General features: G+C 53.2%; 56 protein-coding genes (2 of these 56 running past the window's edge). 40 read left to right on the top strand and 16 right to left on the bottom strand.

All coding sequences use genetic code 11. The features are described from left to right. Nucleotides 1-216: the start of a bifunctional tRNA (5-methylaminomethyl-2-thiouridine)(34)-methyltransferase MnmD/FAD-dependent 5-carboxymethylaminomethyl-2-thiouridine(34) oxidoreductase MnmC gene (mnmC, locus tag FDW98_RS12515; protein ID WP_096756332.1), read on the bottom strand. The gene continues 1,788 nt to the left of window position 1, outside the view; 216 of the gene's 2,004 nt are visible here — the first part of the coding sequence; its start codon is at nucleotides 214-216; the stop codon falls past the left edge of the window. A 159-nt stretch (nucleotides 217-375) separates the two neighbouring features. On the opposite strand from mnmC, the gene fabB reads away from it, so the two are divergent. Beyond that, on the top strand, nucleotides 376-1,596 hold the full coding sequence (fabB, locus tag FDW98_RS12510; protein ID WP_096756333.1) for a beta-ketoacyl-ACP synthase I: 1,221 nt from the start codon (nucleotides 376-378) through the stop codon (nucleotides 1,594-1,596). An 82-nt stretch (nucleotides 1,597-1,678) separates the two neighbouring features. Here the strand turns inward: fabB and FDW98_RS12505 are convergent, their stop codons facing one another. The 3 genes from FDW98_RS12505 to FDW98_RS12495 form a co-directional block, all read right to left on the bottom strand. Continuing rightward, the gene (locus FDW98_RS12505) at nucleotides 1,679-2,191 is read right to left on the bottom strand and encodes a YbjP/YqhG family protein (RefSeq protein WP_096756334.1); all 513 of its coding nucleotides are present in this window, start codon (nucleotides 2,189-2,191) and stop codon (nucleotides 1,679-1,681) included. Further along, nucleotides 2,191-2,559 (bottom strand): NlpC/P60 family protein, encoded by a 369-nt coding sequence (locus tag FDW98_RS12500; RefSeq protein ID WP_096756335.1) that lies wholly within the window; start codon nucleotides 2,557-2,559, stop codon nucleotides 2,191-2,193. Before FDW98_RS12500 ends, FDW98_RS12505 begins: the two co-directional genes overlap by 1 nt. 155 nt (nucleotides 2,560-2,714) lie before the next feature. Further along, the gene (locus FDW98_RS12495) at nucleotides 2,715-2,966 is read right to left on the bottom strand and encodes a helix-turn-helix domain-containing protein (RefSeq protein ID WP_096756336.1); all 252 of its coding nucleotides are present in this window, start codon (nucleotides 2,964-2,966) and stop codon (nucleotides 2,715-2,717) included. 172 nt (nucleotides 2,967-3,138) lie between these two features. On the opposite strand from FDW98_RS12495, the gene FDW98_RS12490 reads away from it, so the two are divergent. Both FDW98_RS12490 and FDW98_RS12485 read left to right on the top strand, forming a co-directional pair. Next, on the top strand, nucleotides 3,139-3,513 hold the full coding sequence (locus tag FDW98_RS12490; RefSeq protein WP_096759365.1) for a hypothetical protein: 375 nt from the start codon (nucleotides 3,139-3,141) through the stop codon (nucleotides 3,511-3,513). Between the two features lie 179 nt (nucleotides 3,514-3,692). Further along, nucleotides 3,693-4,871, top strand: a complete 1,179-nt coding sequence (locus tag FDW98_RS12485) for an MFS transporter (protein ID WP_096756337.1) — start codon at nucleotides 3,693-3,695, stop codon at nucleotides 4,869-4,871. Here FDW98_RS12485 and flk read toward each other — a convergent pair. Continuing rightward, entirely contained in the window at nucleotides 4,868-5,875 is a 1,008-nt protein-coding gene (flk, locus tag FDW98_RS12480) for a flagella biosynthesis regulator Flk (protein WP_096759366.1), read from the bottom strand. The genes FDW98_RS12485 and flk overlap by 4 nt on opposite strands. A 108-nt stretch (nucleotides 5,876-5,983) precedes the next feature. Here flk and pdxB point away from each other — a divergent pair, with 108 nt between their 5' ends. The 9 genes from pdxB (at nucleotide 5,984) to purF (ending at nucleotide 15,150) form a co-directional block, all read left to right on the top strand. After that, nucleotides 5,984-7,120, top strand: coding sequence for a 4-phosphoerythronate dehydrogenase PdxB (gene pdxB, locus FDW98_RS12475; RefSeq protein WP_096756338.1), 1,137 nt, complete (start codon nucleotides 5,984-5,986; stop codon nucleotides 7,118-7,120). Between the two features lie 67 nt (nucleotides 7,121-7,187). Continuing rightward, on the top strand, nucleotides 7,188-8,201 hold the full coding sequence (locus FDW98_RS12470; protein ID WP_096756339.1) for an aspartate-semialdehyde dehydrogenase: 1,014 nt from the start codon (nucleotides 7,188-7,190) through the stop codon (nucleotides 8,199-8,201). Further along, nucleotides 8,201-9,013 (top strand): tRNA pseudouridine(38-40) synthase TruA, encoded by an 813-nt coding sequence (gene truA, locus FDW98_RS12465; protein ID WP_096756340.1) that lies wholly within the window; start codon nucleotides 8,201-8,203, stop codon nucleotides 9,011-9,013. The genes FDW98_RS12470 and truA overlap by 1 nt, the downstream gene beginning before the upstream one ends. 23 nt (nucleotides 9,014-9,036) lie before the next feature. Next, entirely contained in the window at nucleotides 9,037-9,696 is a 660-nt protein-coding gene (locus FDW98_RS12460) for a DedA family protein (protein ID WP_096756341.1), read from the top strand. Nucleotides 9,697-9,845: 149 nt separating this feature from the next. Continuing rightward, a complete protein-coding gene (gene accD / locus FDW98_RS12455) occupies nucleotides 9,846-10,760 on the top strand; it encodes an acetyl-CoA carboxylase, carboxyltransferase subunit beta (protein ID WP_096756342.1) in 915 nt (304 codons plus the stop codon). Between the two features lie 188 nt (nucleotides 10,761-10,948). Then, nucleotides 10,949-12,217: a bifunctional tetrahydrofolate synthase/dihydrofolate synthase gene (gene folC, locus FDW98_RS12450; protein WP_096756343.1), complete on the top strand. Its 1,269-nt coding sequence runs from the start codon at nucleotides 10,949-10,951 to the stop codon at nucleotides 12,215-12,217. Next, complete coding sequence (gene dedD, locus FDW98_RS12445; protein ID WP_096756344.1) at nucleotides 12,207-12,875, top strand: cell division protein DedD; 669 nt, start codon at nucleotides 12,207-12,209, stop codon at nucleotides 12,873-12,875. The genes folC and dedD overlap by 11 nt, the downstream gene beginning before the upstream one ends. A 235-nt stretch (nucleotides 12,876-13,110) precedes the next feature. Further along, entirely contained in the window at nucleotides 13,111-13,599 is a 489-nt protein-coding gene (gene cvpA, locus FDW98_RS12440; protein WP_096756345.1) for a colicin V production protein, read from the top strand. 33 nt (nucleotides 13,600-13,632) lie between these two features. Next, on the top strand, nucleotides 13,633-15,150 hold the full coding sequence (purF, locus tag FDW98_RS12435) for an amidophosphoribosyltransferase (protein ID WP_096756346.1): 1,518 nt from the start codon (nucleotides 13,633-13,635) through the stop codon (nucleotides 15,148-15,150). A 101-nt stretch (nucleotides 15,151-15,251) separates the two neighbouring features. Here the strand turns inward: purF and FDW98_RS12430 are convergent, their stop codons facing one another. Beyond that, nucleotides 15,252-17,219, bottom strand: coding sequence for a glycoside hydrolase family 127 protein (locus FDW98_RS12430; RefSeq protein WP_096756347.1), 1,968 nt, complete (start codon nucleotides 17,217-17,219; stop codon nucleotides 15,252-15,254). Nucleotides 17,220-17,226: 7 nt separating this feature from the next. Continuing rightward, nucleotides 17,227-18,630 carry an MFS transporter gene (locus FDW98_RS12425; RefSeq protein WP_096756348.1) on the bottom strand — a complete coding sequence of 468 codons (1,404 nt, stop codon included), beginning with the start codon at nucleotides 18,628-18,630 and terminating at the stop codon, nucleotides 17,227-17,229. 339 nt (nucleotides 18,631-18,969) lie between these two features. Here FDW98_RS12425 and FDW98_RS12420 point away from each other — a divergent pair, with 339 nt between their 5' ends. The 7 genes from FDW98_RS12420 to hisP all read left to right on the top strand — a co-directional run bounded on the left by FDW98_RS12420 (nucleotide 18,970) and on the right by hisP (nucleotide 25,055). Further along, complete coding sequence (locus tag FDW98_RS12420; protein ID WP_096756349.1) at nucleotides 18,970-19,983, top strand: LacI family DNA-binding transcriptional regulator; 1,014 nt, start codon at nucleotides 18,970-18,972, stop codon at nucleotides 19,981-19,983. Nucleotides 19,984-20,023: 40 nt separating this feature from the next. Further along, nucleotides 20,024-20,593: a UbiX family flavin prenyltransferase gene (locus FDW98_RS12415; RefSeq protein ID WP_096756350.1), complete on the top strand. Its 570-nt coding sequence runs from the start codon at nucleotides 20,024-20,026 to the stop codon at nucleotides 20,591-20,593. A gap of 287 nt (nucleotides 20,594-20,880) precedes the next feature. Next, on the top strand, nucleotides 20,881-21,663 hold the full coding sequence (gene argT, locus FDW98_RS12410) for a lysine/arginine/ornithine ABC transporter substrate-binding protein ArgT (RefSeq protein WP_096756351.1): 783 nt from the start codon (nucleotides 20,881-20,883) through the stop codon (nucleotides 21,661-21,663). A gap of 246 nt (nucleotides 21,664-21,909) precedes the next feature. Then, on the top strand, nucleotides 21,910-22,692 hold the full coding sequence (hisJ, locus tag FDW98_RS12405; RefSeq protein WP_096756352.1) for a histidine ABC transporter substrate-binding protein HisJ: 783 nt from the start codon (nucleotides 21,910-21,912) through the stop codon (nucleotides 22,690-22,692). Between the two features lie 185 nt (nucleotides 22,693-22,877). Beyond that, nucleotides 22,878-23,564 (top strand): histidine ABC transporter permease HisQ, encoded by a 687-nt coding sequence (locus FDW98_RS12400; protein WP_096756353.1) that lies wholly within the window; start codon nucleotides 22,878-22,880, stop codon nucleotides 23,562-23,564. Beyond that, nucleotides 23,561-24,274, top strand: coding sequence for a histidine ABC transporter permease HisM (gene hisM, locus FDW98_RS12395; protein WP_096756354.1), 714 nt, complete (start codon nucleotides 23,561-23,563; stop codon nucleotides 24,272-24,274). Before FDW98_RS12400 ends, hisM begins: the two co-directional genes overlap by 4 nt. A gap of 7 nt (nucleotides 24,275-24,281) precedes the next feature. Next, a complete protein-coding gene (gene hisP, locus FDW98_RS12390; protein ID WP_096756355.1) occupies nucleotides 24,282-25,055 on the top strand; it encodes a histidine ABC transporter ATP-binding protein HisP in 774 nt (257 codons plus the stop codon). Between the two features lie 31 nt (nucleotides 25,056-25,086). Here hisP and FDW98_RS12385 read toward each other — a convergent pair whose 3' ends face one another. The 4 genes from FDW98_RS12385 to yfcG form a co-directional block, all read right to left on the bottom strand. After that, nucleotides 25,087-25,605, bottom strand: a complete 519-nt coding sequence (locus FDW98_RS12385; RefSeq protein WP_096756356.1) for a GNAT family N-acetyltransferase — start codon at nucleotides 25,603-25,605, stop codon at nucleotides 25,087-25,089. 70 nt (nucleotides 25,606-25,675) lie between these two features. Then, the gene (locus tag FDW98_RS12380) at nucleotides 25,676-26,569 is read right to left on the bottom strand and encodes a TIGR01777 family oxidoreductase (protein ID WP_096756357.1); all 894 of its coding nucleotides are present in this window, start codon (nucleotides 26,567-26,569) and stop codon (nucleotides 25,676-25,678) included. Between the two features lie 19 nt (nucleotides 26,570-26,588). Continuing rightward, nucleotides 26,589-26,951, bottom strand: coding sequence for a dihydroneopterin triphosphate 2'-epimerase (gene folX / locus FDW98_RS12375; protein WP_096756358.1), 363 nt, complete (start codon nucleotides 26,949-26,951; stop codon nucleotides 26,589-26,591). Between the two features lie 54 nt (nucleotides 26,952-27,005). Beyond that, a complete protein-coding gene (yfcG, locus tag FDW98_RS12370) occupies nucleotides 27,006-27,641 on the bottom strand; it encodes a GSH-dependent disulfide bond oxidoreductase (protein WP_096759367.1) in 636 nt (211 codons plus the stop codon). A 134-nt stretch (nucleotides 27,642-27,775) separates the two neighbouring features. On the opposite strand from yfcG, the gene yfcF reads away from it, so the two are divergent. From yfcF to yfcD, 3 genes are read left to right on the top strand one after another with little or no spacing between them, the layout of a single operon-like run. Further along, nucleotides 27,776-28,420 carry a glutathione transferase gene (gene yfcF, locus FDW98_RS12365; protein ID WP_096756359.1) on the top strand — a complete coding sequence of 215 codons (645 nt, stop codon included), beginning with the start codon at nucleotides 27,776-27,778 and terminating at the stop codon, nucleotides 28,418-28,420. Nucleotides 28,421-28,475: 55 nt separating this feature from the next. Beyond that, a complete protein-coding gene (gene yfcE, locus FDW98_RS12360) occupies nucleotides 28,476-29,027 on the top strand; it encodes a phosphodiesterase (protein ID WP_096756360.1) in 552 nt (183 codons plus the stop codon). A 56-nt stretch (nucleotides 29,028-29,083) separates the two neighbouring features. Continuing rightward, nucleotides 29,084-29,638 (top strand): NUDIX hydrolase YfcD, encoded by a 555-nt coding sequence (gene yfcD, locus FDW98_RS12355; RefSeq protein WP_096756361.1) that lies wholly within the window; start codon nucleotides 29,084-29,086, stop codon nucleotides 29,636-29,638. 82 nt (nucleotides 29,639-29,720) lie between these two features. On the opposite strand, the gene yfcC is transcribed toward yfcD, so the two are convergent. The 3 genes from yfcC to ackA all read right to left on the bottom strand — a co-directional run bounded on the left by yfcC (nucleotide 29,721) and on the right by ackA (nucleotide 34,878). Then, complete coding sequence (gene yfcC / locus FDW98_RS12350; RefSeq protein ID WP_096756362.1) at nucleotides 29,721-31,241, bottom strand: putative basic amino acid antiporter YfcC; 1,521 nt, start codon at nucleotides 31,239-31,241, stop codon at nucleotides 29,721-29,723. A 214-nt stretch (nucleotides 31,242-31,455) separates the two neighbouring features. After that, entirely contained in the window at nucleotides 31,456-33,600 is a 2,145-nt protein-coding gene (gene pta / locus FDW98_RS12345; protein ID WP_096756363.1) for a phosphate acetyltransferase, read from the bottom strand. A 75-nt stretch (nucleotides 33,601-33,675) separates the two neighbouring features. Then, complete coding sequence (gene ackA / locus FDW98_RS12340) at nucleotides 33,676-34,878, bottom strand: acetate kinase (RefSeq protein ID WP_096756364.1); 1,203 nt, start codon at nucleotides 34,876-34,878, stop codon at nucleotides 33,676-33,678. 340 nt (nucleotides 34,879-35,218) lie between these two features. Between ackA and yfbV the strand changes: the two genes are divergently transcribed. The 4 genes from yfbV (at nucleotide 35,219) to FDW98_RS12320 (ending at nucleotide 38,832) form a co-directional block, all read left to right on the top strand. Next, nucleotides 35,219-35,674: a terminus macrodomain insulation protein YfbV gene (gene yfbV, locus FDW98_RS12335; protein ID WP_045445597.1), complete on the top strand. Its 456-nt coding sequence runs from the start codon at nucleotides 35,219-35,221 to the stop codon at nucleotides 35,672-35,674. Between the two features lie 83 nt (nucleotides 35,675-35,757). After that, nucleotides 35,758-36,252, top strand: coding sequence for a YfbU family protein (locus FDW98_RS12330; protein WP_096756365.1), 495 nt, complete (start codon nucleotides 35,758-35,760; stop codon nucleotides 36,250-36,252). Further along, nucleotides 36,245-36,922: a sugar phosphatase gene (locus FDW98_RS12325; protein WP_096756366.1), complete on the top strand. Its 678-nt coding sequence runs from the start codon at nucleotides 36,245-36,247 to the stop codon at nucleotides 36,920-36,922. Before FDW98_RS12330 ends, FDW98_RS12325 begins: the two co-directional genes overlap by 8 nt. 77 nt (nucleotides 36,923-36,999) lie before the next feature. After that, nucleotides 37,000-38,832, top strand: coding sequence for an SLC13 family permease (locus tag FDW98_RS12320; RefSeq protein WP_096756367.1), 1,833 nt, complete (start codon nucleotides 37,000-37,002; stop codon nucleotides 38,830-38,832). Nucleotides 38,833-38,952: 120 nt separating this feature from the next. On the opposite strand, the gene yfbR is transcribed toward FDW98_RS12320, so the two are convergent. Then, the gene (yfbR, locus tag FDW98_RS12315; RefSeq protein ID WP_096756368.1) at nucleotides 38,953-39,552 is read right to left on the bottom strand and encodes a 5'-deoxynucleotidase; all 600 of its coding nucleotides are present in this window, start codon (nucleotides 39,550-39,552) and stop codon (nucleotides 38,953-38,955) included. A 207-nt stretch (nucleotides 39,553-39,759) separates the two neighbouring features. Then, nucleotides 39,760-40,977, bottom strand: a complete 1,218-nt coding sequence (gene alaA, locus FDW98_RS12310; protein ID WP_096756369.1) for an alanine transaminase AlaA — start codon at nucleotides 40,975-40,977, stop codon at nucleotides 39,760-39,762. A gap of 924 nt (nucleotides 40,978-41,901) precedes the next feature. Here alaA and lrhA point away from each other — a divergent pair. The 14 genes from lrhA to nuoN all read left to right on the top strand — a co-directional run. After that, a complete protein-coding gene (gene lrhA, locus FDW98_RS12305; protein ID WP_096756370.1) occupies nucleotides 41,902-42,840 on the top strand; it encodes a transcriptional regulator LrhA in 939 nt (312 codons plus the stop codon). A 626-nt stretch (nucleotides 42,841-43,466) separates the two neighbouring features. Beyond that, nucleotides 43,467-43,910 (top strand): NADH-quinone oxidoreductase subunit NuoA, encoded by a 444-nt coding sequence (nuoA, locus tag FDW98_RS12300; RefSeq protein ID WP_003028077.1) that lies wholly within the window; start codon nucleotides 43,467-43,469, stop codon nucleotides 43,908-43,910. Nucleotides 43,911-43,925: 15 nt separating this feature from the next. Next, nucleotides 43,926-44,588, top strand: coding sequence for an NADH-quinone oxidoreductase subunit NuoB (gene nuoB, locus FDW98_RS12295; protein WP_003028075.1), 663 nt, complete (start codon nucleotides 43,926-43,928; stop codon nucleotides 44,586-44,588). Between the two features lie 89 nt (nucleotides 44,589-44,677). Beyond that, nucleotides 44,678-46,480, top strand: coding sequence for an NADH-quinone oxidoreductase subunit C/D (gene nuoC / locus FDW98_RS12290; RefSeq protein WP_096756372.1), 1,803 nt, complete (start codon nucleotides 44,678-44,680; stop codon nucleotides 46,478-46,480). Between the two features lie 2 nt (nucleotides 46,481-46,482). After that, nucleotides 46,483-46,983, top strand: a complete 501-nt coding sequence (nuoE, locus tag FDW98_RS12285) for an NADH-quinone oxidoreductase subunit NuoE (RefSeq protein ID WP_003028069.1) — start codon at nucleotides 46,483-46,485, stop codon at nucleotides 46,981-46,983. Beyond that, the gene (gene nuoF, locus FDW98_RS12280) at nucleotides 46,980-48,317 is read left to right on the top strand and encodes an NADH-quinone oxidoreductase subunit NuoF (RefSeq protein ID WP_096756373.1); all 1,338 of its coding nucleotides are present in this window, start codon (nucleotides 46,980-46,982) and stop codon (nucleotides 48,315-48,317) included. The genes nuoE and nuoF overlap by 4 nt, the downstream gene beginning before the upstream one ends. Nucleotides 48,318-48,500: 183 nt before the next feature. After that, nucleotides 48,501-51,227, top strand: a complete 2,727-nt coding sequence (nuoG, locus tag FDW98_RS12275; protein WP_096759368.1) for an NADH-quinone oxidoreductase subunit NuoG — start codon at nucleotides 48,501-48,503, stop codon at nucleotides 51,225-51,227. Beyond that, nucleotides 51,224-52,201, top strand: coding sequence for an NADH-quinone oxidoreductase subunit NuoH (nuoH, locus tag FDW98_RS12270; RefSeq protein WP_003028063.1), 978 nt, complete (start codon nucleotides 51,224-51,226; stop codon nucleotides 52,199-52,201). Before nuoG ends, nuoH begins: the two co-directional genes overlap by 4 nt. Nucleotides 52,202-52,215: 14 nt before the next feature. Further along, a complete protein-coding gene (gene nuoI, locus FDW98_RS12265; protein ID WP_096756374.1) occupies nucleotides 52,216-52,758 on the top strand; it encodes an NADH-quinone oxidoreductase subunit NuoI in 543 nt (180 codons plus the stop codon). An 11-nt stretch (nucleotides 52,759-52,769) separates the two neighbouring features. Further along, complete coding sequence (gene nuoJ / locus FDW98_RS12260; protein WP_096756375.1) at nucleotides 52,770-53,324, top strand: NADH-quinone oxidoreductase subunit J; 555 nt, start codon at nucleotides 52,770-52,772, stop codon at nucleotides 53,322-53,324. Then, the gene (gene nuoK / locus FDW98_RS12255; protein ID WP_006683663.1) at nucleotides 53,321-53,623 is read left to right on the top strand and encodes an NADH-quinone oxidoreductase subunit NuoK; all 303 of its coding nucleotides are present in this window, start codon (nucleotides 53,321-53,323) and stop codon (nucleotides 53,621-53,623) included. Before nuoJ ends, nuoK begins: the two co-directional genes overlap by 4 nt. Then, nucleotides 53,620-55,461 (top strand): NADH-quinone oxidoreductase subunit L, encoded by a 1,842-nt coding sequence (nuoL, locus tag FDW98_RS12250; RefSeq protein WP_096756376.1) that lies wholly within the window; start codon nucleotides 53,620-53,622, stop codon nucleotides 55,459-55,461. The genes nuoK and nuoL overlap by 4 nt, the downstream gene beginning before the upstream one ends. 251 nt (nucleotides 55,462-55,712) lie before the next feature. Beyond that, nucleotides 55,713-57,242, top strand: coding sequence for an NADH-quinone oxidoreductase subunit M (gene nuoM, locus FDW98_RS12245; RefSeq protein ID WP_096756377.1), 1,530 nt, complete (start codon nucleotides 55,713-55,715; stop codon nucleotides 57,240-57,242). A 6-nt stretch (nucleotides 57,243-57,248) separates the two neighbouring features. Continuing rightward, nucleotides 57,249-57,510 carry the start of an NADH-quinone oxidoreductase subunit NuoN gene (nuoN, locus tag FDW98_RS12240; protein WP_096756378.1) on the top strand. It continues 1,196 nt past the right edge of the window, so the window shows 262 of its 1,458 coding nt (coding positions 1-262); it begins with the start codon at nucleotides 57,249-57,251; the stop codon falls past the right edge of the window.

Genomic DNA, 57,510 nt, shown 5'->3' with positions numbered 1-57,510 from the left:
GTTTAGTCCGGTGCCAAAACCACTTTCCGCCACTACAAATAACGGGTGTGAGTGCGTGGGGAATCGATCTGCGAGATGATTGCCGCCGAGAAAGACATAACGCGTCTCTTCCAGCCCGTTATCGTTAGAAAAATAGACATCGTCAAAATCTCGGGAAACAGGTGTACCCTCAGCGTTGAATTCGAGGTTGGCAGGTTGTATCGCGTATTGTTTCACGTAAGTTACTCGTCTGGCTTGCTGTGTCTCGATCTTAACGATGAGTGCCTGAGTGCGCAAATTTCCACATAAAATGGCTGATCGGACTTGTTCGGCGTACAAGTGTACGCTATTGTGCCACTCGAAACTTTAAAATAGTGCGACTTACAGAGGTATTGAATGAAACGTGCAGTGATTACTGGCTTGGGCATCGTTTCCAGCATCGGTAATAACCAGCAGGAAGTCCTGGCATCTCTGCGTGAAGGACGTTCAGGGATCACTTTCTCTCAGGAGCTGAAGGACTCCGGCATGCGTAGCCACGTTTGGGGCAACGTAAAACTGGATACCACTGGACTCATTGACCGTAAAGTTGTGCGCTTTATGAGCGACGCATCCATCTATGCATTCCTTTCTATGGAGCAGGCAGTGGCTGACGCCGGCCTCTCTGCAGAAGTTTACCAGAATAACCCGCGCGTTGGCCTGATTGCAGGTTCCGGCGGCGGCTCCCCACGTTTTCAGGTGTTCGGCGCTGACGCAATGCGTAGCCCGCGTGGCCTGAAAGCGGTTGGCCCGTATGTGGTCACAAAAGCGATGGGCTCAGGCGTTTCTGCCTGCCTCGCAACCCCGTTTAAAATCCACGGTGTGAATTACTCCATCAGCTCCGCCTGTGCGACATCTTCGCACTGTATCGGTAACGCGGTTGAGCAGATTCAGTTGGGCAAACAGGATATCGTTTTTGCTGGCGGCGGCGAAGAGCTGTGCTGGGAAATGGCCTGTGAGTTCGATGCCATGGGCGCACTGTCTACCAAATATAACGACTGCCCGGAAAAAGCATCCCGTACTTATGATGCGAACCGTGACGGTTTCGTTATCGCAGGCGGCGGCGGTATGGTTGTGGTTGAAGAGCTGGAACACGCTCTGGCACGTGGCGCGCATATCTATGCTGAAATCGTTGGCTACGGCGCAACGTCCGATGGCGCAGACATGGTGGCTCCATCAGGTGAAGGCGCAGTGCGCTGCATGCAGATGGCGATGAACGGCGTAGATACGCCAATCGACTACCTGAACTCCCACGGTACCTCTACTCCGGTAGGCGACGTGAAAGAGCTGGGCGCTATCCGTGAAGTCTTCGGCGACAACAGCCCGGCGATCTCCGCAACCAAAGCGATGACTGGTCACTCTCTGGGCGCGGCTGGCGTGCAGGAAGCTATCTACTCCCTGCTGATGCTGGAACACGGCTTTATCGCACCAAGCATCAACATCGAAGAGATGGATGAGCAGGCGGCGGGTCTGAACATCGTGACCGAGCCGACTGAAAAAGCGCTGACGACCGTCATGTCCAACAGCTTCGGCTTTGGCGGCACGAATGCCACGCTGGTTATGCGTAAGCTGAAAGCGTAAGTCTGACGTTGTCGGCTGGATAAGGCGTTATACCGCTATCCGGCAGCAACGCATAATCGAAGGGGAGCCATCAGGCTCCCTTTTATTTATTCATTTTTTCGTATTCCGGGGCGATTTCAGCAGACCATGCTTTGGCCCGCGTAATATCTCCGGCGCTGTAGATCGGGTATTCGAAATGACCGCCTGCATCATGGACGCGATAAATTTTCCAGCGACCGTCCTCCCGGCGTGTATATACCTCCAACCGAACAGGTGCCGACTCAGTACCTAACTGAACGTCAACTTTTTCACCGCCAAGAAAGGGCCGAGCCTGCCCAACCCGTAACTGCGGGATCCACTCCGGGGCGTAATCCTGCACATACATAAAGTAGTCTGCATCCAGAATCTCCTGTTCATACAGCGTATCAATCATCGCCAGACGGTTGATAACGTCTTTAGCCACGTAGCGCTGCATTAATGTCGAGGTGTCGTTACCTTCAGTCCAGGCTTTCATCCACGAGAGATAGAACTGTTTAACATCCTCGGTACTGTCGTGGTGGGTTGTGGTGCAACCGCACAACAGCAGGATCAGAGCAATAAACGAGAACGTTTTCATTACTGCTTCCTGTAAATAGTGTATGACGGCTTAGCCGCCCGATATCCTGGACCCGCCCACATATCACGCTGCTTAAAGTCGGAATACCATTCTCTCCCGTCATATATCGCCATATGACCACTCGGGTTTCCTCCAGCATAGGGCTGAATGATGATGACATCACCCTCGCGCGGTTGTTCAAAGGTACCAATAACGCTGAACCCGGCACTTTTTAGCAATGGACCATAATCTTTGGCGTGATAAGTATGTCCTAGAGTGATACCTCCAGCCTGAATGGCCTTACGGGTATATTCTGCACAACGCTTTTGAGAATGGCTGCCCGCATGTGATTTAGCGTAATTAGCGGCTGTCGTTTTATTCCAGCTCATAGTCGTTACTGTTAATAGTATGTGTAATGACATAATGATTTAACAGTATTTAAAACATCTGAAATGACAGAAAGTGCTATTAATATAAGAAATGCAATTGACAGAGTGTATTTATTTTCCTGCTGTATCGATTTTGAATAATCTATTTATAATTATTAGTTATTCTGTATGTCCGTTTTATTTTCAGTTCGTGAACCGTCGTAGCGTGATGGCCAAATTGCTTCGGGTGTTGTTCCCAACGCCTTGGCGATGATGCTTTCTGCTCGAGGCCAGCTACGTGTAAACACATTACGCAATGAATCGGGAGATAAACCCGCTGCACGTGAAAGATCTCTGAGCGTAATACCTCTTTTTTCCAGTGCACTTTTAATATCTGCACGATGCCAGTCTTGGCTTTTGTGTTCCATTCTGTAATCCTAAGAAGATGTGTTATCGGCGCCGATATTTTTCAGGGTATAAATCAGGGTGATAAAAAGAATGTTACTTTCTTTTTGTCATGGGAATATTGCCAGAATAACTGTGAAATTTCGCGGAAAAGAAAAAATATTTTTATTTCATCAGGGGAAAGGAAAGAAACTGATGGCAAAAGAGTGGTTCACAGTTAAGGAATGTCTTGAATTGCCGGGGTTTCCGGGAAGCGCGCCTGCCGTACGCCTGCGTTTAAATCCGTACAGTGAAGGGAAGGAAGGCGTCAAGCGTAAGCGCATCAAATCTAAAGCCGAGGAGTTTCATATTTCTGTTTTTCCCTTGTATCTTCGCTCTTATTTGAATGAACAAGAGAAAACAATAGCGCCAGAGGATAACGCCTTGCAGGAAGCTGATCCTAAAGAGATCTGGGAAATGATGTTCAGGCTGTTGACCCCCGGACAGCGCAAGGAGGTGACCCGACTGTTTGGGGCAAAAGGGATTGGTGCCGTCTTTCCGTTTCTCTTTGAAGACGATTCACAAGATTAATACGCCGGTAAATGATTCCCGGTTGACAAGTTAAGACGCTCACAGGCAGACTCCGGGTTCAACATTATCCTCATGATAATGCGTAAGCGTTTAACGTTATCCAACGCACCTTAATCCTGATCGTCAGGTAGAGGGGGGCGTGGGCATTCCTCGCCTTACTCTGCATTCTGGAGTAACGCATGACAGCAGTAACCCAACAAGAAAAAACACCGTCGGCGAATGTGTCGCTGTTTCGTATCGCTTTTGCCGTTTTCCTGACCTATATGACGGTCGGGCTACCTTTACCCGTCATCCCACTGTTTGTGCACCAGGAGCTAGGCTATGGCAACACCATGGTCGGTATTGCCGTGGGCATCCAGTTTCTGGCAACGGTCTTAACACGTGGCTACGCCGGGCGCTTAGCCGATCAATACGGTGCCAAACGTTCGGCGCTGCAGGGGATGTTGGCCTGTGCACTGGCGGGAGTCGCGTGGCTATTAGCGGCACTTTTACCCGTTTCCGTTCCAGTAAAGTTTGCGTTGTTGATTGTCGGACGTCTGATCCTCGGCTTTGGCGAAAGTCAGTTGTTGACCGGCACCCTGACCTGGGGACTGGGGCTGGTTGGGCCAACGCGCTCCGGCAAGGTGATGTCGTGGAATGGGATGGCGATTTACGGCGCCCTGGCGGCCGGTGCGCCGTTGGGTCTGCTGATCCACAGCCATTTTGGCTTTGCAGCGCTGGCGGCGACCACCATGGCATTGCCGCTGCTGGCATGGGCATTCAACGGCACCGTGCGTAAAGTGCCCGCCCATGCGGGGGAACGTCCTTCGCTATGGAGCGTGGTTGGGCTTATCTGGAAACCGGGGCTGGGGTTAGCGCTGCAGGGCGTGGGGTTTGCGGTGATCGGCACGTTTATTTCGCTCTATTTTGTCAGCAATGGCTGGACGATGGCAGGTTTTACCCTGACCGCGTTCGGCGGTGCGTTTGTGCTCATGCGCATTCTATTTGGCTGGATGCCGGATCGGTTTGGCGGCGTGAAGGTGGCGGTGGTTTCTTTGTTGGTTGAAACTGTGGGGCTGCTGCTGCTCTGGCAGGCGCCAACGGCCTGGATTGCGCTGCTGGGTGCAGCATTAACCGGGGCCGGATGCTCGCTGATCTTCCCGGCGCTGGGCGTGGAAGTGGTGAAGCGCGTTCCTGCACAGGTACGCGGTACTGCACTCGGTGGTTACGCCGCATTTCAGGATATCTCCTACGGCGTAAGCGGTCCTGTCGCGGGCGTTCTGGCCACCGCGTACGGCTATTCCTCGGTATTCCTTGCCGGGGCGATTTCCGCGGTGGTGGGGATTGTTGTGACGCTGCTGACGTTGCGCAAAAGCTAAACGACGAGCCAGAATATAGCTAACACAACCAGTAGCGCCGCAAATAGCAGTCCCGGTCGCGCCGACAGTGATTTAATGGTTTCAATCACCGGTGCGAACGGGCTGTAAATCGGCTGGAGGTGGCGCGGATCGCGTAATTCCTGCTCCCTGTCACGCTCAACGCGGCGCAGGAAGATTTGGTTGAGCAAATCCTGTATCTGCACGGTGGTCAGAATCGTTTGCGGTTGGATCTGATACGTTTGCTGCGCGTAGTCCTTGATGGCCACAAGTTCATTTGGCTCTAACGGCTGCTTGAGCGCCGCCTGCAACGTTTGCAACGTCGGGGCATTTTGCAGGCTCAGCGTCTGGCGCGCCTGTAGCCAGGTGACAAGGTGCGTAAACTGTTTTGCCGGGATTAGCTCACCGCTTTTAACCCCAGACAGTTCCAGCATCGACTGCCAGATCAGCTTGCCGGATTCTCCGGTAGCGGCCGCTACTTTTGTAACCAGTTGATTCAGCGTGTTGTGCTCGGCAGGTAGCAGAGGGCGAGCGGTTGCCGGGCGTTGCTGTGGCTGCGGAATAGAAAGCTGCCCCTGCTGCAATAGCGTCAGCACATTTTTCAACTGATCGGGCGTGAGTTGACTGAGCGCCGTTTGTCCGTACTGTTGACGGATAAAATCGCTCACTGCCTGACGATTATTCCCCTGACTCAGCAGTTCCGTAAGCTGCGCCAGCACCTGACGATTGACATGTTTTTGCTGAGCAACCCCAAGTCGTTGGGTCAGGTTTTGTTCTGCAGCAGGAAAGTGACGCGACTGTAACGGCGTATCACTTTTGACGCCCAGATCGTGCTTCATTCCGGCCCACACCTCAGCGCTCTGCTGTTGGGTAAGTGAAATCAGACGGGTAATCAGTCGTTCCAGCACAGTACGTTGTTGCGTGGATAACGGTTGTTCGCCCGCAACGGAAGGGGTGTTTTGGCCTTCACCGGGAGGGCGCGCGGGCGTACCTGAAATGGGCTGCATCATCTCTGTTCCTTAAAACTGTGCTAGCCAGGTCTCGCAGTATGCCTGGCGGCGAGATTATGGCACACTTGCCCGGTTAACTCTCGTTCTCAAACAGGTGCGAAAGACGTGAAAATCCTCGTTGATGAAAATATGCCCTATGCCCGCGAACTGTTCAGTCGTTTGGGGGAGGTAAAAGCGGTTCCCGGTCGTCCGATTCCCGTCGCAGAACTGGATGATGCGGACGCCTTAATGGTGCGCTCGGTGACGAAGGTCAATGAAGCACTGCTTGGCGGGAAACCGGTTAAGTTTGTCGGGACGGCAACTGCGGGCACTGACCATGTGGATGAAGCCTGGCTTGCACAGTCAGAGATTGGCTTCTCCGCCGCGCCCGGTTGCAATGCGATTGCGGTTGTCGAGTATGTCTTTTCAGCACTGCTGATGCTGGCGGAGCGCGATGGTTTTGCGTTAGTCGATCGCACCGTGGGTATTGTTGGTGTCGGCAATGTGGGCGCGCGTTTGCAGGCGCGACTGGAAGCATTAGGGATCCGCACGTTACTTTGCGATCCGCCGCGTGCTGACCGGGGAGACGAGGGCGATTTCCGCTCGCTGAACGAACTGGTTGAGCACGCCGATGTACTGACTTTCCATACGCCGCTGTTTAAAGACGGTCCGTACAAGACCCTGCATTTGGCTGATGAAGCACTGATTAGCCGACTGAAGCCGGGCACCATCCTGATTAACGCCTGCCGTGGGCCGGTGATCGACAATACCGCGTTGCTGTCCCGCCTTAATGCCGGGCAACATCTGAGCGTGGTGTTGGATGTCTGGGAGGGCGAGCCGGACCTGAATGTCACGTTGCTCGAGAAAGCGGATATCGGTACGGCGCATATTGCAGGATACACCCTTGAAGGGAAGGCTCGGGGAACCACGCAGGTCTTTGAGGCCTATAGCAAGTTTATTGGCCGCGAACAGCACGTTGCACTGAGCACCCTGTTACCTGCCCCGGAATTTGGACGCATCACGCTGCACGGCCCGTTGGATCAGCCAACGCTGAAAAGGCTGGTGCATTTAGTGTATGATGTGCGCCGCGACGATGCGCCGCTGCGTAAAGTCGCTGGAATTCCGGGTGAGTTTGATAAACTGCGTAAAAATTACCTTGAGCGCCGTGAATGGTCGTCTTTGTACGTCATGTGTGACGACGCCGCTGCCGCTACCTTGTTGTGTAAGCTGGGTTTTAACGCCGTTCATCACCCGGCACATTAATGTCTTCTTAATGCTCCCTGTCGAATAATACGACAGGGACGCTTACGTATTTCTGGAGTAAATCACCATGTCTGAAGGCTGGAATATTGCCATTCTGGGCGCAACGGGCGCCGTAGGCGAAGCCCTGCTCGACACGCTGGCAGAACGCCAGTTCCCGGTCGGTGAGATCTATGCGCTGGCTCGTAATGAAAGCGCGGGTGAGCACCTGCGTTTTAACGGTAAATCAATCATTGTCCAGGACGTCGCTGACTTTGACTGGACTCAAGCGCAGCTGGCCTTTTTTGTCGCGGGCGTGGAAGCTACCGCGGCATGGGTCGATGAAGCCACCAATGCAGGCTGCCTGGTGATTGACAGCAGTGGTCTGTTTGCCCTCGAACCCGATGTCCCGCTGGTGGTACCGGACGTGAACCCGTTCGTACTGGCAGATTACCGCAACCGCAACGTGATTGCGGTCCCTGGCAGCCTGACCAGCCAACTGTTGTCTGCATTGAAACCGTTGATTGACGACGGTGGGCTTTCGCGTATTACGGTGACCAATATTATCTCAGCTTCCGCCCACGGTAAAAAAGCGGTGGATGCGCTGGCCGGGCAAAGTGCGAAGCTGCTCAACGGTATTCCGGTTGATGACGACGATTTCTTTGGCCGTCAACTGGCGTTCAACATGCTGCCGTTGCTGCCAGACCGCGAAGGCAGTGTGCGTGAAGAGCGTCGTATCGTTGATGAAGTGCGTAAAATCATGCAGGACGAGGGGCTGATGATCTCCGCCAGCATTGTGCAGTCGCCGGTGTTCTACGGTCATGCGCAAATGGTGAGCTTTGAAGCGTTACGTCCGCTGGCAGCAGAAGAAGCGCGCGATGCGTTTGAGCGCGGCGAGGACATTGTGCTGTCAGAAGCGACCGATTTCCCAACCCAGGTCAGCGATGCGTCGGGTAGCCCACATCTTTCGGTAGGCTGCGTGCACAATGATTACGGTATGCCAGAACAGGTACAGTTTTGGTCTGTAGCAGACAACGTACGCTTTGGCGGCGCGTTGATGGCGGTGAAAATCGCTGAAAAACTGGTGCAGGAGTATATGTACTAATGTCTGACCTGCAACAGCTGCCCGTCCATAAAATTGCGCTGGGTATTGAGTATGATGGCAGCAAATATTATGGCTGGCAGCGCCAGAACGAAGTTCGCAGCGTTCAGGAAAAGCTGGAAAAAGCACTTTCGCAGGTCGCCAATGAACGCATCACGGTATTTTGTGCCGGGCGTACCGATGCTGGCGTTCATGGTACGGGCCAGGTGGTGCATTTTGAGACCACCGCGCAACGTAAAGATGCGGCATGGACGCTGGGGGTAAATGCGAATTTACCTGGTGACATTGCCGTGCGTTGGGTGAAAGCTGTACCGGATGATTTTCATGCGCGGTTTAGCGCCACGGCGCGCCGCTACCGTTATATCATCTACAATCATCGGTTGCGCCCAGCAGTTCTGGGTAAAGGCGTGACGCATTACTATGAGCCGTTGGATGCTGAACGTATGCATCGTGCGGCCCAATGCCTGATTGGGGAGAATGATTTCACCTCGTTTCGGGCAGTGCAGTGCCAGTCGCGCACACCGTGGCGTAACGTGATGCACATTAACGTTACGCGTCATGGTCCTTATGTGGTGGTAGATATTAAAGCGAATGCCTTTGTACATCATATGGTCAGGAATATTGTTGGCAGCCTGATGGAAGTAGGTGCCCACAACCAGCCGGAGAGCTGGATAGCAGAACTGTTAGCGGCGAAGGACAGAACGCTGGCAGCGGCAACGGCGAAAGCGGAAGGTTTGTATCTGGTGGCGGTAGATTACCCCGACCGGTTTGACCTGCCAAAACCGCCGATGGGCCCGCTATTTCTGGCGGACTAATTTGAGTCGTATAAAGGCATACTATGGAACTGATTTACTTTCTTATTGATTTTATCCTGCACATTGATGTGCACCTGGCGGAGTTGGTCGCGGAATACGGTGTCTGGGTATATGCCATTCTGTTTCTGATCCTGTTCTGTGAAACCGGACTGGTGGTTACGCCGTTCCTGCCGGGAGATTCGCTGCTGTTTGTCGCAGGCGCGCTTTCTGCATTGCCCACTAATGATTTAAATGTCCATCTGATGGTGGCGTTAATGATCGTGGCGGCAATCGTGGGCGATGCGGTGAACTACACTATCGGTCGGGTGTTCGGCGAAAGGCTGTTCAGCAATCCGAACTCGAAAATTTTCCGTCGCAGCTATCTGGATAAAACCCACGCGTTCTATGAGCGTCATGGCGGTAAAACCATTATTCTGGCGCGTTTTGTCCCTATCGTACGCACATTTGCACCGTTTGTTGCCGGTATGGGACACATGTCCTACCGTCATTTTGCACTGTTTAACGTAGCGGGCGCGCTGCTGTGGGTATTACTGTTCACCTACGCAGGCTATCTGTTTGGCGATCTGCCGGTGGTGCAGGAAAACCTGAAATTATTGATTGTGGCGATTATCGTCCTCTCCGTATTGCCTGGTGTTATCGAAGTGATTCGTCACAAACGCGCAGCATCAAGGGCGCAAAAATAGAAAGTAACTCAGCGGTTCGACCACTTTTTTGTCCAAAGTTTCGGGCTGTTATGTTTTAATGTGCAACATTCATGGTCTGTTGGGGGCAAAAATGGCATTATGCGCCCCTTATAACAAAGCTGACTAAGGTTCAGGCAGAAAGGTCACCAATGAGCTGGATTGAACGAATTAAAAGCAATATTACTCCCACCCGCAAGGCAAGCATTCCTGAAGGGGTGTGGACCAAGTGTGATAGCTGCGGTCAGGTACTATACCGTGCTGAGCTGGAACGTAATCTTGAGGTCTGTCCGAAGTGTGACCATCATATGCGCATGTCGGCGCGCAATCGCCTGCATAGCCTGTTAGATGAAGGTTCTCTTGTGGAGTTGGGTAGCGAGCTTGAGCCGAAAGACCTGCTGAAGTTTCGTGACTCCAAGAAGTACAAAGACAGACTGGCTTCTGCGCAGAAAGAAACCGGTGAAAAAGATGCGCTGGTAGTAATGAAAGGCACGCTTCACGGTATGCCGGTCGTTGCAGCCGCATTCGAGTTCGCGTTTATGGGCGGCTCCATGGGTTCTGTGGTTGGCGCACGTTTTGTTCGTGCCGTTGAGCAGGCGCTGGAAGACAATTGTCCGCTGATCTGCTTCTCCGCTTCCGGCGGGGCGCGCATGCAGGAAGCGCTGATGTCGCTGATGCAGATGGCTAAAACCTCTGCGGCGCTGGCAAAAATGCAGGAACGCGGTTTACCGTATATCTCTGTACTGACTGACCCAACCATGGGCGGTGTTTCCGCAAGTTTCGCGATGCTGGGCGACCTCAACATTGCTGAACCGAAAGCATTGATTGGCTTTGCCGGTCCACGTGTTATTGAACAAACCGTACGTGAAAAACTGCCGCCGGGATTCCAGCGCAGTGAATTCCTGATTGAAAAAGGCGCTATCGATATGATCGTCCGCCGTCCGGAAATGCGCCTGAAACTGGCGAGCGTTCTGGCGAAGCTGATGAATCTTCCGGCGCCGAATCCGGATGAGCCGACGGAAGGCGTAGTGGTACCTCCGGTACCCGATCAGGAATCAGAGGCCTGATAACGGACTCTATGGATTTCGCGTCGCAGGAAGACGGTGAGTGATTCCCGATGAGCTTACACCGCTAAGTGATTCGGGGGAGCGAGCACAGCCAACGCGCCTGCAACGTGAAAGACGACGAGTAGAAAAGGGCAGGCCGGTTGGCGCTGCCCTTTTGCTTTTATTAACGTGACGAATTGACAGGCATCATGGACAATAAACGTATTCCCCAAGCCGCGTCGCCCCTGGCGTCGTGGCTTTCTTATCTGGAAAACCTGCACAGTAAAACCATCGATCTCGGCCTCGAGCGCGTCAGCCAGGTTGCACGAAATCTGGGTGTGCTGAAACCCGCGCCGTTTGTTTTCACGGTGGCAGGCACCAACGGTAAGGGTACAACCTGCTGTACGCTGGAATCCGTACTGACCGCGGCGGGATATAAAGTCGGGGTATACAGTTCTCCTCATCTGGTGCGCTACACGGAACGTGTTCGCGTGCAGGGGCGTGAACTCGCGGAATCTGCCCATACTGCCTCGTTTGCCGAGATTGAAGCCGCACGCGGTGATATTTCGCTGAGCTATTTTGAATACGGTACGCTGTCGGCGCTGTGGTTGTTTAAGCAGGCTAAGCTTGATGTGGTGATTCTGGAAGTCGGCCTGGGCGGGCGTCTTGATGCTACCAATATCGTTGATGCTAATGTCGCCGTGGTCACCAGTATTGCACTTGACCATACTGACTGGCTGGGGCCGGATCGCGAAAGCATTGGTCGTGAGAAGGCTGGGATCTTCCGCGCTGAAAAACCGGCCATTGTCGGTGAACCGGAAATGCCTTACACCATTGCCGATGTGGCACAAGAGACCGGGGCTATTTTGCAGCGCTGTGGCGTTGACTGGCGCTATGTGGTGACGGAAAGCGACTGGTCCTTTACCGACAGTCACGGTACGCTGACGCATCTTCCGTTACCTCAGGTGCCGCAACCTAATGCCGCCACGGCGTTGGCTGCGCTACGGGCAAGCGGACTTGATGTTAGCGAGCAAGCGATTCGTGAGGGGATTGAGCAGGCCATTTTACCGGGGCGTTTCCAGATTGTGAGCGAATCGCCGCGCGTTATTTTTGATGTCGCACATAACCCTCATGCAGCAGAATATCTGACCGGGCGTCTGAAAAAGTTAGTGAAAAACGGGCGCGTGCTTGCGGTTATCGGTATGCTACATGATAAAGACATTGCTGGTACGCTGGCCTGGCTGAAAAGTGTGGTAAACGCGTGGTATTGTGCGCCCCTGGAAGGGCCGCGAGGCGCGACGGCAGAACAACTGCTGGAACATCTGGGAACAGGTGAAGCCTATGATAGCGTGGCGCAGGCATGGCGTGCGGCGTTGGCAGATGCAAAACCAGAAGATACCGTGTTGGTGTGTGGATCGTTTCACACTGTCGCACATGTCATGGAAGTGATAGACGTGGGGAGAAGCGGTGGCGAGTAAGTTTCAGAATCGATTAGTCGGCACAATTGTGCTGGTTGCGCTCGGGGTGATTGTGCTTCCCGGGCTGCTTGACGGGCAGAAAAAACATTATCAGGATGAGTTTGCGGCCATTCCGTTGGTGCCTAAACCTGGCGATCGCGATGAGCCGGATATGATGCCGGCGGCAACGCAGGCGCTGCCGACGCAGCCGCCGGAAGGTGCAGCAGAAGAGGTGCGCGCGGGCGATGCTGCCGCGCCGTCGTTGGATCCGTCGCGCCTGCCGGTAGCTAACGGCGCGGAGTTTGATCCTATTCCTGCGCCGGTCGAGCAACCTAAACCTAAACCGAAGCCACAACCTGTTGTTGCGACGCCAGTGCCAACACCGGCCCCTGCACCTGCACCGAAACCGGTTGTCGCAGAAGCGCCGGCACCGACCGGCAAAGCGTATGTTGTGCAACTGGGTGCGCTGAAAAATGCGGACAAGGTCAATGAGATCGTGGGTAAACTTCGCGGTGCGGGTTTCCGGGTATTTACTTCCCCGTCCACGCCGGTACAGGGTAAAATAACCCGTATTCTCGTTGGGCCTGATGCCTCCAGAGATAAGCTGAAAAATTCGCTTGGCGAACTGCAGAAGATCTCCGGCTTGAGTGGGGTCGTGATGGGATATACCCCTAATTAAGGGGGACGTTGCCTGATGGCGCTGCGCTCTACGGCGCTACGCTTAGGTAGGCCGGATAAGGTGTTTACACCGCCATCCGGCAGTGCCCAAAGAGGCAAAAAGTTAGATGGCGTTGAAGATTTTTTCAGCGCCATTTTTATTTACGCGTGGAAAGGAAATCCCTACGCAAACGTTTTCTTTTTCTGTTAGAATGCGCCCCGAACAGGACGACAGGGCGTAAAATCGTGGGACATATATGGTCTGGATTGATTACGCCATTATCGCGGTGATTGGTTTTTCCTGTCTGGTTAGCCTGATCCGTGGCTTTGTTCGTGAAGCATTATCGTTGGTGACTTGGGGTTGTGCTTTCTTTGTCGCCAGCCATTACTACACTTACCTGTCTGTCTGGTTTACGGGCTTTGAAGACGAACTGGTTCGAAATGGGATTGCTATCGCGATACTGTTTATCGCGACACTTATCGTCGGCGCTATCGTTAACTTTGTGATAGGCCAACTGGTGGAGAAAACAGGTCTGTCGGGTACCGACAGGGTGTTGGGGATCTGCTTCGGTGCTTTGCGCGGAGCGTTGATCGTCGCCGCCATACTGTTCTTTCTCGATACGTTTACCGGTGTGTCGAAAAGTGAAGACTGGAGTAAGTCTCAGCTGATCCCGCAGTTCAGTTTCATCATCAGATGGTTCTTTGACTATCTGCAAAGCTCGTCAAGTTTCTTGCCCAAAGTATAAATTTTGGGTCGTTGCTGAACGAGGAAAAGACGTATGTGCGGTATTGTCGGTATCGCCGGTGTTATGCCGGTAAACCAGTCGATTTATGACGCGTTAACGGTGCTCCAGCATCGTGGCCAGGATGCCGCTGGCATCATCACCATTGATGCCAACAACTGCTTCCGCTTGCGAAAAGCGAACGGCATGGTGAGCGACATTTTTGAAGCTCGCCATATGCAGCGTTTGCAGGGCAATATGGGCATCGGTCATGTGCGTTATCCAACTGCTGGCAGCTCCAGCGCCTCCGAAGCTCAACCTTTTTATGTCAACTCACCGTACGGGATCACGCTTGCCCACAACGGCAACCTGACCAACGCCCATGAGCTGCGTAAAAAGCTGTTTGAAGAAAAGCGCCGCCACATCAACACCACTTCCGATTCAGAAATCCTGCTGAATATTTTCGCCAGTGAGCTGGATAACTTCCGCCACTACCCGCTGGAAGCGGACAATATTTTTGCCGCGATCGCCGCGACGAACCGCCAGATCCGTGGTGCCTATGCTTGTGTAGCGATGATTATCGGCCACGGTATGGTTGCCTTCCGCGACCCTAACGGTATCCGTCCGTTGGTGCTGGGTAAACGCGATATTGGTGATGGCCGCACCGAGTATATGGTGGCTTCTGAAAGCGTGGCGCTGGATACCCTTGGCTTTGAATTTCTGCGCGACGTTGCGCCGGGTGAAGCGGTCTATATCACTGAAAAAGGCAACTTGTTTACCCGTCAGTGTGCGGATAATCCGGTCAGCAACCCGTGCCTGTTTGAGTACGTTTACTTTGCGCGTCCTGATTCGTTCATCGACAAGATTTCCGTCTACAGCGCCCGCGTGAATATGGGCACCAAGCTTGGCGAAAAAATTGCTCGTGAGTGGGAAGATCTGGACATCGATGTGGTGATCCCTATTCCGGAAACCTCGTGCGATATCGCGCTGGAAATTGCCCGGATCCTCGGTAAACCGTACCGTCAGGGCTTTGTGAAAAACCGTTACGTCGGCCGTACCTTTATCATGCCGGGTCAGCAACTGCGTCGTAAATCCGTGCGTCGTAAGCTGAATGCCAACCGTGCTGAATTCCGCGATAAGAACGTGCTGTTGGTAGACGATTCCATCGTGCGCGGGACCACCTCTGAACAAATTATTGAGATGGCGCGTGAAGCCGGGGCGAAGAAAGTGTACCTGGCCTCTGCGGCACCGGAAATACGCTTCCCGAACGTCTATGGTATTGATATGCCCACGGCGACGGAGCTGATCGCTCATGGCCGCGAAGTTGACGAGATCCGCCAAATCATCGGCGCTGACGGTCTTATCTTCCAGGATCTGAACGATCTGATCGAAGCCGTCCGCGCAGAGAATCCGGATATTCAGCAGTTTGAATGTTCCGTGTTCAACGGCGTGTACGTCACCAAAGACGTTGACCAACAGTACCTCGATTTCCTCGATTCCCTGCGCAATGACGACGCCAAAGCGGTCTTGCGTCAGAACGAAGCGGAAAATCTCGAGATGCACAACGAAGGGTAAGTCAGGGCATGCCGGATGGCGACGCTTTGCGTCTTATCCGGCCTACAGTCCACCATCGTTGTAGGCCGGATAAGGCGTAGCCGCCATCCGGCATTTTTATGTTACGCCTCGTCGACCCAAATCCGCATTTCACCTTCGCCACGATTGGCCCAGCTAAACCACGGAATAAACGTTAAGGTCTGCTTTTCGACCGTTGTCTGACGGTTATCAAAGCTGTACAGCGGCTTGTCACTCTCAGCGCTCAACACGCGCAGCCCTTCAGCTTGCAGCAACACTTTGCCCTTCAGCACACCGACGCCCTGAATTTCACGCAGCTCGCTTGCTTTTGGCAGCGACAGGTTATGCAACTCAGCGCCGTTATCCGCCTGTTCCAGACAGTACACCAGCGGCCCGCGCTGAATAGCGACCTTGCCCGCAGCGTGGCGCACTAGTGGGTTGGCGTAAACGCGACGGACCGTCATCGGCAGGTTCAGGGTAATGATGTCACCTTGCTGCCACTGACGGCGCAGATGCAGATAGCCCTTAATCACTCTGCCTTGTGCCGTTTCTCCGTTGATCTGCACGTGCGGTGTTTCGCACCACGCCGGTAGACGTAGCGCGACGGTATGTTCAACGGTCTTTGGCTGGCTAAAGTGAATAGTGACCCGCTCATCCCATGGATAGTTACCGCTAATGTTCAGCGCCAGGGTCTGGTCTTTTACGCTGAACTGCGCTTCGCTCCCGGCGTAGAAGTTGATAAACAGCGCGTCCGGTCGAGGGGTGAAAATATAGTGACCAATGGCGACCAGCGTGCGGGCGATATTCGGTGGGCAGCAGGCGCAGCCGAACCAGCGCTGGCGCACCGGCTTAATGTGATCGTAAATATGGTTTTGTGGAATACTTTTCGGGTACGTCTCCAGCGGATTGACGTAGAAGAAGTGCTTCCCGTCCAGCGCCATTCCACCCAACACCGTATTGTAAAACGCACGCTCCATGACGTCGGCGTAGTGCGCATCACCTTCCATTTCCAGCATGCGGCGGGCGAACATCATCAGGCCGATGGAGGCGCAGCTTTCGCCGTAAGCGGTGTCGTTCGGTAAATCGTAGTCGCTGGTAAAGGCCTCGCCGATGCCCTGCGAGCCGATACCGCCGGTGATGTACATCCGCCGCTGCACCATATTGTTCCAGATTCGTAGGCAGGTTTGGCGCTTCTCTTCATCCTGGGTGATACGGGCAATGTGCGCCAGTCCGGTCATCAGATACACCGACCGCACTGCATGACCGACCGCTTCATGCTGTTCAGCGAGCGGTTTGTGCGCATGGGTGTATGTTTTGTCTTTGATCATTCCCGGCCAGGCGTCGCCCCAACCAACCCAGTGTCGGGTACCGCCGCGTTTTTCGAACTCAATATCGTAATAGTAGGGTTGTTTGCCACGTTCCTCGACGAAATAGCAGGCCAGCGCCTGGTAGCGCGGTTCCTGAGTGACTTCATACAGACGCATCAACGCCAGCTCGATTTCCGGGTGCCCAGGATAGCCGCGCAGTTGGCCTTCTTTGGGACCAAACACCGTGTCGATATGATCGGCAAAGCGACAAGCGATGTTCAGCAGTCGACGTTTTCCGGTGGCGTTGAAGAAGGCGACTGCCGCTTCAAACAGGTGTCCGGCGCAGTAGAGCTCGTGGCATTCGGCGACGTTGGTCCAGCGCAGCCCTGGCTCCTTTACGGTATACCAGGTGTTGAGATAGCCGTCGTCACACTGCGCCTGAGCCAGCAGCTCAATCACCTCGTCGGCGGTTTTTTCAAGCACTGCATCTGGATTCTGGCACAGCGACCAGGCTACGGCTTCCAGCCATTTGGTGACATCGCTGTCCTGGAAGACCATGCCGTAAAACTCGCCGTGTTCCAGACCGGCGGCGATGCGGTAGTTAGCCAGCGCGTGGCTGGGTTCTGCCTCGGGGATCGTGTCGTTCAGTGCTTCCCATTGGTACGGGATCACCACGTCGCGAATCAAGCGTTGGTATTCACCCAGAAATGGATCGGTGATGGTGATTCGGTTGAGATCGGCTTCAATCACAGCAGACTGCATCATGTATACCTCAGGAAATGTGTGAATGTCGTTGGTGAAGATCGGTTGAAATACGCTGCATCATCGGGCCATTGAGGCGGCATTTGAGCAGGCACAGCGCCAGTGCGAGGTGGAAAATGGCCGGCACAATGCTTTGCAATAGGGTGATGCCCTGAAGAGAGGCTGCGGTCTGATTTTCAAGACCTGGCTGGTAGGCCACCATGATCAGCAGAATACTGATAATGCCGCCGGAAGATGCCCACGAGAGCTTGATGAAAAACAGATTAAAAGCGAAGTTCATCCCGGATGAGCGCACGCCGTTTTTCCATTCGCCGTAGTCGTCGGCGAAGGCCATGATTGAGAAGTGCAGGGGGAGGGTGAAGCCGAGGATCACGCCGTTTAGCGCAATGCAGCCCAGCCACAGCATACGGTAATCAGCTCCGGTTGGCAGGAACCACATCGCAATGCCAAATACTACCAGAATCAGGTTGGTGCAGATATACAAGCGCACCATATCGAAACGCCGCGAGAGGGGATTAACGATGATCGCGCCTAAAATGCCCGCCACTGTCAGTACACCGAAAAACAGCGACATAAACCCGGTGCTGCCCTGCAGAACATACGAGATAAAGTACATGTATCCGCCGCCGCGAATACACAGGATATTCACCAGCAGGAAGGACATCACCAGCATCATCAGTAACTGATCGTTTTTACGCAGCCCGGCCAGATGCTCACGCAGGGTAAATTTGCCGACCAGCGACAGCGGTACGCGTTCTTTCACCCACAAGAAGCACAGTAAAAACATCACCATGCCCACACAGCACAGTACGGTGACACCATATTGATAGCCTTTGGCCAGATTGCCCTGACCAAAGAATTCCACCATCCACGGCAGACCGACCGCAACCAGAAAGCCGGCAATACCGCTTAATACAAAACGCCAGGACTGACACGACATCACCTGATCGTGGCGGTTTGTGACGGCGTTTATCAGCGCACAGTAGGGCACATTGTTGGCGGTATAGCCCAGGGAAAGCAGGAAGTAGGTACCGAATGCCCAGGCGATTTTCATGTTGGGGCTGATATCCGGGACGGTAAAGGTCAGGATACCGATAATGCCCAAGGGAACGGCTGTCCATAATTGCCACGGACGAAAGCGCCCCCAGCGACTGCGGGTTCGGTCGGCAACCACGCCCATCACAGGGTCAGAGACGGCGTCGAATATGCGTAGAACAAAAAACATTGCCCCGACGATGGCCGGGCTAAGCCCGAACACGTCGGTGTAGAAAAAAAGTAAAAAGCCGCTTATTAAATCTGAGATGCAGTGTCCACCAGCATCGCCTAATCCATAGCCTATCTTTTCGCGGGTTGAGAGCGTTTCTCCCGCATCAACGGTTTGTGCATCAGAATCCAGGTTATCAGCAATTGTCATAACCAATCCTCGAACAAGGGGGATGATTTAAAAAGTCATTACGGCTTATCTCTGACAGTTTTTACTAAAGATGTAACGGTTCTGAGCATAGGGCTGTACGGGTATTTCGGTATATGACGGTTTTCTTTCTCTGTGAAAATGATCCTGATTTTTACTAGAAATAATTATTTTATAGTGATCGGTGTCACGATAGTGGTGGTAGGAGGCACCATTAGTGGTTCTGTTAGTTATTCTGTAGGGAAATGAGGGAGAGTTAATCATTGGCGCGTTAGTGGTATTCTTAGCGCTTAAGGAACCCGACATCGGCTTAACCACGCGTGACAGGTAAAAACGAACGGAATGGCAAACAAGACCCGAATCAAAGATATTGCAATGGCGTGCGGTGTGTCGATTGCCGCCGTGTCCCGGGCCCTGAAAGGGCAGCCAGGACTAAGCGAAGAGACCCGACAGCGGATACTGGCGATTGCCGAGTCTGAAGGTTACGATTTCGGTCGTTTGCGCAGTGGCCGCATTAAGCGGCTGCTATTTCTGCTGCACCGCGAGCACAATATAGCCAGTGCATTGCCGTTCTATTCCAGCGTGATGCTTGGGGTGGCTGACGCCTGCCGGGAAAACGATATTGCGATGAGTTTCTTGCCGATTGGCCCGGAAGATTCGCTGGCTGAACTCATTAATTTGCATCAGCCTGACGCGCTGATTGCCGCAGGGTATCTGGAAACGGAAACTCTGGTCGAGCTGCGTAAACTGGCACTGCCGGTCACGCTGGTGGATCTGTGGGCGGCGGATTTCCCCTGCGTCAATCCGGATAACTTTCATGGGGGCTTCATTGCGACACGGCATCTGCTTGAACAAGGACGCAAACGCATTGCGTTTCTCGGCCATTCGCAGCGCCATTACAGTATCCGCCAGCGCGTAGAAGGATATCAGCAGGCGTTATTTGACGCCGGGCTGTCTTTACCCGCGGAGTACCGTGTTGAAGCACCGCCGGTCAAAGATATTGAACAGGCGCTGGTCGAGGGCATGGACAAACTGTTAACTCTGCCGCAGCCGCCGGATGCTATCTTTGCCTATAACGATATTGCCGCGCTGGTGGCGATGCGCGTCTGCGCGCGAAAGGGGATCAACGTGCCGCAAGATATCGCGATTGTTGGCTTTGATGACATCGATGCCGCTGCCTGGGCGCATCCGGCGTTAACCACCGTGGCGGTAGATAAGCGCGAGCTTGGGCGAGATGCGTTTCGTTTACTGCTCAGCGAGCAACATGAGCGAAATTTACTGCTGCCGGTGCGGCTGGTGATCCGCGAAAGCTCGCTTAGTGCGACCGCATATTCACAGTTGCACCCTACGCGGTAATCCGGCACAGTCACGCCATGAAGAACAAAGGGCTCTCACAGTGAAACGACTCATCATTGGTATTTCTGGCGCCAGCGGTGCAATTTATGGCGTGCGGCTGTTACAGGTTTTGCGTGACGTTGCTGATGTGGAAACCCATCTGGTGATGAGTGCGGCGGCGCGTCAGACCCTGGCGCTGGAAACCGATCTGTCCGTACGTGAGGTGCAGGCATTAGCCAATGTGAATCACGACGCGCGTGATATCGCCGCCAGTATTTCATCTGGCTCATTCCAGACGGCGGGGATGGTCATTCTGCCTTGTTCCATTAAAACACTCTCCGGTATCGTCCACAGTTATACCGATGGGCTGTTGACCCGCGCCGCTGACGTGGTGCTGAAAGAGCGTCGTCCACTGGTGCTATGCGTACGTGAGACACCGCTACATCTGGGGCATCTGCGATTGATGACCCAGGCGGCGGAAATAGGCGCGGTAATTATGCCGCCGGTTCCGGCGTTTTATCATCGTCCCCAGACGCTTGATGATGTGATTAATCAAACGGTTAACCGTGTACTCGACCAGTTCGACATTGCTCTCCCGCACGATCTGTTTACCCGCTGGCAGGGGGCATAAGCCGCTCTGCCAGCGTGCATATCTGCATTCCTTGCCCTGTTTCAGGGCAATTTTGTAACCGCGATCATATCCTCAACATTTAATTCGTTAAAACGTAACGAAACGCTGCGGTTCAACCGTCATACCTGCTATCTTCAAAATCAGGACAATATTGCAACGTTTTATTAACATATTTAACGTCGAATATCCTCATCGACGCGAAAATGGCATAAGACCTGCATGAAAAAGTCTGCAAACACACAACACAACGTAAAACATAATAAAATTTCGCCACTTGAGGGTTATGTATGAAGAAGACGGTACTTGCTTTGTCATTGCTGGTAGGACTTTCCGCCACCGCGGCCAGCTACGCAGCGCTTCCGCAGACAGTTCGTATTGGTACAGATACCACCTACGCCCCTTTTTCCTCTAAAGATGCCAAAGGGGATTTTGTCGGGTTTGATATCGATCTCGGCAATGAGATGTGTAAGCGTATGCAGATTAAATGTACCTGGGTTGCCAGTGACTTTGATGCGCTGATCCCCTCTCTGAAAGCGAAGAAAATCGATGCCATTATCTCCTCGCTGTCTATTACCGAAAAGCGCCAGCAAGAAATCGCATTCTCAGACAAACTTTACGCCGCAGACTCACGTCTGATTGCTGCGAAGGGTTCCCCGATCCAACCGACCCTTGATTCGCTGAAGGGAAAACATGTTGGCGTACTGCAAGGCTCCACCCAGGAGGCCTATGCTAACGATACCTGGCGCAGCAAAGGCGTGGATGTGGTGGCCTATGCGAACCAGGATCTTATCTATTCTGACCTGACGGCAGGACGTCTGGATGCCGCGTTGCAAGATGAAGTTGCGGCTAGCGAAGGATTCCTGAAACAGCCTGCGGGTAAGGACTACGATTTTGCGGGTCCTTCGGTAAAAGACAAAAAGTACTTTGGTGACGGAACCGGGATTGGCTTACGCAAAGATGACGCAGAGCTGAAAGCGGCCTTTAATAAAGCGCTCGGCGAACTGCGTCAGGATGGGACTTACGACAAAATGGCGAAAAAGTACTTTGCCTTTAATGTCTACGGCGACTAATACGCCAATACGGGAAGCGATTGCACCGTAACGGGGAACGATTACGGTGCATGATAGTTACAGTGCACTATTTTGGTGCTTTTATCGCTGACATAATGAGCATGAATGCATACTTAAGCGCTTTTCATGCAAAAAAATACCGCCAACAGGGCAGAATGCTTTGCCATGTTGGCCTGATTAATGGCACGATAACTGCACCTGGTCCTGTAAAGATCCCCTATAAAAGACAGTCTGTTGAGGATAGTTATGAAAAAACTGGTGTTGTCTCTTTCTCTGGTTCTGGCGTTCTCCAGTGCTACCGCAGCATTTGCCGCTATTCCGCAAAAAGTGCGGATCGGTACCGACCCCACTTATGCCCCGTTTGAATCGAAAAATTCGCAGGGTGAATTAGTAGGTTTTGACATCGATCTGGCAAAAGAACTGTGCAAGCGTATTAATACACAATGTACCTTCGTTGAAAACCCGCTGGATGCGCTGATCCCTTCGTTAAAAGCGAAGAAAATTGATGCCATCATGTCGTCACTTTCGATCACTGAAAAACGTCAGCAGGAAATCGCCTTTACCGACAAGCTTTATGCAGCAGACTCTCGTCTGGTGGTCGCGAAAGATTCGGCTATCCAGCCGACCATTGAATCGCTGAAAGGCAAACGTGTCGGTGTACTGCAGGGCACAACTCAGGAAACGTTTGGTAATGAACACTGGGCGCCGAAAGGTATTGAAATTGTCTCCTATCAGGGGCAGGACAATATCTACTCTGACCTGACGGCCGGGCGTATTGACGCCGCGTTCCAGGATGAAGTTGCGGCCAGCGAAGGTTTCCTGAAGCAGCCGGTAGGCAAAGATTACAAATTCGGCGGCCCGTCTGTGAAAGACGAGAAATTGTTCGGAGTGGGTACCGGTATGGGGCTGCGCAAAGAGGATAACGAACTGCGCGAAGCACTGAATAAAGCGTTTGCAGAAATGCGCGCTGACGGAACTTACGAGAAGCTGGCGAAGAAGTACTTTGATTTTGATGTTTATGGCGGTTAATCACCGCTGGTGCTGATAAAGCCCGTGGATTTTGACGTGTTGAATTTATGCCTGATGGCGCTGCGCTTATCAGGCCTACAGCGATTTTGTAGGCCGGATAAGGCAACGCCGCCATCCGGCATTTAACAGTTTGTCTGAAATCAAAAGAGGCTTCTTACTTCACCACACACGACAGGACAGGCAGCATGTTGTATGGCTTTTCAGGTGTTATTTTACAGGGCGCAATCGTGACGCTTGAGCTTGCTCTTAGCTCGGTGGTACTGGCGGTTCTGATAGGCCTTGTCGGCGCGGGCGCAAAGCTGTCGCAAAGCCGGGCAATGGCGCTGATTTTCGAAGGGTACACGACGTTGATCCGTGGGGTACCCGATCTCGTCTTGATGTTGCTCATTTTCTACGGATTACAAATCGCACTGAACACGGTCACTGACGCGGTTGGTATCAGCCAGATTGATATTGATCCGATGGTGGCGGGGATTATTACGCTCGGTTTTATCTACGGGGCCTATTTTACTGAAACGTTCCGTGGCGCGTTTATGGCGGTTCCAAGAGGCCATATTGAAGCGGCGACGGCGTTTGGGTTTACCTCTTCGCAGATTTTTCGCCGGATTATGTTCCCGGCGATGATGCGCTACGCGCTGCCGGGGATTGGCAATAACTGGCAGGTCATTTTGAAGGCGACGGCGCTGGTTTCGCTGCTCGGACTGGAAGACGTGGTGAAAGCGACGCAGCTTGCCGGGAAGAGCACCTGGGAGCCATTCTATTTTGCCGTCGTGTGCGGGCTTATCTATCTGGTGTTTACCACCGTGTCTAATGGTGTGCTGCTGTACCTTGAGCGCCGCTACTCTGTGGGTGTGAAGAGGGCTGACCTGTGATTGAGATTATTCAGGAGTACTGGAAATCCCTGCTGTGGACCGACGGCTATCGCTTTACCGGCGTAGCGATCACCTTGTGGTTGCTGATTTCATCCGTAGTTATGGGCGGCATTCTGGCGCTGTTTTTGGCGATTGGTCGCGTATCCAGCAATAAGTTTATCCAGTTCCCCATTTGGCTATTTACCTATATTTTCCGTGGCACGCCGCTTTACGTTCAGCTACTGGTGTTTTATTCCGGGATGTACACGCTGGAAATTGTCAAAGGGACGGACCTTCTCAACGCATTTTTCCGCAGCGGGCTGAATTGCACCGTGCTGGCATTAACGCTGAATACCTGCGCCTATACCACAGAGATCTTTGCCGGGGCGATTCGTTCGGTGCCTCATGGTGAGATTGAAGCCGCGCGCGCTTACGGTTTTTCTTCATTCAAGATGTATCGCTGCATTATTTTGCCCTCCGCATTGCGTATTGCGCTGCCTGCGTACAGCAATGAGGTTATTTTAATGCTGCACTCAACGGCGCTGGCCTTTACGGCCACGGTACCGGATTTGTTGAAAATTGCCCGCGATATCAACTCGGCGACCTACCAGCCGTTTACCGCCTTCGGTATTGCCGCCGTGCTGTATTTGATGATTTCGTATGTCCTGATCAGTCTGTTCCGTAAAGCGGAAAAACGCTGGTTGCAGCATGTAAAACCTTCGACGCACTGAGAACATGATGTCTGAGAATAAATTAAACGTTATCGATTTACACAAACACTACGGCGAACATGAAGTGCTGAAAGGGGTATCGCTGCAGGCCAATGCGGGTGATGTGATCAGTATTATCGGCTCGTCAGGCTCTGGCAAAAGTACGTTCCTGCGCTGTATTAACTTTCTTGAAAAACCGAGCGCCGGGTCGATTGTGGTCAGCGGTCAGAACATTGGCCTGGTCCGTGACAAAGACGGTCAGCTCAAGGTGGCGGATAAAAATCAGCTGCGCCTGCTGCGTACGCGCCTGACCATGGTCTTTCAACACTTTAACCTGTGGAGCCACATGACGGTGCTGGAAAACGTCATGGAAGCGCCGATTCAGGTATTAGGGCTGAACAAGCAGGAAGCCCGCGAGCGTGCGGTGAAATATCTGGCTAAAGTGGGTATTGATGAACGCGCTCAGGGTAAGTATCCGGTGCACCTGTCCGGTGGTCAGCAGCAGCGTGTCTCAATTGCGCGCGCGCTGGCTATGGAGCCGGAGGTTCTGCTGTTTGATGAACCGACGTCAGCGCTTGACCCAGAGCTGGTGGGGGAAGTATTGCGTATCATGCAACAGCTGGCCGAAGAGGGGAAAACCATGGTGGTTGTCACCCACGAAATGGGGTTTGCCCGTCATGTCTCCACGCACGTGATTTTCCTGCATCAGGGGAAAATTGAAGAAGAAGGCGATCCGGAGCAGGTCTTCGGTAATCCGCAAAGTCCACGTTTACAGCAGTTCCTTAAAGGATCGCTGAAATAAGCGCTTGATTGCCCGGTGGCGTTTTTGCTGCTTACCGGGCCTTCGGCTTCCCGCACTCCAGACGATAACCCCAGTCGTCATAATGCACACCATTCACTTCATAGGCTTGCTCGAGCACCTGTGTGCGCACAAAGCCGGTCTTTTCCAGTATGCGTACCGAGCCTTTGTTGTCCGCCAGCACCCACGCGTTTATCGCCGTTACGCCAGCGTGTTCAAAGGCATAGTCGCACACCGCGCGTACCGCTTCACTGGCAATCCCTTTTCCCTGAGCGCGTGAAATAATGCAATAGCCAATATCAGCTTCTTGCGGAAAGTGATGACTAATCTGCAAGCCAATATCACCGAGCGGAGTCGTGTCATGATGTTGGCGGATGACAAACGTATGGGGGGCATTAAGACGCCGGGCGAACAGCAGGCGTGTTTCTTTTATCGGGGAGATAGTGCCCATAAAGCGCATGATGTCCGGGTTTTCGCGTAGTCGCAGGAAAAACGACCAGTCAGTCGGTTGAAACGGGGAGAGGATAAGTCGCGGGGTGGTAATTATCGCCATAAATTCGCCATTACAGAGGTCAGGCTTATAACCTTACCACCGTAATGGCGACAGTGAACAGTCTTCGCGCTTATCGAATGACGTCGGCCAGTGCTTCCTCTAAATCATACCAGCGAAACGCAAAACCAGACGCTTCCAGCCGCTTAGGTAATGCGCGCTGACCGCCGAGAACCAGCACCGAGGATTCCCCCATCAGCAAGCGCATTGCGGTTGCGGGAACGCGTAAGACAGCAGGGCGATTCAGCGCATGGCCCAGCGCATGGGCAAATTGCTCATTACGCACCGGGTACGGCGAGACCATATTGAACGGGCCACGCAAATCGTTATCCAGCAGCCAGATGATCGCATTGACCATATCATCAATATGGATCCAGGCCAGATACTGACGTCCGTTACCGATGGGGCCGCCCAGACCAAGGCGAAACGGCGGAACCATTTTTCCGAGGATACCGCCCGCAGGTGCCAGTACGACACCGGTACGCAGCAGGCATACGCGCGTGTTATCGCTTTGCGCGCCGCAGGCAATTTGCTCCCACCGGGCGCAGAGCTTATGGGTAAATTCATTGTGCGGCGGTTCTTCTTCCGTGACGACGACTTCACCTAAGTCACCGTAGTATCCGGCAGCCGAACCTGAGATCAACGCCGTCGGTGGCGTATCGCTGGCGTTGATTAAATCGACCAGTTTCTGGGTGATACCCCAGCGACTTTGGCACAAACGCTCCTTTTGCTCAGCCGTCCAGCGCTTATCGGCGATGGGCTCTCCGGCAAGGTTAACAATCGCGTCAATGCCATTGAGGTTGGGCCTGTCCTCCAGCCCTTTCCACAGCGTAACCCGGGAGTCCAGAATCTGACGGGCCTTATCAGGGGTACGTGTTACAACGCTTATCTGATGCCCCAATTCCAGCAAGCGGGGGATCAGATGGCGTCCAATCAGGCCAGTACCACCGGTAATCAGAATCTGCATATTGCCTCCCGGATAACGATTAGCGCTGCCAGCTCAGCGTCATGGACACGGAGTCGGCGTAACGCAATGCGTGAAGTTTATCGATCTCTACTTCAGCATAAGTGACCCAGTGATGTTCGCGTGCGATATCGAGCACATCCTGGGTTAATTTTTCTAACAATGAGAAGCGGTTACTCTCTACGTGCGAAATAATGCTCTTGGTAATGGTGCGATAATTCAACGCATCGTTGATATCTTCGCTGGCGCGGGCTTTGTCTGCCGGGTAGTGGATGGCGATGTTAATGACGATATCCTGACGGTTCAGGATCTCCTCTTCTTTGATGCCAATAAACGTGCGCAGACGAAGGTTTTTTATACGAATAATTGCGTCAGGTTGTGACATTGCAGGTTTCCTCCATGTATGAACCTCTTAATGATACACGAGAATCGAATCGCGTTATCGGTTCTCACTCGGCGCGTGCTGCAGCGCACGTTCCGTGGCGGGACGGGTACGAATGCGTTCGTACCAGTTATTAACCGCCGGATAGGTATCGAGGTCGATACGCTGACGCTGATGAGCATGGATCCACGGCCAGCAAGCAATATCCGCAATGCTGTAGCGATCGCCACCTAACCAGGGGGACATTTCCAGACGTTTGTTCATCACGTTGTACAGACGCTGAGTTTCAACCTGATAGCGCTCAATGGCGTAAGGGATGGTTTGGGGTGAAAAATGATTAAAATGATGATTCTGGCCCAACATGGGACCCAGACCGCTCACCTGCCAGAACAGCCACTGCAACGTGGTGTGGCGTTCGCGTAATTCACCGCTGAGCAGCTTGCCGCTCTTCTCCGCCAGATAGAGCAAAATTTCACCCGATTCAAACAGGCTGAGCGGCTTACCGCCGTCCTCCGGGGCGTTATCGATAATGGCCGGGATTTTATTGTTCGGCGAGATCTGCAGAAAATCCGGATGAAATTGATTCCCTTTGCTGATATCGACAGGAATCAGACGGTATTTCAACTGCGCCTCTTCGAGAAACAGCGTGATTTTGTGACCGTTGGGCGTTGGTGTGTAGTAGAGGTCGATCATTTTCAGCGTCCGTTGAGTGATGAACCGGGTCATGACAAGTATAGAGCCTGTTGGCGTGCGTGAGTTTTCATCAAGTGACAGGGTGAGAAAGACTCTATATTTTGAAAGCAAGCCAATCCAATCCCGAGGTCATTATGAGCAAACCCGCAATTACGCTGTGGTCAGATGCCAACTTTTTCTCTCCCTATGTATTATCCGTTTACGTTGCGCTGCAGGAGAAAGGACTGCCTTTTACGTTGAAAACCGTTGATCTCAGCGCGGGCGAGCATTTACAACCCGCCTGGCAAGGATATGCGCTGACGCGTCGCGTGCCGGTTCTCGAGATTGATGGTTTTGAATTGAGCGAATCATCGGCGATTGCCGAGTTCCTGGAAGAGACCTTCTCGCCGCCGCAGTGGGAACGCATCTATCCGCATGATGTGCAAAAACGCGCGCGAGCCCGCCAGGTTCAGGCGTGGATCCGCAGCGACCTGATGCCTGTTCGTGAAGAACGTTCCACGGACGTTGTGTTTGCCGGGGTGAAGAAAGCGCCGTTGAGTGAAGCGGGTAAAGCCAGCGCAGAAAAATTGTTCGCCACGGCGGGAAGTTTGCTTGCTCATGGGAAACAAAATTTATTTGGCGAATGGTGTATCGCAGATTGTGATTTAGCGCTAATGCTTAATCGTCTGGTGCTAAACGGAGATGACGTTCCGCAGGCGTTAGCCGACTACGCCACCTTCCAGTGGCAGCGGGCTTCGGTACAACGTTTTATCGCGCTTTCAGCGAAGCGTTCCTGCTGATAATCGAGCGATAATCCAGTATCATTAAACGGTATTATACGACGAGGAGTGAGTGATGAAGCTGATGTTCGCATCGGACATTCATGGGTCGTTGCCAGCCACGGAGCGCGTACTTGAACTGTTTGCCCAAAGCGGGGCGCGATGGCTGGTGATATTGGGTGATATTTTAAACCACGGACCGCGTAATGCGCTGCCACAAGGTTATGCACCTGCGCAGGTTGCTGACCGCTTGAACGCGCTGGCGTCACGTATTATTGCGGTACGCGGTAATTGCGATAGCGAAGTGGATCAGATGCTCCTGCATTTTCCAATAACTGCGCCATGGCAGCAGGTTCTGATGGATAATCAGCGGCTCTTTTTGACGCATGGGCATCTTTATGGCCCGGAAAACCTCCCGGCGCTTAATGCGGATGATGTGCTGATTTATGGGCATACGCATCTGCCGGTTGCCGAGATGCGTGGTGATATTTACCACTTTAACCCCGGCTCGGCCAGTATTCCGAAAGGGGGTTTTACGGCAAGTTACGGGATTCTGGATGATAATGTTCTCAGCGTAATGGCACTCAATGATCAAAGTATCATTGCGCAGATCGAGATTAATCCGTAAGTTACCCCACAAACGTAAACGCGCCGTAAGAGCGCTAGAAAAAAGAAGGTTTCCTGATGGTGGAACAGCATCGTTTGGCAAGTACGGAATGGGTGGATATTGTGAATGAAGACAATGAAGTCATCGCACAGTCCAGCCGCGAACAAATGCGGGCGCAGCGCTTACGTCATCGCGCAACGTATATCGTCGTGCATGATGGTATGGGCAAAATTCTGGTTCAGCGTCGTACCGAGACAAAAGATTTTTTGCCCGGCATGCTGGATGCTACCGCGGGTGGTGTTGTTCAGGCTGATGAGCAAATGCTTGAATCTGCCCGCCGTGAAGCGGAAGAAGAGTTGGGTATTGCAGGCGTACCGTTTGCTGAACACGGTCAGTTTTATTTTGAGGACCAACACTGTCGCGTATGGGGAGGGCTGTTTAGCTGCGTATCCCACGGTCCGTTCGCGCTGCAGGAAGAAGAAATTAGCGAAGTCTGCTGGCTAACGCCGGAAGAAATTACCGCGCGCTGTGATGAGTTCACACCGGACTCGCTGAAAGCGCTGGCGCTGTGGATGACCCGCAACGCCAAGAATGAAGGGGCGAAAGCCGAAAAACAGGAAGAGGCGGAGTAAACACCGCTTATCCAGCCTACCCAGTAATGCAATCGGGTAGGCCGGGTGACACGCTTTGACATCGCCAACCGGCGTTTGTGAATTAGTGATACCCCATTATCTGCGCACCAATCACCACCACGCTGGACATAATAAACAGCAGGCCCAGCAGTGTGGCACCTACCTTCAGCCAGTTACGGAAGTCCACCCGGCAAACGCCTAACGTCGCCATTAATGATGCTGATGTTGGATAGATAATGTGGCTGAATCCGTCACCAAACTGGAAGGCCAGCACGGTCACCTGACGGTTTACGCCGACCAGATCGCCCAGAGGCGCTAACAGTGGCATAGTGAGCGCTGCCTGACCCGAACCGGAAGTGACGAAGAAATTAAATACCGCCTGGAACAGCAGCATAAACCACGCCGCAATGGCATTGTCCAGGCCGCTAATGCCGTTGGCAATGCTGTGTAGCAGGGTATTCAGCACACTCGCATCGCCTGCCTCACCATTACCAACCAGCAGTAATATCCCCTTGGCAAAACCGACCAGCAGGGCCGGGGCAATCATCATGCGTGCCCCCTCAGTGAATGAGGAAGCCATGATGTTAACCGTCATTCCGTTGAGCCGGAAGACAACGCCGATAATGCCAATCACCAGACCCATAGTGAAAAACTGGCTGGCGATTTCAGGAATGAACCATGCATTGACGATAACGCCCCAGACAACCCAGATCATTACCGCAGTGAGGACGATCAGTACCAGCCAGTCACCCAGCGTGAAGCGTCGCTCTACCACCTCGTCCTGCTGTTCGCGGAAAAAACGGTCTGATTCATGAACGCGGGATAGCAGGGGGTTTTTCTTGATGCGTGTTGCGTAGGCCAGCGTAAAAGTCAGGCCAATCATTGTGGCAACGACCCACACCACGATACGCAAACCAGAGCCGGAGAGTACCGGGACGCCTGCAATGCCCTGTGCGACAACCACACAGAACGGGTTCATCCATGAACTGGCAAAGCCGATTTGGGTGGCAATGTAGGTCACCAGCACGGTGGTAATACTGTCGTAACCTAAGCGCACCATGAGTGGGGCGATGATAATGGCAAAGGCGACCGCCTCTTCTCCCATACCAAAGACCGCGCCACCCAATGAGAAGAGGATAAACAGCACCGGGATGAACAAGACCTCGTTACCCCGGGTATGGCGGATGAGCGCCAGGATGCCGTTATCAATGGTTCCGGTGCGCATAACAATGCCAAACGCGCCGCCGATCACCAGCATAAACATAATGATGCCAACGGCAGTACCGAATTTAGAGCCGGAGGTTAACCCTTCGAACGGAAAATTCATCAGCCCGGGACTTTCATTGCCGGTGGTGAAAAATTTCACCCGGTGATACTGCTCTTCGCCGGCATCGTTGGTCAGAATGCGAAAAGAGTGGGGATCGACCACTTTACGGGTTTTGGTTTGCCCATCAACCTGGTACTGCACTTCTTGACTGTCGAACATGCCGACTGGAACAACCCAGGTGGCCAGGCTGGTTAAAATAGCGACGAAAAAAATAATCACCAGCGTATCGGGCATAGCCCATTTTTTCGCGGATTGTGATTCTGTAACTGCAGACATGACAGACTATCCCTGTTGCAAAGCAAAGAGACTAAGTATGAGAAGAGAAGAATAGTTATTCATTGATGCAGCGCAGCTAAGCAAAATTTTCAGAATTTGCGACTGCAATTGCGGAGATAAAAAAGCCGGAAATATCAGCTATTTCCGGCTTTTATGAGCATGATGTGTAGGCCGGATAAGGCGCTTAGCGCCACTATCCGACACACGCAGCAAATTACTGCTGTTGCTGGGAAGACTGGATCGCGGTCAGTGCGATGGTGTAGACGATATCGTCTACCAGCGCGCCACGAGACAGATCGTTCACCGGCTTGCGCATACCCTGCAGCATCGGCCCGATGGAGATCAGGTCGGCAGAACGCTGTACCGCTTTGTAGGTGGTGTTACCGGTGTTCAGATCCGGGAAGATGAACACGGTAGCGCGACCTGCAACCGGAGAGTTCGGCGCTTTAGATTTCGCAACGTCAGCCATAACAGCGGCGTCGTACTGCAGCGGACCGTCGATCATCAGGTCTGGACGTTTTTCCTGAGCCAGACGTGTTGCTTCGCGGACTTTCTCAACGTCGCTACCTGCACCAGAGGTGCCGGTAGAGTAAGAGAGCATCGCTACGCGAGGTTCAATACCGAAGGCCGTTGCGGAGTCTGCGGACTGGATGGCGATTTCTGCCAGCTGTTCTGCAGTCGGATCCGGGTTGATCGCGCAGTCGCCGTAAACGTAAACCTGATCCGGCAGCAGCATGAAGAACACAGAAGACACCAGAGAGCTGCCCGGTGCAGTTTTGATCAGCTGCAGCGGTGGGCGAATGGTGTTTGCGGTGGTGTGAACAGCACCGGAAACCAGGCCGTCAACGTCGTCCTGCTCCAGCATCAGGGTACCGAGAACCACGTTGTCTTCCAGCTGTTCGCGGGCAACGGTTTCAGTCATACCTTTGTTTTTACGCAGTTCGACCAGGCGGGCCACGTAGCTCTCGCGAACCACATCCGGGTCAACGATTTCTACGCCTGCGCCCAGTTCAACGCCCTGAGACGCTGCAACACGGGTGATTTCATCCGGGTTACCCAGCAGTACGCAGGTCGCGATACCACGTTCAGCACAGATAGCTGCCGCTTTAACAGTACGCGGTTCGTCGCCTTCTGGCAGAACTACGCGTTTGCCTGCTTTACGCGCCAGCTCGGTCAGCTGGTAGCGGAACGCTGGCGGAGACAGACGACGGCTGCGCTCAGAGGTCGCAGTCAGGGATTCAACCCAGTCAGCGTTGATGTAGTTAGCAACGTATTCCTGAACTTTCTCGATGCGCTCATGATCGTCAACCGGGACTTCCAGGTTGAAGCTCTGCAGGCTCAGGGAGGTCTGCCAGGTGTTGGTGTTTACCATGAATACCGGCAGACCGGTTTCGAATGCACGTTCGCACAGTTTTGTAATGCGCGCGTCCATTTCGTAACCGCCAGTCAGCAGCAGAGCACCGATTTCTACGCCGTTCATTGCCGCCAGGCATGCTGCAACCAGCACGTCAGGACGATCGGCAGAGGTCACCAGCAGAGAACCAGCACGGAAATGCTCGAGCATGTGCGGAATGCTGCGTGCGCAGAAAGTCACAGACTTCACGCGACGGGTATTGATATCGCCTTCGTTAACGATGGTGGCGTTCAGGTGACGCGCCATATCGATTGCACGAGTGGCGATCAGATCAAAGCTCCACGGCACCGCGCCCAGAACCGGCAGCGGGCTGGATTCTTGCAGTTTAGCCGGGTCAACTTTAACCACTTTCGCTTTGGAGGAGTCGTCAAAAATTTCGGACAGATCCGGGCGAGTACGGCCCTGCTCATCAACCGGTGCGTTCAGTTTGTTAACGATAACGCCGGTGATGTTGGTATTTTTAGCGCCGCCGAAGCTGCTGCGAGTCAGTTCAATACGCTCGTTCAGCTGTTCCGGGGTGTCAGTGCCCTGAGACATTACGAAGACGATTTCTGCATTCAGCGTTTTCGCAATTTCGTAGTTCAGAGACTGAGCGAACTGGTGCTTACGGGTTGGGACCAGGCCTTCAACCAGCACCACTTCAGCATTTTTGGTGTTCGCGTGGTAGTTTGCGATGATCTCTTCCATCAGCACATCTTTCTGATTGCTGGAGAGCAGAGACTCAACGTGGCTCATCTTCAGCGGCTCAGCGGCTGGCAGAGACGAGTTCGCACGGACAATCGCAGTAGTCTGGTCTGGCGCATCGCCACCGGCACGCGGTTGAGCGATCGGCTTAAAGACGCTCAGACTTACGCCTTTACGTTCCATTGCACGGATCACGCCAAGGCTGACGCTGGTCAGACCGACGCTGGTTCCGGTAGGGATCAGCATAATAATACGGGACACGGTTTATCCTCTTTCGTTACCGTCGCTTTCGACGGGTTACAAAACAGCACCGCCAGCTAAGCTGGCGGTGTGAAATCAGGCAGTCAGGCGGCTCGCGTCTTGCGCGATAACCAGTTCTTCGTTGGTTGGGATAACCACCGCAGGACGGGTACCTTCTTTGTTGATGAAACCAGATTTGCCGAAACGCGCGGCCAGGTTACGTTCGTGGTCCACTTCAAAGCCCAGAACGCCCAGTCTGCCCAGAGACAGTTCACGTACCATCGCGGCGTTTTCACCGATACCACCGGTGAAGACGACGGCATCCAGACGACCGTCCATCAGTGCAGTGTACGAACCGATGTATTTCGCCAGACGGTGACAGTAAACGTCCATTGCACGTTTAGCGTCTTCTTTGGTCTCGTAGTTGTCTTCAACGTAGCGGCAGTCGCTGGTGACTTCGGTCAGGCCCAGCAGGCCAGACTCTTTGGTCAGCATTTTGTTGATCTGGTCAACGCTCATGCCCAGGGTGTCGTGCAGGTGGAAGATGATCGCCGGGTCGATGTCACCGGAACGCGTACCCATCACCAGACCTTCCAGCGGGGTCAGACCCATGGAGGTATCAACACATTTACCGTTACGGATAGCAGAAACTGAACCACCGTTGCCCAGGTGGCAAGTGATGATGTTCAGTTCATCAACCGGTTTGTTCAGCATTTTTGCCGCTTCTTGAGTGACGAAGAAGTGGCTGGTGCCGTGTGCGCCATAGCGACGAACACCGTGCTCTTTGTACAGGCTGTACGGCAGAGCGTAGAGGTAAGATTCTTCCGGCATAGTCTGATGGAACGCGGTGTCAAATACGGCCACGTTTTTGTCTTTCAGATTAGGGAAGGATTTCAGCGCTTCTGCAATACCGATCAGGTGAGCCGGGTTGTGCAGCGGTGCGAAAGAGGCAGAATCTTTGATGCCCTGAATAACGGAGTCATCGATAACCACGGAGCTGGTATACTTCTCGCCGCCGTGTACGATACGGTGACCAATCGCAGTCAATTGCGCGGACAATTCCGGTTTTTGTGCCAGAATAGTGTTAACGATGAAGTTCAGCGCTTCACTGTGAGCGGCGCCTGCACCTAAAGCCGCTTCTTGTTTACCGCCGTCCATTTTCCACTTGATACGTGCTTCTGGGAGATGGAAACATTCGGCTAAACCAGAAAGGTATTCTTCACCGTTTACTGCATCGATGATGGCAAATTTCAGTGAGGAGCTACCGCAGTTCAGAACCAGTACTAACTTACTCGACATGGAAGTACCTATTTATGGATACGTGGCTAAAAAAACGTCATGGAGTCAAAGAGCGTAGCGCATGATGACACCGACGTTTATGATTAACATCATGCGCCGTTGTCTTTTTGGGCATGATGGAATAAATACCTTTGAGTCTATGTCATTTTGCGTATTTTTCAGCCAATGGCATACTGTATGCCAATTTGACGACTCAATGATTTTGGACTAAAGGCCTTACAGGCCGACACAGGATACCTGATTGTGGGTATCGAAGACAAAATGTTTTGAACGATGTCCCTTGCAGTTGTTGTTTTGCACAAATTTTTTAAATTTTATATGTGAAGTTGAGGTAACCGCCATGTCGACACCGGATAATCGCTCCGTAAATTTTTTCAGTTTGTTTCGCCGGGGGCAGCACTACGCTAAGACGTGGCCGATGGAAAAGCGCCTGGCGCCCGTATTTGTTGAGAATCGCGTGATCCGCATGACGCGTTACGCGACCCGTTTTATGCCGCCGATTGCCGTCTTTACCCTGTGCTGGCAAATCGCGCTGGGTGGGCAACTGGGACCGGCCGTAGCGACCGCGCTGTTTGCGCTCAGCCTGCCAATGCAGGGCATGTGGTGGTTAGGTAAACGTTCCGTTACGCCGTTGCCGCCCTCGATTCTCAACTGGTTCTATGAAGTCCGGGGTAAATTACAAGAGGCCGGCCAGGCACTTGCTCCGGTGGAAGGGAAACCCGATTATCAAGCGCTGGCTGACACGCTTAAGCGCGCCTTCAAACAACTGGATAAAACTTTTCTCGATGATTTGTAATTGACCCCTGATTACGCATATAAAAGAAGGCATAAGATGCCTTCTTTTTTTTCATCGCAGCAGTAGTGATACAGGAGTCCCAAATGGAAATGACCAACGCTCAACGTCTCATTTTATCTAACCAGTACAAAATGATGACTATGCTCGATCCAACCAACGCCGAGCGTTATCGTCGTTTACAGACGATTATTGAACGCGGTTATGGCTTGCAGATGCGCGAGCTCGATCGTGAGTTTGGTGAGCTGACAGAAGAAACCTGCCGCACAATTATCGATATCATGGAGATGTATCACGCATTACACGTTTCATGGACTAACCTTAAAGACGCCCAGTCCATTGATGAGCGCCGCGTCACATTTTTGGGCTTTGATGCCGCAACGGAAGCGCGCTTCCTCGGATACGTGCGTTTTATGGTCAATGTGGAAGGGCGTTATACCCACTTTGATGCCGGTACGCATGGCTTTAACGCCCAGACGCCGATGTGGGAAAAATATCAGCGTATGTTGAGTGTCTGGCATTCTTGCCCGCGTCAGTACCACCTGAGCGCGAATGAAATTAACCAAATCATTAATGCCTGAGGGGGCGAGCGTGCAGTGCAAAGGCTTTCTGTTTGATCTGGATGGTACGCTGGTCGATTCCTTACCTGCGGTAGAACGCGCATGGTGCAACTGGGCCGATCGTTTTGGGCTTGACCACGATGAGGTGCTGGGCTTTATTCACGGTAAGCAGGCGATTACTTCCTTGCGACACTTTATGGTGGGTAAGTCAGAGGCAGATATTGCCGCGGAATTTACGCGCCTGGAGCAAATAGAGGCAACGGAGACCGCAGGTATCACCGCGCTGCCAGGGGCGGTGGATTTGCTCAATCATCTCAATAAAGCCGGGATCCCCTGGGCGATCGTCACGTCGGGATCCATGCCGGTGGCGCGGGCGCGCCATCGTGTTGCGGGTCTGCCTGCTCCGGAAGTGTTTGTCACTGCCGAGCGGGTAAAAAGAGGTAAGCCAGAGCCTGACGCTTATCTGTTAGGCGCGCAACTGCTGGGTCTTGCGCCGCGTGAATGTGCCGTTGTTGAGGATGCGCCAGCCGGGGTGCTCTCTGGCCTGGCGGCAGGGTGTCATGTCATCGCTGTGAACGCGCCGGCGGATACGCCGCGTCTGAATGAGGTCGATTTTGCGCTGACCAGTCTGGAGCAGATTTCCGTGACGAAACAACCCAACGGAAATGTGGTCGTTGTAAGAAATACCTGATCATGATTTAGCCCCGGATTGTTGGGGCTTTTTTATGGCAGAATCGGTCCATCCCTCTCATTTAACAAGGATATGTTGTGAACGGTGAATTGATCTGGGTTCTCTCATTGCTGGCAATTGCCGTGGTTTTGTTTGCGACGGGCAGAGTGCGTATGGATGCGGTCGCTTTGCTGGTCATTATTGCGTTTGTTTTGAGTGGAACGCTGAGCATTTCTGAGGCCTTCTCCGGTTTCAGCGATCCTAACGTTATTTTGATAGCCGCTCTGTTTATTATTGGCGACGGCCTGGTGCGCACCGGGGTGGCGACTGTGATGGGGGCCTGGCTGGTGAAGGTCGCTGGCAGCAGCGAGGTAAAAATGCTGGTGCTGCTGATGATAACCGTCGCCGGACTCGGCGCGTTCATGAGTTCTACCGGCGTTGTCGCTATCTTTATCCCGGTTGTCTTAAGCGTCTCCATGCGCATGCAAACCTCACCTTCACGCTTGATGATGCCGCTCAGCTTTGCCGGATTGATCAGCGGCATGATGACGCTGGTGGCAACGCCGCCTAACCTGGTCGTCAACAGTGAACTCCTGCGCGAAGGGCTTAACGGTTTCAGCTTCTTTAGCGTGACGCCGCTGGGTCTGGTGGTGCTGGTGCTCGGCATTATTTATATGCTGCTGATGCGCTTTATGCTGAAGGGCGATGATCCCGGTCAGCAGGGCGATGTCTGGAAGCGCCGGACTTTTCGCGATTTGATCAAAGAATATCGCCTTACTGGACGCGCGCGCCGACTGGCTATTCGCCCCGGCTCACCGATGATTGGTCAACGTCTGGACGATTTAAAACTGCGTGAACGCTACGGGGCGAACGTCATTGGCGTTGAGCGCTGGCGTCGTTTTCGCCGCGTCATTGTTGACGTAAACGGTGTTTCTGAGTTTCGTGCCCGTGATGTTTTGTTGATCGATATGTCTTCAGCCGATGTCGACCTGCGCGAGTTTTGTAGCGAGCAGTTGTTGGAGCCGATGGTGCTGCGCGGCGAATATTTCTCCGAGCAGGCGTTGGATGTGGGTATGGCGGAAATTTCGCTGATCCCGGAATCGGAATTGATCGGTAAAACGGTGCGGGAGATTGGATTTCGTACCCGCTATGGACTTAACGTTGTCGGATTAAAGCGTGATGGCGCGGCGCTAGCCGGGGCGGTCGTCAATGAGCCGCTGCTGATGGGCGATATTATTCTGGTCGTGGGTAACTGGAAACTGATCACCGCGTTGGGGAAAAAGGGACGCGATTTTGTGGTGTTGAATATGCCCGTTGAGGTCAGTGAAGCTTCTCCGGCGCACAGCCAGGCACCGCATGCGATTTTCTGCCTGGTCCTGATGGTTGCCCTGATGCTGACCGATGAAATCCCCAATACGGTTGCTGCGATTATCGCCTGCCTGCTGATGGGGAAATTCCGCTGTATTGACGCAGAAAGTGCGTATAAAGCCATTCACTGGCCGAGCATTATTTTAATTGTCGGAATGATGCCTTTTGCGCTGGCCCTGCAAAAAACCGGTGGCGTCGATCTGGTAGTGAAAGGCCTGATGGACGTGGGTGGGGGATACGGGCCGTACATGATGCTGGGCTGTCTGTTCGTACTGTGCGCCACCATCGGGTTATTTATTTCGAATACCGCGACGGCGGTGTTGATGGCGCCGATTGCACTGGCGGCAGCGAAGTCGATGGGCGTTTCACCGTATCCTTTTGCGATGGTCATTGCGATGGCGGCATCTGCAGCCTTTATGACGCCGGTATCGTCACCGGTTAACACGCTGGTACTGGGACCGGGTAACTACAGCTTCAGCGACTTCGTGAAGATTGGCGTGCCGTTTACACTGATTGTCATGGTGGTCTGTATTGTGATGATCCCGATGCTGTTTCCGTTCTAATGCTTCCCTGGTGTCGTTTCGCGGGTCTTGTAGGCCTGATAAGCGTAGCGCCATCAGGCATGATGCCGGATGGCGACGTAAACGTCTTATCCGGCCTACAAAGGCAACGTCGCCGCAAATTTACAATGGTGAATCCTGGCTGATTTCATCTAATGAAAGGTGAAAGCTCGGCACGAATACGTCTAAAAAATAGTCCATCTCTTCACTGCGACGCGATTCCAGCGTTTTTTCCAGCCGCGTTTTCGCAAGCAGAAACTCATTATTTCCGGCTGAAAGTTCCTCAAGGCACTTCAGATAGGCGCAAAGCGCATCGGCCTGTTTAACAATCGCGCGCTCTTCTTCGCTGCTGGCGTGTTCATCAATTAACGGCGCAAAAATATCGCGCAGTTCATCAGGCACCATGTCGACCAGTTTTTGCTGGGCAATTTTCTCAATGGCTTTATATTCCTGGGCGATTTGCGAGTTAAAGTATTTCACCGGGGTCGGGAGGTCGCCGGTCAGCACTTCGGAGGCATCGTGGTACATCGCCAGCAGGGCAATGTGTTCGGCGTTAACCTGACCGCCGAACTTGCGGTTCTTGATTGCCGCCAGCGCATGCGCAACCATTGCCACTTGCAGGCTGTGTTCAGACACGTTTTCGGTGCGCACGTTGCGCATCAGCGGCCAGCGGTTAATGAGTTTCAGACGGGAGAGGTGGGCAAAAAAATGGCTCTGCTTCATAACGACCCTTATATGATGGCAACCTAAGAGTCATTTTGCGCAGAGAAGGCTGTCAGATGCAAATACTCGTCATAATTCAAGTTGCATGCGCGTTGGCTTTCCTCATTCACCCCAGTCACTTACTTTTGTCAGCTCCTGGGGATTCATTGCGTCGCCGCCTTACTGCAACTCGAGTTATTTAGCGTATTCTGGTTGCTGATTTTCGACTTACAGCTGGTGATAGCCAGACAGGAAGCGCTCAAATTTGCTTAGCGACATTTCGATATCGTCAATACGCGGCAGCGTCACGATACGGAAGTGATCCGGCCACGGCCAGTTGAAGGCTGTGCCCTGCACCAGCAGCACTTTTTCCTGTAACAGGAAGTCGAGCACCATTTTCTGGTCGTCATGAATATTGAAGCGTTTGGCGTCAATTTTCGGGAACATGTACAGTGCGCCGCGGGGCTTCACGCAAGAAACGCCGGGAATGTCGTTGAGTAATTCCCAGGCACGGTTGCGCTGTTCATACAGGCGTCCGCCGGGCATGATGAATTCGCTAATGCTTTGGTATCCGCCCAGTGCGGTTTGAATAGCATGCTGTGCTGGAACGTTGGCGCATAAACGCATAGACGCTAGCATTTCCAGACCTTCAATATACCCTTTGGCGTGTTTCTTCGGTCCGTTCAGTACCATCCAGCCCTGGCGGAAACCCGCAACACGGTACGTTTTTGACAGGCCGTTGAAGGTGATGGTCAGCAGGTCCGGTGCCAGCGGGGCAATAGAATGGTGCTCTGCGTCATCATAAAGAATTTTGTCGTAAATCTCGTCAGCAAAGATAATGAGATTATGCTGACGTGCAATTTCAACAATCTCCAGCAGAAGTTCTTTAGAATAGACTGCGCCGGTAGGGTTGTTGGGGTTGATAATAACAATCCCACGCGTGCGAGGGGTAATTTTGGCGCGAATATCGTCGAGGTCCGGGAACCAGTCAGAGGATTCATCACACAGGTAGTGCACAGCCTTACCGCTGGAAAGCGATACCGCCGCCGTCCACAGCGGATAGTCAGGCGCAGGTACCAGCATTTCGTCCCCGCTGTTCAGCAGTGCCTGCATCGCCTGCACGATCAATTCGGAAACACCGTTGCCGATATAAATGTCTTCCACGGTAACATCGCGCATCCCACGGGCCTGATAATGCTGCATGATGGCTTTGCGGGCGGAATAAAGGCCTTTTGAGTCACAATACCCTTGCGCGGTAGGCAAGTTACGGATCACATCAACCAGAATTTCATCCGGTGCTTCAAACCCGAATGGCGCTGGGTTGCCGATGTTCAGTTTCAGAACCTTATTGCCTTCTTCTTCCAGACGCTTTGCTTCTTTCAGAACCGGGCCACGAATGTCATAACAGACATTTTCTAATTTGCTGGATTTTTCAATAGGGGACATGAATCTTGACCTTTTAGCTGTGAATGCCACTCCCTGCCGTGGAAGTCAGCACAGAACAATGTACTCTTCCAACGGTGCATTTTGAAGGGTCTTTAGCAGAAGATTTTGATGAGCTATGTAGTTATAATTAACTGTTAATGGCTGTGAATTCATTATAATTTAGAATTTTATTCTTATTAATATATTTTTAGTAGTTATCTGTTTTGATGTAATGCCGATGTTGTGGTCGTTTATCTGGTAAGAAATAGTTATGTGTCGGGCACGAAAGCAATCATTCTCTGGGGTGAAAAGAAGAATTCGGAAATACGGAACTCTTATCGCCACTGCCTGTTATCGGCATGATCGGTCAGCGCTACAGTGTGAATCTATTGTTAAGCATAATTAATGAATGGTGGAAATTTTAATTAATTATTATTTAATATTTAAACAGTGCTCATTGAATGCGTTAATAATACGAAAACGGCTAGCCTGACATAACACCTTTGCGCATCAGATTATTCACGATAACACTTATAAATATAGTGGTTTTGGGTTAAGATAAGTCCCATGAAATGGTGTGTGGCGTATGTTCTTTGATAATTCTAATGCTGACACGTTTTCCATAACATACTGAAAAATTAGCTTTTAATGTGTAAATTGATGTCCATAAACTATTTTTTCATATTTACAAAATTTACATGTTTTCCATTAGTAAGAATCTGCCTGTAGCTAAAAAATGGCGCTTTCTCTTTGCTATATTTTGATGAGCCATGCGGCGCATTATATAGCGAAGTAAGAGGGTTGTTTCAGTTGTTACATCCAATACATCCTTATTTTCACTTAGTTACACTAAGTGAAACTACGAGGCAGGCACATTACAAATGGAATTTTTGTTTCTGAATGCACAGCATTAACCCGGAATGACCCGCGAGTAAGTGAAAATTTATGATAAATGCAAATCGTCCGATAATTAACCTCGATCTCGATCTGCTGAGAACGTTTGTTGCTGTTGCCGATCTGAATACTTTCGCGGCTGCGGCTGCTGCGGTATGTCGCACTCAGTCTGCGGTGAGCCAGCAAATGCAACGCCTCGAGCAACTTGTCGGGAAAGAGTTGTTCGCGCGCCATGGACGTAACAAACTGCTGACGGAACACGGTATCCAGCTGTTGGGTTACGCCAGAAAAATTCTGCGCTTCAATGATGAGGCTTGCTCATCATTAATGTTCAATAATCTTCAGGGCGTGTTAACTATTGGCGCCTCTGATGAATCCGCCGATACGATACTGCCGTTTTTGCTCAACCGCATCAGTTCGGTTTATCCGAAGCTTGCGCTGGATGTGAGGGTCAAGCGTAACGCCTTTATGGTGGATATGCTGAAGTCACAGGAAGTGGATTTGGTGGTGACCACCAACCGCCCTGGGGATTTCGAGTGTCTGAATCTGCGTACCTCTCCGACGCACTGGTATTGTGCGGCTGAATACATCCTGCAAAAAGGGGAACCGGTGCCGCTGGTCCTGCTGGACGATCCCAGCCCGTTTCGCGATATCGTGCTGTCTACGCTAAATGCTGCGCAGATCCCGTGGCGTTTGGCCTATGTGGCGTCAACATTGCCTGCGGTTCGCGCTGCAGTAAAAGCAGGATTGGGCGTCACGGCCCGTCCGGTAGAAATGATGAGTCCGGACTTGCGCGTGTTAGGTGCGGTGGATGGTTTGCCACCGTTGCCAGAAACCGAGTACCTGCTGTGCTGCGATACCAGCACGCAAAACGAGTTAGCTCAGGTTATCTTTAAGTCGATGCAGAGTTACCAAAACCCGTGGCAATACAGTCAAGTTACCCCTGAAGGGGGAGATGATTCGCTGATCGTTGAAGGCGACTTTGAGTAAGACATCACAAATAATCGTTTTAAAATGTAAGTGCAAAAAAGAGCCACTAAAGATGAAAAAACTTTCAGTGGCTCTTTTTTTATACAAAACAGGTGGATTATGATCTTTTTGTAAATCAAAAGTGAATGAAATCAGTAGGTAAAAGATTCATCAGTAAATCGCACAAAAAACAAACAGAAGGACGGTGTTTTATTTTCATGTTAAAAAACGAGAGAAATTGTTGCTGTTTTTTATGATGGATTAACAAAAGCGTGTCACAGATCAAGAAAATACTCACATTTAGGGGGAGGCATCTGCACGAATTCCTGTCAAAATAGAGGTGTATTATCTTTTTTACTTCACTACGGACACGATTCAACAACATTAAAATTGGCTAATGACAGGATTGAAATAAGTCTAAATAGCACTTTATGTTAATGAAACTGAATTGGTGTAAAATAATGTGAGGAAACTTTTGTTAAAGTTGACAAAAGGTTATAGAAAGGAGTAAAAAACCCCATCAATTGGCTGTATAAATGGTTTTCTACAGTGATTGTAAGGTTTTTTTTATTCCTCCCCATGAATCGATGTGGCGTTCATCTGCCGTAAAGAGCAGAGAATTTGGCGCTACTTTTGATGAGTAAGCAATGAGTATGTCAACATCCACTGAAATCATCGCTCATCACTGGGCATTCGCTATCTTTCTTATTGTTGCCATTGGCCTGTGCTGCCTGATGCTCGTCGGCGGCTGGTTTTTAGGGGGTCGCGCGCGCGCGAGATCTAAAAACGTGCCGTTTGAATCAGGTATCGACTCGGTCGGCACCGCCCGCTTGCGCCTGTCTGCCAAGTTTTACCTGGTAGCCATGTTCTTCGTTATCTTCGACGTTGAAGCGCTGTATCTTTTTGCATGGTCAACATCTATCCGTGAAAGCGGCTGGATTGGCTTTGTGGAAGCTGCAATTTTTATTTTTGTGTTACTGGCAGGTCTGGTTTATCTGGTGCGTATTGGCGCGCTGGACTGGACGCCCGCGCGTTCACGCCGCGAGCGTATGAACCCGGAAACGAACAGTATCGCTAATCGTCAACGCTAACCGCGAGGCATTAAGATGGATTATACGCTCACCCGCATAGATCCTAACGGTGAGAACGACCGTTACCCCCTGCAAAAACAGGAGATCGTAACCGACCCCCTGGAACAAGAAGTTAACAAAAACGTGTTCATGGGCAAACTGCATGACATGGTTAACTGGGGCCGTAAAAACTCAATTTGGCCATACAACTTTGGCCTTTCCTGCTGCTACGTTGAGATGGTGACCTCGTTCACCGCCGTGCATGACGTGGCCCGTTTTGGCGCAGAAGTTCTGCGTGCCTCTCCGCGTCAGGCCGACCTGATGGTCGTGGCCGGCACCTGCTTTACCAAAATGGCCCCGGTTATTCAGCGCCTCTACGATCAGATGCTGGAACCAAAATGGGTTATTTCCATGGGCGCATGTGCCAACTCCGGCGGTATGTACGATATTTACTCCGTTGTGCAGGGCGTTGATAAATTTATTCCGGTTGATGTGTACATCCCGGGATGCCCGCCGCGTCCGGAAGCCTACATGCAGGCGTTGATGCTGCTGCAAGACTCCATTGGCAAAGAACGCCGTCCGCTCTCATGGGTGGTTGGCGATCAGGGCGTTTATCGCGCCAATATGCAGTCAGAGCGTGAGCGTAAGCGCGGCGAACGTATTGCTGTAACGAATCTTCGCACACCGGACGAGATTTAATTTGCGCCTGTCGGCCTGGGGATTACCTTCGCATATCACTATTCAAATAGCGCGAAGCCAGGCTTAACAGTCACCACGAACCATTTGCAATGGTGAACAATATGACCGACTTAACCGCGCAAGACGCTGCCTGGCAAACACGGGATCATCTCGATGACCCGGTCATTGGCGAACTGCGCAACCGTTTTGGGCCGGATGCCTTTACCGTTCAGGCGACTCGCACCGGGGTACCCGTTGTTTGGGTCAAGCGTGAACAACTCCTGGAAGTGGGTGATTTCTTAAAGAGATTGCCGAAACCTTACGTCATGCTGTTTGACTTACACGGCATGGACGAACGTCTGCGTACGCACCGCGAAGGGTTACCTGCCGCGGATTTTTCCGTTTTCTATCACCTGATCTCCATTGAACGCAATCGCGATATCATGCTCAAGGTGGCATTGTCTGAAAACGATCTGCGCGTGCCGACGTTCACCAAACTGTTCCCTAACGCCAACTGGTATGAGCGTGAAACCTGGGAAATGTTTGGTATTGATATCGAAGGCCACCCGCACCTGACGCGTCTGCTGATGCCGCATACCTGGGAAGGCCATCCGCTGCGTAAAGATTACCCGGCGCGTGCGACCGAATTCGATCCGTTTGAGCTGACCAAAGCCAAGCAGGATCTGGAAATGGAATCACTGACCTTCAAACCTGAAGACTGGGGCATGCAGCGCGGTACCGAAAACGAGGACTTTATGTTCCTCAACCTCGGTCCGAACCACCCGTCTTCTCACGGTGCATTCCGTATTGTTCTTCAGCTTGACGGCGAAGAGATCGTCGACTGCGTGCCTGACATCGGCTACCACCATCGTGGCGCCGAAAAGATGGGTGAACGTCAGTCCTGGCACAGCTACATTCCGTACACCGACCGTATCGAATATCTCGGCGGCTGCGTGAACGAAATGCCGTACGTGCTGGCGGTAGAAAAGCTGGCGGGCATTACCGTACCGGATCGCGTCAACGTGATCCGCGTTATGCTTTCTGAACTTTTCCGTATCAACAGCCACCTGCTGTATATCTCCACGTTCATTCAGGACGTCGGCGCGATGACCCCCGTGTTCTTCGCCTTTACCGACCGTCAGAAAATCTATGACGTGGTAGAAGCGATCACCGGTTTCCGTATGCACCCGGCCTGGTTCCGTATCGGTGGCGTTGCACACGACCTGCCGCGCGGTTGGGACAAGCTGCTGCGTGATTTCCTCGACTGGATGCCGAAGCGTCTGGATTCCTACGAGAAAGCTGCACTGCGCAACACCATCCTGAAAGGCCGTTCGCAGGGTGTTGCCGCTTACGGTAAGAAAGAAGCGCTGGACTGGGGTTGTACCGGTGCTGCACTGCGTGCAACCGGTATTGATTTCGACGTGCGTAAGTCACGTCCGTACTCTGGCTATGAAAACTTCGACTTCGAAATCCCGGTGGGCGGTGGTGTTTCCGACTGCTACACCCGCGTGATGCTGAAAGTTGAAGAGCTGCGCCAGAGCCTGCGCATCCTTGAGCAGTGCCTCAACAACATGCCTGAAGGCCCGTTCAAAGCGGATCACCCGCTGACCACGCCGCCGCCGAAAGAGCGCACGCTACAGCATATCGAAACCCTGATCACCCACTTCCTGCAAGTGTCGTGGGGCCCGGTTATGCCGGCGCAGGAATCCTTCCAGATGGTGGAAGCGACCAAGGGTATCAACAGTTACTACCTGACCAGCGATGGCAGCACCATGAGTTACCGTACTCGTATCCGTACACCGAGCTATGCGCATTTGCAGCAGATCCCGGTAGCGGTACGTGGCAGCCTGGTGTCCGACCTTATCGTCCATCTGGGTAGTATCGATTTTGTTATGTCAGATGTGGACCGCTAATTATGCACGAGAATCAACAACCACAAACCGAGGCTTTTGAGCTGAGTGCGGCTGAGCGTGAAGCGATTGAGCACGAGAAGCACCACTACGAAGACCCGCGTGCGGCGTCCATTGAAGCGCTGAAAATCGTTCAGAAACAGCGTGGCTGGGTGCCGGATGGGGCGATCTATGCGATCGCTGATGTGCTGGGTATCCCGGCAAGCGACGTTGAAGGTGTTGCCACGTTTTACAGCCAGATCTTCCGCCAGCCGGTCGGTCGCCACGTGATCCGCTACTGCGACAGCGTGGTGTGCCATATCAACGGCTATCAGGGGATCCAGGCGGCACTTGAGAAAAAACTCAACATCAAGCCGGGGCAGACGACCTTTGACGGTCGCTTTACGTTGCTGCCGACCTGTTGCCTGGGGAACTGCGACAAGGGGCCGAACATGATGATCGATGAAGATACGCATGCTCACCTGACTCCGGAAGGCATTCCCGAACTGCTGGAGCGGTATAAATGAAAGACATTATCCGTACTCCCGAAACGCATCCGCTGACCTGGCGTCTGCGCGATGACAACCAGCCAATTTGGCTGGATGAATACCGTAGCAAAAACGGTTACGAAGGTGCGCGTAAGGCCCTGACCGGGCTGTCACCGGACGAAATCGTTAATCAGGTGAAAGACGCTGGCCTGAAAGGGCGCGGCGGCGCAGGCTTTTCCACGGGTCTGAAGTGGAGCCTGATGCCGAAAGACGAATCCATGAACATCCGTTACCTGCTGTGTAACGCCGATGAAATGGAGCCGGGCACCTATAAAGACCGTCTGTTGATGGAACAGCTGCCGCACCTGCTGGTGGAAGGCATGCTGATCTCCGCGTTTGCGCTGAAAGCGTACCGCGGTTACATCTTCCTGCGCGGTGAATACATTGAAGCGGCGGTGAATCTGCGTCGCGCCATTGCTGAAGCGACCGAAGCGGGTCTGCTTGGCAAAAATATCATGGGCACCGGTTTCGACTTCGAACTGTTTGTGCACACCGGGGCAGGGCGCTACATCTGCGGTGAAGAAACCGCACTGATCAACTCCCTCGAAGGTCGTCGTGCTAACCCGCGCTCCAAGCCGCCGTTCCCGGCAAGCTCTGGTGCATGGGGTAAGCCGACCTGCGTGAACAACGTCGAAACTCTGTGTAACGTACCGGCTATCCTCGCCAACGGCGTGGAGTGGTACCAGAATATTTCGAAGAGCAAAGACGCAGGCACCAAGCTGATGGGCTTCTCCGGTCGCGTGAAGAATCCGGGACTGTGGGAACTGCCGTTTGGGACCACCGCGCGTGAAATCCTCGAAGATTACGCGGGCGGCATGCGTGATGGCCTGAAGTTCAAAGCCTGGCAGCCGGGCGGTGCGGGGACAGACTTCCTGACCGAAGCGCACCTTGACCTGCCGATGGAGTTCGAAAGCATCGGTAAAGCGGGTAGCCGTCTGGGTACGGCGCTGGCGATGGCGGTCGATCACGAGATTGGCATGGTGCCGCTGGTGCGTAACCTCGAAGAGTTCTTTGCCCGCGAGTCCTGCGGCTGGTGTACGCCGTGCCGTGATGGTTTGCCGTGGAGCGTAAAAATTCTGCGTGCGCTGGAGCGTGGCGAAGGCCAGCCTGGGGATATCGAGACACTTGAGCAACTGTGTCGTTTCCTCGGTCCGGGTAAAACCTTCTGTGCACACGCACCGGGTGCGGTCGAACCGCTACAAAGCGCCATTAAATATTTCCGCGAAGAATTCGAAGCTGGCATCAAGCAGACCTTCAGCAATACCCATGCGATTGGTGGTATTCAGCCGAACCTGTTGAAAGAGCGCTGGTAAACGTTTTACGCGAAAGCATTCAAGATGCGTCAAGGCGGCAACCGAGAGAACCCCTGAGCTTACTAAAGTAAGTGACTGGGGTGAACGAAGGAAGCCAACGCCGAGGCAGCTTGAAGGATAAAGCGGAAAAGAAATTCGATTAACGCTTGGTCACTGACTAAGCCAACTGGAAGCATGCTGACTATGGCTACGATTCATGTAGACGGCAAAGAATATGAGGTCAACGGCGCGGACAACCTGCTAGAAGCTTGTCTGTCCCTCGGCCTTGATATTCCGTACTTTTGCTGGCACCCGGCGCTGGGAAGCGTCGGTGCTTGCCGCCAGTGTGCGGTGAAGCAATATCAAAACGCGGAAGATACGCGTGGTCGCCTGGTGATGTCTTGTATGACACCGGCCACCGAAGGCACCTTTATTTCTATCGATGACGAAGAAGCGAAACAGTTCCGTGAAAGCGTGGTGGAATGGTTGATGACTAACCACCCGCATGACTGTCCGGTCTGCGAAGAGGGCGGTAACTGCCACCTTCAGGATATGACCGTGATGACGGGTCATAGCTTCCGTCGCTACCGCTTTACCAAGCGCACCCACCGCAACCAGGACCTGGGGCCGTTCATCTCTCACGAAATGAACCGCTGCATCGCCTGCTATCGCTGCGTTCGCTACTACAAAGATTACGCTGACGGCGCGGATCTGGGCGTCTATGGCGCACATGACAACGTCTACTTCGGTCGCCCGGAAGACGGCGTGCTGGAAAGCGAATTCTCCGGTAACCTGGTAGAAATCTGCCCGACCGGCGTGTTCACCGATAAAACGCACTCCGAGCGTTATAACCGTAAATGGGACATGCAGTTTGCGCCAAGCATCTGCCAGCAGTGTTCCATTGGCTGTAACACCAGCCCGGGTGAGCGTTACGGTGAACTGCGTCGTATCGAAAACCGTTATAACGGTACCGTTAACCACTACTTCCTCTGCGACCGTGGTCGTTTTGGCTATGGTTACGTGAACCTGAAAGACCGTCCGCGTCAGCCGGTTCAGCGTCGTGGCGACGATCTGATCACCCTCAACGCCGAGCAGGCGATGCAGGGCGCGGCTGACATTCTGCGTCAGTCGAAGAAAGTGATCGGCATCGGCTCCCCGCGCGCCAGCGTTGAAAGCAACTTTGCGTTGCGTGAACTGGTGGGTGCGGAAAACTTCTATACCGGTATCGCTCAAGGCGAACTGGAACGTCTGCAACTGGCGTTGAGCGTGCTGCGTGACGGCGGTATTCATACCCCGGCACTGCGCGAGATCGAATCTTACGATGCGGTCCTGGTGCTGGGCGAAGATGTTACCCAGACCGGCGCACGCGTTGCGCTGGCTGTACGTCAGGCGGTGAAAGGTAAAGCACGCGAAATGGCAGCAGCGCAGAAAGTGGCTGACTGGCAGATTGCCGCGATCCTTAACATCGGCCAACGTGCCAAGCATCCGCTGTTCGTGACCAACGTGGATAACACCCGTCTGGATGATATCGCGGCATGGACCTACCGTGCGCCGGTTGAAGATCAGGCGCGTTTAGGTTTCGCCATTGCCCACGCGCTGGATAACACCGCTCCGGCCGTTGACGGTATCGACCGTGACCTGCAGAACAAAATCGACGTCATCGTTCAGGCCCTGGCTGGCGCGAAGAAACCGCTGATTATCTCCGGTACCAACGCCGGTAGCGCTGAAGTGATTCAGGCTGCTGCTAACGTGGCGAAGGCGCTGAAAGGTCGTGGCGCAGACGTCGGCATCACCATGATTGCCCGCTCTGTTAACAGCATGGGCCTCGGCATGATTGGCGGCGGTTCACTTGATGATGCGCTGACCGAACTGGAAACAGGTCGTGCTGACGCCGTGGTGGTACTGGAAAATGACCTGCATCGCCATGCGTCTGCCACTCGCGTTAACGCTGCGCTGGCGAAAGCACCGCTGGTACTGGTCGTTGACCATCAGCGTACCGCGATTATGGACAATGCCCATCTGGTCCTTTCTGCAGCAAGTTTTGCCGAAAGCGACGGTACGGTTATCAATAACGAAGGCCGCGCACAGCGTTTCTTCCAGGTATATGACCCAAGCTACTACGACAGCAACATTGTGATGCTGGAAAGCTGGCGCTGGCTGCACTCGCTGCACAGCACCGTGCAGAGCCGTGAAGTGGACTGGACGCAACTCGATCACGTCATTGACGCCGCCGTAGCCGCGTTGCCGCAGTTGGCTGGCATTAAAGATGCCGCGCCGGATGCGAGCTTCCGTATTCGTGGGCAGAAACTGGCACGTGAGCCGCATCGTTACAGTGGTCGTACCGCCATGCGTGCCAACATTAGCGTGCATGAACCGCGTCAACCGCAGGACAAAGACACTATGTTTGCCTTCTCGATGGAAGGGAACAACCAGCCGTCTGCGCCGCGTTCACAAATTCCGTTTGCCTGGGCACCAGGCTGGAACTCACCACAAGCGTGGAACAAGTTCCAGGATGAAGTGGGCGGCAAACTGCGCCATGGCGATCCGGGCGTGCGTCTGATTGAAGCCTCCGAAAGCGGTCTGGACTACTTCACTACCGTTCCGGCGAGCTTCCAGGCGCAGGATGGTCAGTGGCGTATCGCGCCGTACTATCATCTGTTTGGTAGCGACGAAATGTCCCAGCGCGCGCCGGTTATCCAGACCCGCATGCCGCAGCCGTACATTAAACTCAACCCGGCTGATGCCGAGAAGTTGGGCGTCAATGCGGGTACGCACGTTTCCTTTAGCTACGATGGCAACACGGTCACATTACCGGTTGAAATCGCAGAAGGGTTGACGGCGGGGCAGGTTGGTTTGCCGATGGGTATGCCGGGTATCGCGCCGGTTCTGGCAGGTGCGCGTCTTGAGGATCTGCAGGAGGCACAACAATGAGTTGGATTACACCCGATCTGATTGAGATCCTGCTGAGCATTCTCAAAGCGGTGGTGATCCTGCTGGTGGTGGTCACCTGCGGGGCATTCATGAGCTTTGGCGAACGTCGTCTGCTGGGTCTGTTCCAGAACCGTTATGGACCGAACCGTGTAGGCTGGGGCGGTTCGCTCCAGCTGGTCGCGGACATGATCAAGATGTTCTTTAAAGAAGACTGGATCCCGAAATTCTCGGATCGCGTCATCTTTACGCTGGCACCGATGATCGCTTTCACCTCGCTGCTGCTGGCCTTCGCCATTGTACCGGTCAGCCCGAACTGGGTGGTCGCTGACCTTAACATCGGGATCTTGTTCTTCCTGATGATGGCTGGTCTGGCGGTGTACGCGGTGCTGTTTGCCGGTTGGTCGAGCAACAACAAATACTCGCTGCTCGGCGCGATGCGTGCGTCTGCGCAGACCCTGAGCTATGAAGTGTTCCTCGGACTTTCCCTGATGGGCGTGGTGGCGCAGGCCGGTTCATTTAACATGACCGACATCGTCAATAACCAGGCTGATATCTGGAACGTTATTCCGCAATTCTTTGGTTTTGTCACCTTTGCTATCGCGGGCGTCGCGGTCTGTCACCGTCACCCGTTTGACCAGCCGGAAGCCGAGCAGGAACTGGCCGATGGTTACCACATTGAATATTCCGGGATGAAATTCGGCCTGTTCTTCGTGGGGGAGTACATCGGTATCGTCACCATTTCTGCGCTGATGGTTACCCTGTTCTTCGGTGGCTGGCATGGCCCGTTCTTACCGCCATTCGTCTGGTTCGCGCTGAAAACCGCGTTCTTTATGATGATGTTCATTTTGATTCGTGCGTCGTTACCGCGTCCTCGTTATGACCAGGTAATGTCCTTCGGCTGGAAAGTTTGTCTGCCGCTGACGCTCGTCAATTTGCTGGTAACGGCGGCTGTCATTCTGTGGCAGGCGCAATAAGGGACACAAAGACCATGACCTTAAAAGAATTACTTGTAGGCGCAGGCACCCAGCTTCGTAGTATCTGGATGATCGGCCTGCATGCGTTCGCCAAACGCGAAACGCAGATGTACCCGGAAGAGCCGGTCTATCTACCGCCCCGTTTTCGTGGTCGTATCGTACTGACACGCGACCCGGACGGCGAAGAGCGCTGCGTTGCCTGTAACCTGTGTGCGGTAGCCTGTCCGGTCGGCTGTATCTCTCTGCAAAAAGCAGAGACTAAAGATGGTCGCTGGTATCCGGAGTTTTTCCGCATCAACTTCTCACGCTGCATTTTCTGCGGTATGTGCGAAGAAGCCTGTCCGACAACGGCTATTCAGCTTACTCCAGATTTCGAACTGGGTGAGTATAAGCGCCAGGATCTGGTTTACGAGAAAGAGGATCTGCTGATCTCCGGTCCGGGTAAATATCCGGAATATAACTTCTACCGGATGGCAGGTATGGCAATCGACGGCAAAGATAAGGGCGAAGCAGAGAACGAAGCCAAGCCTATCGACGTCAAGAGCCTGTTACCGTAAGGAGAGGGGCAATGGAGTTCGCTTTTTATATCTGTGGCCTGATAGCCATTCTCGCAACCTTGCGGGTCATCACCCACACCAATCCGGTACACGCACTGCTGTACCTGATTATTTCGCTGCTGGCGATTTCTGGGGTGTTTTTCTCGCTGGGCGCTTACTTCGCCGGTGCGCTGGAAATTATCGTGTACGCGGGCGCCATCATGGTGCTGTTCGTGTTCGTGGTCATGATGCTCAACCTGGGCGGTGCTGAAATCGAACAGGAACGTCAGTGGCTGAGACCGCAGGTGTGGATTGGTCCGGCGATTCTGTCGGCCATCATGCTGGCGGTAATTGTCTACGCGATTCTTGGCGTTAACGATCAGGGCATCGACGGGACGCCAATTAGCGCGAAAGCGGTCGGCATCTCGCTGTTCGGACCTTATGTCCTGGCGGTTGAGCTGGCGTCAATGCTGCTGCTGGCGGGTCTGGTTGTGGCCTTCCACGTCGGTCGCGAAGAGCGTTCTGGCGAAGTGCTGAGCAACCGCACGGATGACCGCGCGAAAAGAAAAACGGAGGAGCACGCATGATCCCCTTACAACATGGACTGATCCTCGCGGCTGTCTTATTCGTACTGGGCTTAACCGGTCTGGTTATCCGCCGCAATCTGCTGTTTATGCTGATTGGGCTGGAAATCATGATTAACGCCTCTGCGCTGGCCTTTGTGGTCGCCGGAAGCTACTGGGGCCAGACCGATGGTCAGGTGATGTACATTCTCGCCATCAGCCTTGCGGCTGCGGAAGCGAGCATTGGACTTGCGCTGTTGCTGCAACTTCATCGCCGCCGCCAGAACCTGAACATCGATTCAGTAAGTGAGATGCGTGGATGAACATGCTTGCCTTAACCATTATTCTGCCATTTCTTGGCTTTGTATTACTGGCATTCTCTCGTGGTCGTTGGTCAGAAAATCTGTCCGCTACCGTGGGCGTCGGGTCGATTGGCCTGGCGGCGCTGGTCACTGCATTTATTGGCGTCGATTTCTTCGCTAACGGTAAACAGGCATTTAGCGTTCCGCTGTGGACGTGGATGTCTGTTGGCGACTTTAACATCGGTTTTAATCTGGTGCTGGACGGCCTGTCGCTGACCATGCTCTCGGTAGTAACCGGCGTTGGTTTCCTGATCCACATGTTCGCTTCCTGGTACATGCGCGGGGAAGAGGGGTACTCCCGTTTCTTCGCCTATACCAACCTGTTTATCGCCAGCATGGTGATTCTGGTGCTGGCGGATAACCTGCTGCTGATGTACCTCGGCTGGGAAGGCGTGGGCCTGTGCTCCTACCTGCTGATCGGGTTCTACTATACCGATCCGAAGAATGGCGCAGCGGCAATGAAAGCCTTCGTGGTAACCCGTGTCGGCGACGTATTTCTGGCGTTCGCGCTGTTCATTCTCTACAACGAGCTGGGCACGCTGAACTTCCGCGAAATGGTTGAACTGGCACCGGCGCACTTTGCCGCGGGCAATGACATGCTGATGTGGGCAACCCTGATGCTGCTGGGCGGTGCGGTCGGTAAATCGGCGCAGTTGCCGTTGCAGACGTGGCTTGCTGATGCGATGGCTGGCCCGACGCCTGTCTCCGCGCTGATCCACGCCGCAACGATGGTTACTGCTGGTGTCTACCTGATTGCGCGTACCCACGGCCTGTTCCTGCTGACGCCGGAAATCCTGCACCTGGTGGGGATTATCGGGGCGATCACGCTGGTTCTGGCAGGCTTCGCCGCACTGGTACAAACCGACATCAAACGCGTTCTCGCGTATTCCACCATGAGCCAGATTGGCTACATGTTCCTGGCGCTTGGCGTTCAGGCCTGGGATGCGGCGATTTTCCACCTGATGACGCACGCCTTCTTTAAAGCGCTGTTGTTCCTGGCATCGGGTTCGGTGATCCTGGCCTGCCACCACGAACAGAACATCTTCAAAATGGGTGGCTTGCGTAAGTCAATCCCACTGGTTTATCTCAGCTTCCTGGTTGGCGGCGCGGCGTTGTCGGCTCTGCCGCTGATTACCGCAGGCTTCTTCAGTAAGGATGAGATTCTGGCCGGTGCGATGGCGAACGGTCATATCAATCTGATGGTGGCAGGTCTGGTCGGTGCGTTTATGACCTCTCTGTACACCTTCCGTATGATTTTCATCGTGTTCCACGGTAAAGAACAAATTCATGCGCACGCAGGGAAGGGGATTACCCACCATCTGCCGCTGATTGTGCTGATGATCCTGTCCACCTTCGTTGGCGCGCTGATTGTGCCTCCGTTGCATGGCGTGCTTCCGGCAACCACCGAGCTGCCGCATGGTAGCGTGATGACGCTGGAAATTACCTCTGGCATCGTCGCGATTGCGGGGATCCTGATTGCAGCATGGCTGTGGCTGGGTAAACGTACGCTTGTGACCTCGATTGCCAACAGTGCGCCGGGCCGTCTGCTGGGCACCTGGTGGTATAACGCCTGGGGCTTTGACTGGCTGTACGACAAAGTGTTCGTCAAGCCGTTCCTTGGCGTTGCCTGGCTGCTGAAACGCGACCCGATGAACGCAATGATGAACATTCCGGCGATCCTCTCCCGCTTTGCAGGCAAAGGTCTGCTGCTCAGTGAGAACGGGTATCTGCGCTGGTATGTCGCGTCAATGAGCATCGGTGCGGTTGTCGTGCTGGCACTGCTGATGGTACTGCGTTGAGTTTGTTGGCCGGATGAACGACTGCCGGATGGCGCTGCGCTTATCCGGCCTACAAACCCAAAAATAATTTTTAGAATTCGTTGAAAATCTGTTCCTGAAGTACAGGCGTCATCGGCGAAGTCAGACCGAATACCGCCAGCGCAGAGCAACCGGAGCGTACTGAAGTACGTGAGGATTGCGAGCACTGCCGGGATTTGGGCTGACGAGTGAGATAGCCTGAGCAGGAATAAATATAAGGGACATACTTAGCTATGTTATTACCTTGGTTGATATTAATCCCCTTTATCGGTGGTTTCCTGTGCTGGCAGACCGAACGCTTTGGCGTGAAGGTACCGCGCTGGATCGCGCTGATTACCATGGGACTGACGCTGGCGCTTGGCCTACAATTGTGGTTGCAGGGCGGTTATGCACTGACGCAATCCGCTGGTATTCCGCAGTGGCAGTCTGAGTTCGTCATGCCGTGGATCCCGCGCTTTGGCATCTCTATTCATTTAGCTATCGACGGTCTGTCGCTGCTGATGGTGGTGCTGACCGGTCTGCTCGGTGTTCTGGCGGTACTGTGTTCCTGGAATGAAATTGAAAAGTACCAGGGCTTCTTCCACCTGAACCTGATGTGGATCCTCGGCGGCGTGATCGGCGTGTTCCTGGCCATCGACATGTTCCTGTTCTTCTTCTTCTGGGAAATGATGCTGGTGCCGATGTACTTCCTGATCGCGCTGTGGGGGCATAAAGCGTCCGACGGTAAAACGCGTATCACGGCGGCCACCAAGTTCTTCATTTATACCCAGGCGAGTGGTCTGGTGATGTTGATTGCCATCCTTGCGCTGGTATTTGTGCACTATAAAGCCACCGGTGTCTGGACCTTCAACTATGAAGAACTGCTGAACACACCGATGTCCCACGGCGTGGAATATCTGCTGATGCTGGGCTTCTTCATCGCCTTTGCGGTGAAAATGCCGGTGGTTCCGCTGCACGGCTGGTTGCCGGATGCGCACTCCCAGGCACCGACCGCAGGTTCCGTTGACCTGGCGGGGATTTTGCTGAAAACCGCGGCCTACGGTCTGCTGCGCTTCTCCCTGCCGCTGTTCCCGAACGCGTCTGCGGAGTTCGCACCTATCGCTATGTGGCTGGGTGTTATCGGTATTTTCTACGGCGCGTGGATGGCCTTTAATCAGTACGATATCAAGCGTCTGATTGCCTACACCTCCGTCTCGCACATGGGCTTCGTGTTGATTGCTATCTACACCGGTAGCCAGCTGGCGTACCAGGGTGCGGTTATCCAGATGATTGCGCACGGTCTGTCTGCGGCCGGCCTGTTCATTCTGTGTGGTCAGCTGTACGAACGTCTGCACACGCGTGATATGCGTATGATGGGCGGCCTGTGGGGCAAAATGAAATGGTTGCCTGCGCTGTCGATGTTCTTCGCGGTCTGTACGCTGGGTATGCCGGGAACCGGTAACTTCGTTGGCGAATTTATGATTCTGTTCGGCAGCTACCAGGTGGTTCCGGTCATTACCGTGATCTCGACCTTCGGTCTGGTGTTTGCTTCTGTTTACTCGCTGGCGATGCTGCATCGCGCTTACTTTGGTAAAGCGAAAAGCCAGATTGCCAGTGTTGAACTGCCAGGGATGTCGCTGCGTGAGCTGTTTATCATCCTGTTGCTGGTCGTGCTTCTGGTACTGCTTGGCTTCTATCCGCAGCCGATTCTGGATACCTCGCATTCTGCGATGAGCAACATCCAGCAGTGGTTTGTTAATTCCGTTACTACTACAAGGCCGTAAATCGCCATGACAATAACTCCACAACACCTGATTGCGCTGCTACCGCTGCTGATCGTCGGCTTGACGGTGGTGGTTGTGATGCTCTCCATTGCGTGGCGACGCAATCACTTCCTCAATGCCACGCTGTCGGTCATTGGGCTTAACGCCGCGCTGGTTTCGCTCTGGTTTGTTGGCCAGGCAGGCGCCATGGACGTCACCCCGCTGATGCGGGTTGACGGTTTCGCGATGCTCTACACCGGGATGGTCCTGCTGGCGAGCCTTGCTACTT

The sequence above is a fragment of the Citrobacter sp. wls711 genome (assembly GCF_005281055.1).
Classification (GTDB): domain Bacteria; phylum Pseudomonadota; class Gammaproteobacteria; order Enterobacterales; family Enterobacteriaceae; genus Citrobacter; species Citrobacter gillenii.
Note: the sequence above shows the minus strand (reverse complement) of the source record. Positions and strands in the feature narration are given on the sequence as shown.

Coding starts and splice junctions, on each gene's coding strand:
- yfcF (WP_096756359.1), top strand. CDS start 27,776: ATGAGCAAACCCGCAATTACGCTGTGGTCAGATGCCAACTTTTTCTCT.
- nuoJ (WP_096756375.1), top strand. CDS start 52,770: ATGGAGTTCGCTTTTTATATCTGTGGCCTGATAGCCATTCTCGCAACC.
- alaA (WP_096756369.1), bottom strand. CDS start 40,977: ATGTCCCCTATTGAAAAATCCAGCAAATTAGAAAATGTCTGTTATGAC.
- cvpA (WP_096756345.1), top strand. CDS start 13,111: ATGGTCTGGATTGATTACGCCATTATCGCGGTGATTGGTTTTTCCTGT.
- nuoM (WP_096756377.1), top strand. CDS start 55,713: ATGTTATTACCTTGGTTGATATTAATCCCCTTTATCGGTGGTTTCCTG.
- yfcC (WP_096756362.1), bottom strand. CDS start 31,241: ATGTCTGCAGTTACAGAATCACAATCCGCGAAAAAATGGGCTATGCCC.
- FDW98_RS12430 (WP_096756347.1), bottom strand. CDS start 17,219: ATGATGCAGTCTGCTGTGATTGAAGCCGATCTCAACCGAATCACCATC.
- yfcG (WP_096759367.1), bottom strand. CDS start 27,641: ATGATCGACCTCTACTACACACCAACGCCCAACGGTCACAAAATCACG.
- FDW98_RS12505 (WP_096756334.1), bottom strand. CDS start 2,191: ATGAAAACGTTCTCGTTTATTGCTCTGATCCTGCTGTTGTGCGGTTGC.
- nuoH (WP_003028063.1), top strand. CDS start 51,224: ATGAGTTGGATTACACCCGATCTGATTGAGATCCTGCTGAGCATTCTC.
- FDW98_RS12485 (WP_096756337.1), top strand. CDS start 3,693: ATGACAGCAGTAACCCAACAAGAAAAAACACCGTCGGCGAATGTGTCG.
- lrhA (WP_096756370.1), top strand. CDS start 41,902: ATGATAAATGCAAATCGTCCGATAATTAACCTCGATCTCGATCTGCTG.
- nuoA (WP_003028077.1), top strand. CDS start 43,467: ATGAGTATGTCAACATCCACTGAAATCATCGCTCATCACTGGGCATTC.
- FDW98_RS12425 (WP_096756348.1), bottom strand. CDS start 18,630: ATGACAATTGCTGATAACCTGGATTCTGATGCACAAACCGTTGATGCG.
- nuoL (WP_096756376.1), top strand. CDS start 53,620: ATGAACATGCTTGCCTTAACCATTATTCTGCCATTTCTTGGCTTTGTA.
- accD (WP_096756342.1), top strand. CDS start 9,846: ATGAGCTGGATTGAACGAATTAAAAGCAATATTACTCCCACCCGCAAG.
- yfbR (WP_096756368.1), bottom strand. CDS start 39,552: ATGAAGCAGAGCCATTTTTTTGCCCACCTCTCCCGTCTGAAACTCATT.
- argT (WP_096756351.1), top strand. CDS start 20,881: ATGAAGAAGACGGTACTTGCTTTGTCATTGCTGGTAGGACTTTCCGCC.
- nuoB (WP_003028075.1), top strand. CDS start 43,926: ATGGATTATACGCTCACCCGCATAGATCCTAACGGTGAGAACGACCGT.
- yfcE (WP_096756360.1), top strand. CDS start 28,476: ATGAAGCTGATGTTCGCATCGGACATTCATGGGTCGTTGCCAGCCACG.
- FDW98_RS12385 (WP_096756356.1), bottom strand. CDS start 25,605: ATGGCGATAATTACCACCCCGCGACTTATCCTCTCCCCGTTTCAACCG.
- FDW98_RS12500 (WP_096756335.1), bottom strand. CDS start 2,559: ATGAGCTGGAATAAAACGACAGCCGCTAATTACGCTAAATCACATGCG.
- FDW98_RS12490 (WP_096759365.1), top strand. CDS start 3,139: ATGGCAAAAGAGTGGTTCACAGTTAAGGAATGTCTTGAATTGCCGGGG.
- hisJ (WP_096756352.1), top strand. CDS start 21,910: ATGAAAAAACTGGTGTTGTCTCTTTCTCTGGTTCTGGCGTTCTCCAGT.
- nuoE (WP_003028069.1), top strand. CDS start 46,483: ATGCACGAGAATCAACAACCACAAACCGAGGCTTTTGAGCTGAGTGCG.
- FDW98_RS12470 (WP_096756339.1), top strand. CDS start 7,188: ATGTCTGAAGGCTGGAATATTGCCATTCTGGGCGCAACGGGCGCCGTA.
- purF (WP_096756346.1), top strand. CDS start 13,633: ATGTGCGGTATTGTCGGTATCGCCGGTGTTATGCCGGTAAACCAGTCG.
- yfcD (WP_096756361.1), top strand. CDS start 29,084: ATGGTGGAACAGCATCGTTTGGCAAGTACGGAATGGGTGGATATTGTG.
- FDW98_RS12495 (WP_096756336.1), bottom strand. CDS start 2,966: ATGGAACACAAAAGCCAAGACTGGCATCGTGCAGATATTAAAAGTGCA.
- FDW98_RS12460 (WP_096756341.1), top strand. CDS start 9,037: ATGGAACTGATTTACTTTCTTATTGATTTTATCCTGCACATTGATGTG.
- nuoG (WP_096759368.1), top strand. CDS start 48,501: ATGGCTACGATTCATGTAGACGGCAAAGAATATGAGGTCAACGGCGCG.
- ackA (WP_096756364.1), bottom strand. CDS start 34,878: ATGTCGAGTAAGTTAGTACTGGTTCTGAACTGCGGTAGCTCCTCACTG.
- FDW98_RS12330 (WP_096756365.1), top strand. CDS start 35,758: ATGGAAATGACCAACGCTCAACGTCTCATTTTATCTAACCAGTACAAA.
- nuoF (WP_096756373.1), top strand. CDS start 46,980: ATGAAAGACATTATCCGTACTCCCGAAACGCATCCGCTGACCTGGCGT.
- fabB (WP_096756333.1), top strand. CDS start 376: ATGAAACGTGCAGTGATTACTGGCTTGGGCATCGTTTCCAGCATCGGT.
- hisP (WP_096756355.1), top strand. CDS start 24,282: ATGTCTGAGAATAAATTAAACGTTATCGATTTACACAAACACTACGGC.
- FDW98_RS12400 (WP_096756353.1), top strand. CDS start 22,878: ATGTTGTATGGCTTTTCAGGTGTTATTTTACAGGGCGCAATCGTGACG.
- FDW98_RS12380 (WP_096756357.1), bottom strand. CDS start 26,569: ATGCAGATTCTGATTACCGGTGGTACTGGCCTGATTGGACGCCATCTG.
- folX (WP_096756358.1), bottom strand. CDS start 26,951: ATGTCACAACCTGACGCAATTATTCGTATAAAAAACCTTCGTCTGCGC.
- truA (WP_096756340.1), top strand. CDS start 8,201: ATGTCTGACCTGCAACAGCTGCCCGTCCATAAAATTGCGCTGGGTATT.
- folC (WP_096756343.1), top strand. CDS start 10,949: ATGGACAATAAACGTATTCCCCAAGCCGCGTCGCCCCTGGCGTCGTGG.
- FDW98_RS12325 (WP_096756366.1), top strand. CDS start 36,245: ATGCCTGAGGGGGCGAGCGTGCAGTGCAAAGGCTTTCTGTTTGATCTG.
- yfbV (WP_045445597.1), top strand. CDS start 35,219: ATGTCGACACCGGATAATCGCTCCGTAAATTTTTTCAGTTTGTTTCGC.
- FDW98_RS12420 (WP_096756349.1), top strand. CDS start 18,970: ATGGCAAACAAGACCCGAATCAAAGATATTGCAATGGCGTGCGGTGTG.
- nuoC (WP_096756372.1), top strand. CDS start 44,678: ATGGTGAACAATATGACCGACTTAACCGCGCAAGACGCTGCCTGGCAA.
- nuoK (WP_006683663.1), top strand. CDS start 53,321: ATGATCCCCTTACAACATGGACTGATCCTCGCGGCTGTCTTATTCGTA.
- nuoI (WP_096756374.1), top strand. CDS start 52,216: ATGACCTTAAAAGAATTACTTGTAGGCGCAGGCACCCAGCTTCGTAGT.
- flk (WP_096759366.1), bottom strand. CDS start 5,875: ATGCAGCCCATTTCAGGTACGCCCGCGCGCCCTCCCGGTGAAGGCCAA.